The sequence below is a fragment of the Bacillus cereus group sp. BcHK124 genome, assembly GCF_027712065.1.
Lineage (GTDB): Bacteria > Bacillota > Bacilli > Bacillales > Bacillaceae_G > Bacillus_A > Bacillus_A pacificus.
In genome coordinates, this window is sequence record NZ_JAQFPJ010000013.1 from 1 (window position 1) to 57,671 (window position 57,671).

A 57,671-nucleotide genomic window follows, 5' to 3' on the forward strand; every position below is an offset into this window, starting at 1 on the left:
TAACGTTGTTAAAACTGGGGGAATAGTCGGGGAAATGGGCTTAGCGTTGTAAATCCGCATTTTCCTGACTGTACCCCAAATAAGAACAATTAAGCGATTGATGGGAATGAATAAATAAATCTTATTCAACCAAAGGGTGCTTTACTTGAGAAGGTCACTAGAAGAGTCAAATGATAACTATGAACTGCCCCAATTGCTAGGTTTTGTTTAACAATTGGGGCAGTTCATTTATAGCGCATAGGTAATCAGCTTTTTGTTAATCATGAGGTAGATATTTTTATCTAAAAACCCAACAATGGAAATATATTACAGCTCATGCCCCGTTTTTACACGTATCTCGGCTGAACCCCATCAACCTCTAAATTAATAACTACGCCAAAAGCTGATTTTCTTTAAGATAAGGAAATCAGCTTTTTCTTTGTAAAATATTTTTTAATACAGGAAAACCGGATTTTTATTTTCCATAAAATTTATTAACGTGGGTTTTATGTCATTTGGTTGGCGGGACCCCTTAGAGTAGGAAATTCGGCTCATTTTATGTCGAAATTTACTTAGCGTATATTTTCGTTAATTATCTTAACTAGTCGTTACGTATGACTTTACAGCATTCGATGCAAAGTTATCGGTTTTTTGTATGCAAATTTATGGATTAAGTCATACAATTACGCACTATTTTTAATGAATCGATATTTACTTGTTTCTTCAACTAAGTTCGTCCGAATCTTTTTCTACAAAATCACTAAAGTCATCTCCCCAATCACAGATGGCTGTTACAACATTCTCTAGTTGATGACCAATTTCACTAAGTTCATACTCAACCTTAGGAGGCACTACGGGGTATACACATCGAGTAATTATTTTATCGTCTTCTAATTCTCTTAATTGTCTAATCAACATACGTTGATTAACTTCAGGCAGCTTTTTTTGTATTTCACTTAATCTTAATGGCGAACGTTGTAACAAACACCATATAATTGCTATTTTCCAACGCCCTCCTATCACAGATAAAGCTAAATCTTTTCCAGTGAAAAATTCCTTGTCCTTATAATGAATAACCATAATTTTTGACCTTCCTCTCGCGAAAAAAATGTTTATAGTGACAAATTTGTCAGTATTGTAATTAAAATTATAAAGTGTAATCTTAGTGGTGTAAACAATAAAAAAAGAAAGTAGGGATTCAATTGAAAAGTAGAGCTGCTGTTGCATTTAAGCCAGGGGAGCCACTTCAAATCGTAGAAATCGATGTAGAAGAGCCAAAAGCAAAAGAGGTATTAGTAAAAATACTATATACTTCTGTCTGTCATACAGATGCTTTTACATTATCAGGTGACGACCCAGAAGGAGTATTTCCTGCTGTATTAGGCCATGAAGGTGCTGGTGTTGTCGTTTCAGTAGGTGATGAAGTTACTTCAGTAAAACCTGGGGATCATGTTATTCCACTATATACACCTGAATGTGGAGAATGTAAATTCTGTCGTTCTGGTAAAACAAACCTATGTAGTGCTGTACGAGAAACACAAGGTAAAGGTTTAATGCCTGATGGAACAACTCGCTTCTCTTATAATGGAGAGCCCCTTTATCATTACATGGGAACTAGTACATTCAGTGAATATACAGTTGTTAATGAGATTAACTTAGCGAAAATCGATGAAAACGCTCCGTTAGATAAAGTTGCTTTATTAGGATGTGGTGTGACTACAGGTATTGGTGCTGTACACAACACTGCAAAAGTTGAAGAAGGAGCTGTAACAGCTGTATTTGGTTTAGGAGCGATTGGATTAGCAGCTATTCAAGGATTGGTTCAAGCAAAAGCAAGCCGAATTATTGCAGTTGACCTGAATCCCCAAAAATGGGAACTCGCTAAAAAAATGGGAGCGACTGATTTTGTGAATCCTGCAGATTATGATCGCCCAATTCAAGAAGTTATAGTCGAAATGACAGATGGTGGCGTGGATTATAGCTTCGAATGTATTGGTAATGTTGAAGTAATGAAATCCGCTCTTGAAGCATGTCATAAAGGTTGGGGCGAAAGTATTATTATCGGAGTAGCTGGTGCTGGTAAAGAAATCCATACTCGTCCATTCCAATTAGTAACGGGCCGAGTATGGCGTGGATCAGCCTTTGGTGGAGTTAAAGGAAGATCTGAACTTCCAGAAATGGTCGAAGATTATATGCATGGTGATATTGATTTAGATTCATTTATTACTCATCATTTAGAATTTAAAGACATCAATGCGGCATTTGACTTATTACACAAAGGTGAATCCATTCGTACGATTTTAACTTACGGAGAGTGAGATAATGAGTCTTAAATGTATTGAACAACATCGTTCTTTCGAAGGAGAGCAACGTAAGTATAGCCATTATTCCGAAGTCTTGCAATGTGATATGAAATTTAGTATCTACTTACCATCAAATAAAGAAAAGAAAAAAATTCCACTTATATGGTGGTTATCTGGTTTAACTTGTACAGATGATAATTTTAGTCAAAAAAGTGGATTTCAACGTTTGGCTGAAAAACATCAAGTTGCAGTGATTATGCCAGATACTTCACCACGTGGAGAATACGTTTCTGATGTTGCAGCATGGGATCTTGGACAAGGGGCAGGTTTTTATTTAAATGCTACCCAGGATCCTTGGGCACAGCATTATAAAATGTATTCGTATATCGTAGATGAATTAACATCCATTGCTTCGACTATAGTACCTAATTTTTCAGGTGAAGAAAGCATAATGGGGCATTCAATGGGAGGACATGGGGCTTTAGTGATCGGTTTGAAAAATGCTAAGAGATTCAAAGCGGTTTCTGCTTTTTCTCCAATCTTAACTCCTAGTCAAGTACCATGGGGAATAAATGCTTTCACCTCTTATTTAGGTGAAGACAAAGATTCTTGGAAAGAATGGGATGCTTCAGAATTAATTAAAGAAGCTACTATTCCACCAATTCTTATTATGCAAGGTAGTCAAGACGAGTTTTATCCGAAACAATTGGAAGAACATATTTTCTTAGAGAACGCTCAAAAAAATAGTCAAATGGTAACTTATAAAAAAATGGAGGGCTATGATCATAGCTACTTCTTTATTTCCACTTTCTTAAATGAGCATTTCTCTTTCCATATGAAGTATTTAAGATGATTCTTATTTACAACAATACCCACTTCCAATGGCATATGAAGTATTTAAGTTTACAGCAAAATATAGTAACAAAAGTATCCGCATGTAGAGATGTGGGTGCTTTTGATTGTTATATTTTGTCATATTATATAGTTTGTAAAAACAAATAAATTGGGAGGAAGAGTTCATGTGGATTAAAAAAATGTTATTTAATTACCGTGTTAAACCATCCTTATTAAAATCTCGTTATGAGATTGAAAAGGAAAATCGACAAGTTGACTTATTTGAAAGTTCAACTGAAACGTCTAAACCGTTTTCGATAAGAGATACAAGATCATATATTCAGCCTAATACTAAAACATTAGAAGACATGATTAATTACTTAGCAGCTATTCGTGAAATCCCTTCTCTTTCCGTGGATAAGAATAAAATGCTTTGGCCATTAATATCCAAATGCTAAATTCAAAAAAATAATGGTTATAATTTTAGCTATTTCTATATCAAATATTTGAGTTGATGGGAGGTACAGTTTGTATGGAAATGAAAAAAATGTTAAACAATGACCGTATTAAACCATATTTATTAAAAGCACGTTTTGGAGTTGAAAAAGAAAGTCAACGAGTTGACCTATCAGGAAGTTTAGCTAAAACGGAACATCCCAAAAGTATTTCAGTAAGAGATGAACATCCTTATATTCAGCGAGATTTCTCTGAAACACAAATGGAATTAATCACACCAGTTACTGAGACACTAGGAGATTTATTTAATTATTTAGCAGCTATCCATGATGTTGCCTATCGTTCTATGGGAAATAACGAAATGCTTTGGCCATTAAGCATGCCACCACAGTTGCCCGAAAAAGAAGAAGATATTGTTATTGCGAAACTTAATAATCATGAAAATGTTTTATATCGTCGATATTTATCTAATTCTTATGGTCGACGAAAACAAATGATTAGTGGTATTCATTACAATTTTGAATTTAGCGATAATTTGATTCAGGCATTATTTGAATTACAATCAGAAATAAAAGATTATCATCAATTTAAAACAGAAATTTATCTGAAAGTCACAAGGAATTATTTACACTATCGATGGTTAATAACTTATTTCTTCGGTGCTTCTCCTAGTAGTGAAAAGAATTTCTTTGAAATAAATCCTTTAAATGACGCCGTAAGAAGCATTAGAAATAGTAAATATGGTTATAGTAATGAAAATGATGTTCAAGTATCCTATAGTAGTTTACAGAACTATATATCTGATCTTTCTTCGCTGGTAAGTAAAGGGGTTTTATTAGAAGAAAAAGAATTTTATGCATCTGTCCGTTTAAGGGGCGGTCCTCAAGTTTCAGATTTAAAAAATCATGGGATTCGTTATATTGAATTAAGAAACCTAGATTTAAATCCTTTTGAAACATATGGAATTAGCCATGAACAAGCAGAATTTCTACATCTTTTCCTCATCTATTTACTCTGGATTGATCAAGACGATAATAATGATGAATGGGTAAAAATCGGTGATTTTCAAAATAATTTAGTGGCTCTTGAACATCCGTTAGAACATACGCAATTTAAAACAGATGCTGAGCGTATTATTGATGAGATGGAACATTTAACAGGGCTGTTAGACATAACTGTTTCGAATACCTTATTTGTTAACTTGAGAGAAATGCTAACAGATCCAAGTAAGACTTTAGCTGGAAGACTTTATAAAGAGATTATAAAAAGTAGTCAAAGTCAGGTAGCTTCCCGTATTGCTAAAGAAAATTATAAAAAAGCATGGGATAAACCATATCAACTATCAGGATTTACTGACATGGAGTTGTCTACACAAATTTTAATGTTTGATGCTATTCAACAAGGATTACAAGTAGACGTTTTAGATCGACAAGATCAATTTTTAAAACTACAGTTAGGAAATCATGTTGAATATGTGAAAAATGGGAATATGACAAGTAAAGATAGTTATATATCACCATTAATTATGGAAAATAAAACAGTAACAAAGAAAATTCTTCAACAGCATGGATTTCGTGTACCAATAGGTGAGGAATTTAGTGATATAGAAAAAGCCTTACGTTCCTATGATATATTTGCAGGAAAGCCTTTTGTCGTTAAACCAAAAACAACAAATTATGGTTTAGGAATATCTATCTTTAAAGAAAACGGAGCAAGTTACGAAGACTATCAAAAAGCACTCACAATAGCATTTAAAGAGGACTCATCAGTATTAATAGAAGAATTTATTAATGGAACAGAATATCGATTTTTTGTGCTAGATGGCAAAGTTTCTGCCGTTTTATTACGAATTCCAGCCAATGTTATAGGAGACGGTTCACATACGATTGAAGAGTTAGTCGCTCAAAAGAACCTGAATTCATTAAGAGGAATGGACCATAGAACACCTTTAGAAAATATACAATTAGGTGAATTAGAGGTCCTAATGCTTAAAGCTCAAGGGTATCGAAAAGATTCTATTCCAACAAGTGATGAAATTGTTTTTCTGCGAGAAAATTCTAATGTCAGTACAGGTGGAGACTCAATTGATATGACAGATCAAATTCCCGATGATTATAAGAAAATTGCCGTAGATGCTGTGTCGGCACTTGGAGCAAATATTAGTGGTATTGATTTGATTATTGAAAATACAGAAGTTCCTGCAGCTAATAAAAATGCTTATGGAATTATTGAGGCAAACTTTAATCCATCGATGTATATGCATATATATCCGTATAAAGGCAAATCCAGACGTTTGACCATCTGTATATTACATTATTTATTCCCTGAACTACCAAAAAAATAATTTAGAAGTCTTCGAGATGTTAGAGGGATTAGTATAAAAATTGTAAATGATGTAACAAGAGGAGACATTACTTTTTAATTAATTGGGATCTCTCAGAGGTCCCAATTTAAATTATTATTTTAGAAACAGGCGTATGAGAAATGGGTTATTGGAATGCAAGTTTGAATAAGATAAAATAGGGGAATATCAGAGGGAAATTTAGAAAGGTATTTTGACTTATTTGGTCAATCAAGAGCAAGTCAAAAAGGGATACAGACGAGATATACATGTTATCTATACTTAGGAGTAAAAACCTTAATTTAATAAGAGTTTTACATTGAATACATGTAAACAATTTGTTTGACAACGATCCTTGCAACATCGAAGTCTACAACCGTTCGTTGCCCTCAAGGTAACGGACGCGCCTTAAGGAGCTCTTAAGAGACACGGTTTATCCAAGCAAGGTTATTCGATACCTTCTCATTGCACTACCTTGAATACATTAAATACATAATTTACTTAGTTAAGATATCAAGTAGTTAACGTAGCTTATCACTCAATTCTTCTTCTTAGAATACTTTAAATATTCCTGATTTTCATAGTAGATAATACACGTACCTTGGCTGTACTCCAACGTAATAGTTGATATAAAACTTACGTTAAGCAAATTTCCACGAAATTTTCACTATTTGATTCTTTAAAAAAAGTAGTAAACTAAGTAATCGGTTCCTTAACGTACAGGAATCAGTTTAAATGTGTCTAAATTTTGTCTAAATGTACAATTTTCTTTTTTGGGTATGGTGACCCCTTATTGCTCCACCAGGTATAGAAAATCCAGAGTGGGAACCTATTAGAAAGTTTATTTATAACGACAGTACATGCAAAAAGAAAAAATCATTTAAACATTTTTTACATTATCTTCACGCGAATGGGGCAGATTCTGACTATCTTAATCCACACTATTCACAACAATATATTCAAGGAGAAGAAGAGTTTGTAACCAATTATATATATTTAGAGAATTTCTCTAATGAAATCTCAAAAATAGAAAACAAATATAACTTACAGACTATCCCACTAGACACATTAACGAGATCATGGCATCATCAGGCGCCTAAGATGATTCATAAGGGAAACTACGCTGAAGCTGACATTACAGATCCATCTTTCCCTCGGCTGCCGACATATCAGAGCTTTTATGATACGGAGGCTATAAAATTAGTTACAGATATATTTAATGAAGATTTTGAAGCGTATCATTATCTTAAAATGGATATTTCTACAATATGAATCAGTTTCAGAGTACTTAAATAATAGTCTTATTTTTAATATGGAAAACACCGTGAACACTGTTATGGTGTTTTTTTGGGTTTAACACTATATTTTTAACTTTATATAATCCATATACCTTCAAGATAAGATGTATTTGTAAAATAATGTATGATTATGACCCATTTCTACAAGTATCTCGGCTGAACCCCTCTAGGTTTTTCTGTGCATCCTTTATATATTAAAGAGCCGATTTACTCTTAGCGGGGTAAATTCTGGCTCTTTTCTTATATATATTCTCTTAGCGTGGTTTTTTTCCGAAATGCTGGCGGTACCCCTAATAAAAGCTGCAGAAGATTCCCACTTTAATTTTCTAACTGTATCATTTGCACGCTTTTATCGGTGGATAGGATTTCTTTTAGCTGTCTTCCTACCCGGATTTTGGATGGCATTACTTGCTTATCACCAAGATCAAATTCCTTTCCCTCTTCTTGCGACTGTGACTGTTGCAAGATCAGGTCTACCATTTCCAGCACCACTTGAGCTTATAATTGTTTTGTTCCTTTTTGAGATGTTCCGTGAAGCCGGTCAAAGATTACCCTCCCCCCTTGGTCAAACCCTTTCAGTGGTAGGCGGACTAATCATTGGGGATGCTGCAATCCGTTCGGGTTTTATCTCCCCTTCTGTCATTGTTATTACTGCTTTATCTGCTATTGCGGGATATACCTTAGTAAACCAAATATTAGCAGGAGCAGTATCCATACTCAGAGGGTTTGTACTATTATGTTCAATTTTGATGGGGTTATATGGATTTATGCTTGCCGGATTCGTAATCGTTCTTTATATCTCAAGATTACGTTCCTTTGGAATCCCTTACTTAGCTTTAGTTTTCCCAAAATCTAGTTCAGATTTTTTCAAGGGATTGTTTCGTTTACCGTGGAGAAGTTATAGACATAGAGTTGATTATCTCCGAACCAATGATAGTTCTAAAACGGACGAAGGAGAAGGAAAACAGTGAAGCTGCACAAAATAAAACTAATAATTATGATGCTTATCACTAGTGCAATGTTATCTGGATGTTGGAATATTAAAGAAGTTCAAGATATTTATTATGTTGCAGCTCTTGGTATAGATTTTAAAGAAGGAAAATATATAGCTTATGCTCAGTTACTTGACTTTTCTAACGTTGCTAAGTTAGAGGGGGCTAGACCTGATAAACAACCACCAGTGTGGATAGGAAGAGGTGAAGGTTTTACCATTACGGAAGCATTAAATCAATTATATAAGGATGCTCAACAAAGACTTTTTTGGGGACATGTATCTACAATAATATTAAGCGAAAGACTGCTCAGACAAGATATTAAAGACTCTATTGATTTTATTAATCGGTACCGAGAAATACGCTATAATATTCTCTTATACGCTACAAAGGAACCCATTGATGATATACTTAAAACAAAAGCCTTTTTTACATTATCGGGGTTGTCTACCATTCTCCATGAACCAAAGGAAAGGTATAAACAACGGTCTTACATACAACCTAAACAATTTTATCAATTTATTAGAGATAGTGATCCGATGGGGCAAACTGCTTATATCCCATCACTTAAAATTTCAACAGAAAATTGGAAAGAAGAATCCAAAAAAGCACCATTATTAAGAAATGATGGAGCGTTCTTTGTAAGGAATAATCGCCTAGAAGGATGGCTTTCTGAGACTGATTTAAACGGTCTAAGATGGATGGATGAAAAAAACGTTCGATCTCCTGTGTGGATTATTGAGAATGATAGCGCTGTTGTTTCCGTAGTGATAGAGAAACCTAAGATTACAACTTCCCCTATTATGAGTAGTAAGCCCATACTTTTTAATATTCGAGTTGAAGTTCAAGCTGGAATAAATGAGAAGATCAAGGAAATTAGTGATAAAGAGTTGATTACAAAAACTGAAGATATTATCAAATTAGAAATTCTAAAATCCTTTGAAAAAGGAATAGAAATAAATGCAGATATCTACAAATTAGGTGAATCATTATACCGTCAGAATCCAAGAAAATGGAAAGAAGAAGTAAAAACAGACTCGTTTTACTTAAATGAACACAGTATAAAGAATTTAAAAGTTAAAGTTAATTTAGTTAACTCCGGAAAGTTGAAGTACCAAGATGGATCCTAATATTAATTCAAACGGTATTTATAGTTTTTTAAAAAGGCCTAAGCTCTTGCAACACCGAGAAATTAGGCTTTTTTATATTGAATTCCTTAACGTTGTAAATCCGCATTTTCCTGACGCTACCCCTATATTAGGTTGCGCATGCATTGCTAAAATAGGATTAAGCCGGGTAAGATATAATTATTTTTCTAAATAGTCTACTTTATAATTATTTAATCCGTATATTTTGTTTTTAGGGATAATGATTTTGTTTAGTGTTATACATATTTCTTTTCTACTGTATAAACCTTGTCTCCTCCATGAATAATAAACAAGGGATCTAATTTAGCTGCTCTTTGTAATAAAAGTTCGAATTCACCACCCATCTTAAAACAGCTACCTTCAGGTCCGTTGCATCTGCTGTCTTCAAAAAACACAAAATTAAATTTATTCTTACAGTGTAATTTTTTCATTCATTCTTTCAGTAAATATTCTGAACGTCCATGTAGTGTCATAAACATCTTTTCCTTTCATAAAAATCAATAATCTATCTTTTTAATTACATGAAGATTAATTGTTAAGTTAATCAAAAAAATAAAGGTTCTATAATGAATCTTGAGAAGCAAAAATAATTGAAATCATTTGAGTATAGAGATGAAAAACTTAGATGTTGGGAACTTGTTTTTTGTGGCATCTTCAACCAGTGATGTATAGGTGCATCTTCTATGCCTCGAGATATCGCTATCCAAACTTTCTTTTCACACAGTGGGCTTATTTGGATTTTAAGTGATTTGATATGAGATTTATTGTGTTAGCGCCTTTACTAATTTTTATTGTATATAAGATAAAATGAAGGAATGGTGGAAATGAAATGTCTTTTTAAAGTTATAACAATTGCGCTTATAGCTGGGGCTATCAGCGGTTGCTCTGAGTTAGCGGAGATAGAAGAAAGAGGCTTTGTAGTAGGTGCCGCTTACGATATTGTTAAGGAAAAGAAATCTAATCCAATTATGAAAGGGACGTATCAAATGGTACTTCCCAGTAAGTTAACGCAAGAAGGTGGAAAAGGCGCAGGGAATAATTATATTGATGTGAGTGCAAAAGGAGATAGTGTGTTTGAACAAATACGAATAATCGCTAAAAAGATTAGTCGTACTTTATTTTTTCCACATATACAAGTAATCATTTTTTCTGAAGAATTACTATCGAATCCAAATGTTTTACAAAATACGTTAGATGTATACATTCGAGATCATGAAATGAGAAGAAATATTCGTCTATTTGTTTCTGAGAAAAATGCAGAAGCAATCTTGAAACAAAATGCAAAACCAGAAAATTTACCGGCACAGTATATTGATATGCTAGCTGAACACCCTCCTAAAAATGCTCAGATGGTTGAGGCAGCAAGAATTGGTGACGTGCAGGAAAAGATAATTTCAAACCGAAGTTTTGTACTACCTGTCTTAAAACCTACAAAACAGGGGATAGAAATGGATGGGGCTGCGTTGTTTCGTGGGAAGGATAACAAGTGTGTTGGAATGTTAAACGGCGAACAGACAGTGGGAATAAACTTTATAATCGGTGAAAAATTAGGAGGTTATTTTACCATACGTAAAAAGGACCAGCTTATTACATATGAAATTCATAAGCTACACCGAAAAATACAGGTATTTACTGAAAATACTACAAAACCGAAGTTTGATATTCATCTATTTCTCGAAGGTGCTTTAGCGGAGTTGCATTTTAGTGATCATAAAAAATTCATGAATGAAAAACGCTTAACGAAGGATATTTCAAAAGAGGTGGAACAAAGGATTCAAAAATCAATAAAGCTTGTTCAAAAAAAATATAAGGTAGATGTATTAGCGTTAGGAGAAGTATATAAGCGGCATAATTATAAAAAATGGAAGAAAATACGTAAGAATTGGGATCAAGGCGAAAATTATTTTAGTGATGCCCAAATTAATGTTCATGTTCATTCAATAATTGAACATTCAGGTTCAGCTTTACCCAAGAAAGTAAAATGAGTTAATTTGATTGGTTACCGAATTAGATATTAGCTGCCAAATATCAATACTAGCTATACCCCGTATTATATATTTTATTTTCATAACTTCGATTGCTTCATATACATTACCTGTATTTCTTACATAAATTATATAAGTGAACAAGCTTTTACACTTTTCTTTCAATTTCACCTTTTACTTTTCTTAATATTTTCTTTTCAACTAAAAAATTGACTGAATAATTTTTTATCAGAGGTTTGAAATAGATTAAGTAACTAGAGGTACCATGTCAAAAAAGCTTGTAATTTGGATAACATCCAAATTACAAGCTTTTTATTTTTTATTTAATTACTGCCACCAAATCCAAGCCCAAAGGTAATTTCTTATATTTCGAGGAGTAATGCGAATGAAGCGTTCACCGTCAAAGAAGCAATTTAAATTTGGAAGTGTTTCATCTGGATTTTCTGGAACAAAGGTGACGATGTTCTCGTTACTTGTAACGGTTACTGTAATTGGTGGATCGGTAGGCGAGACTTGAAGTTGTAACGAAATATTGGCCGTATTTTTAAACTCATTATTAACAGGTGGACTTATTACTTGTACTGTGAATAACACGATAATTGTTTCGTTTGGCTCTAAATTAGTGGCAACTAGGAAACCGATATTCGGATTCGCTAGTGGAGAGCGTTCACCGTTAATAAAGACAGTGCCGTTTATAAATTGTAAACCTGCTGGAATAGTATCTTGTAACGAAATATTTGAGAGTGAAATTTTGGAAGTATTTGTAATGCGTACCGTGTAATCAAAATATTGATTTAAATAAGCTGAGCTGACGGAAGCATTTTTCGTGACTGTTGTAGTTATAAATTGAACTGGTATACGAACAATATTTGAATTAACAATGAAAGTAATAATTGGATCCTGTGGTGTCAATTGAAAAGCAGCGGTAACTGTTGCAGAATTTATAATTGTACTGTTTGAAGGAATAGAAGTTACGAGGACTTGAAATGTTATAGTTGCTACTGTACCTGCAGATAAAGAACCAATATTAATACCAGTGTCTGGACGAACATTTGGAACCGAAGTACCGTTAATAGTTACGCTGTTTTCTATAAATGTTGTACCAGCTGGAATTGTGTCTATAACAGAAGTACTAATTGTCGGAATTGTGGAATCATTAAATACCTCTAATGTGAATGTAATAACATCTCCTATAACGACGATAGATTTGTCTGCTGTTTTCTCAATGTTAATTATTGGCTCGATTAATGTTGTTGTAACGGTATTTGTTTGCTTTGTAATTGTAATAGGTGGTTCATCTGGATCAATGATAACGGTATAGGAAACAGTAGCATCGTTATTAATTGTAGGTTGAAGAGTAGAAGAAGATATTGTCACTTGGAACGTAATAATGACAGAGTCATTATGAGCAAGATTTCCTAACGTAATACCATTTTCCGGATTCTCATTAGGCTGATTGATTCCGTTAATCGTAACACTACCAGCAACAAAAGTCGTATCTATTGGTATGGTGTCTATAACAAGAAGGTCTTCAATCGTTACATTACCGCTATTCATAATCGTAATTGTATACGTTAAAGTTTGAGCAGGTAAGGCATTCGTTACATCAACAGATTTTATGGCAATGACATTATCATTTTGGACAGTAGTTGTGACGGTATTTGTTGTAGTCGTATTTGTAACGGGTACGTTATTTGGGTTGACTATATAGTTAAAAGTAGTAATTGCGTTGTTGTTTAGTTCATTTGGTGTTGGAATAGTAGTCACAGTTACTTGGAATGAAACGATAGCATCTCCATCTACAATTATAGTACCAATTGGTATGCCGCTTACTGGATTCACTCCTGGAAGAGTTTCTCCGTTTACAATGACGCTATTTTCTATAAACGTAGTACCTTGAGGAATAATATCTTGAATGATTACATCATTTACTGCAACATTACCGGTTTGATTTAGTGTAATCGTATACGTTAACGCATCACCAACCGTTGCAAATGCAAGGTCAACAGTTTTATTACTATTCAAAGTCGCATGATTAATTGTTGTTACGGCAGCTGATGAAATAATAGTTTCGGTAATAGGCGGCTGGTTTGGTAACGTGTATTGGTATTCAATTGTACTCGTATTAGAGATTGGATTTGTTTGCGGAATTGAAGTAACCCGTACTTGGAATAGAATAGTTGCTGTCGTATTAGGCGGAATGTTATCAAGTTGTATCCCGCTAAGTGGATTATCATTTGGACGAGCGCTTCCATTCACAATAACACTATTCTCTATAAAGCTCGTATTTGCTGGGATGATATCTGTAACGATAATATTTTCCACTTGTATATTCCCATTGTTTGTGATGGAAATAGTGTAAGGGATAATCGTTTGTAGGTCAGCGTATTGGATAGGCGTTGTTTTTGTTGCAATTATATTAGCAGAAATAACTTCAGTGAAGGTAATATTACTAGTTGATATTTGTTCTTCGCTATTAATTGTATAACGAGAAGTGGATTGATTTTGAATACGACCACTAGCTGGAAGCGCTACGACAGTAACAGAAAATGTGACTGGGATAGAAATGTTAGGAGCAATCGTTCCTAACAATATACCGGTACTTGGATTGGCATTAAGCTGCGGAATGTTATTTACTAAAACGCTACCGTCTATAAAGGTTGTTCCACCAGGAATATTGTCTGTAAATACAAGAGCAGTAGCATCCGTATTCCCTGTATTTGTTAAAGTTGTTGTATAAGTTAAAACATCACCAATTGTTACAGAAGTCAAATCAACAGTTTTAAGTGAAACGATATCAGCATCATTAATTTGAACGAAAGTAGTGTTGGAAGTAGTCGATTTTTGAATTGGTGCAAAGTCAGGGTTGAAAATAAAGTCGTAGACGATGTTTGCAGTATTAGGTGTTGGGTTTGCAGCAGGTAAATTCGTAACCGAAACTTGGAATGTTATTGTAGCTACTTGACCTGATGTGATATTCGGGATGGAAAAGCCGATATTCGGATCTGCTGCAGGAAGTACAGTGTTGTTAACTGTTACACTCCCCGAAATAAATACTGTTCCATCTTCTATAATATCAGTAAAAAAGATGGAGTTAGTTGTAGTGGATCCGTTATTTTGAATGAGTACTGTATATTCAATAGTTTCATCAATATTAGCTAATACTGTATTAGCGGATTTTGTAGCGATAAGAATGGCATCAATAAATTGTATATTTGTAGTATTGGAAGATGTCGTTTCTGAAATTGGTGGTAAGCTTTGGTCTGGCTGATACTCATAGTGGATGACGGCGATATTATTCATGTTATTTTGAGAAGGTATCGAGTCTACATTTACTTGGAATGTAACGATAATTGTATTGTTTGGAAGGATAATATTAAGTGAGATTCCGGTACTTGGATTTTCGTTAGGTCTTGGTATGCCATCTACAAGAATGCTATCTGGAACGAATGTGGTGCCAGCAGCGATTGCGTCAATTAGGAGAGTATTTGTAATAGGTACTGTACCAGCATTTGTAACTGCGATGGTATATGTGATAATTTGACCGATGCGTGTAATGGATCTGTTAGCAGATTTAATTGCACTAACATTTGCTGTACGGACTTCCGTGTTTACTGTATTTGATAATGATCTACGCTGAATAATTGGAGAACTAGGGTCAATTTGGTATTCATATGAAGTGTCTGAGATGTTAATGACTGTATTGTCTTCAGGTATATTTGTAAGTTGTACTTGGAATGAAATAGTGACTGTTTCATCTGGTTGTATCGTGCCGAGAGTTACTCCATTTTCAGGATTCGTACCAGGCTGAATGACATTATTTATTGATAAGCTATCTTCAATGAATATTGTCCCTTCTGGAATGTTGTCAATGAACACCGTATTGTTAGCTGGAACCGTTCCGATATTTTGTAGTGTATTTGTGTAGGTAATAAATTGCCCGATGGAGACGAAAGTTACATCTGCGCTTTTAACGGAAATAATATTCGCATTTTGAAGTGATGTTGTAACAATGTTAGAATTTGCAGAGCGATTCACTGGTGGAGCTGTAGGAATACTTATATATTGGTAAGTTACTGAAGATTGATTTACAATTTCGGTTTCAGTAGGTGGATTATTTGTTTGTACTTGAAATAGTATTGTTTTGGAACTGTTTGGTGGAATCTTTCCAATTGGTATTCCGTTTTCGGGATTTGCATCAGGCTGAAGTACACCGTTAATTGTGACACTGTCGAGAACGAATGTAGTCCCAACTGGAATCGAATCTGTAAAAATAATATTTATTGCGTCAACATTGCCGCTATTTTTCACTTCAGAAATATAAAGTATAGTTCCGCCAATATCTACAGTTATTGGATTGGACGTTTTTGTAATTGTTAATTGTGCTTGCACGAAATTTGTAATGACAATATTACTTGTAGATGTTTCAGTAATAGGCGGTTGCCCTGGATCTGGTTGAATTGTATATGTTGTATTAGATTGATTTGTAATCGATTGTTGCGAGAATGGATCGTTAATAAGAACTTGGAAAGCAATAAGGTGAGTAGCGTTTGCTGCTAGGTTAGGCAAAGTAACACCTACATTTGGATTGGCACCAAGTATAGTTGTTCCGTTAAGTGTAAAACTATTGTCTACGAATGTAGTCCCTTCTGGAAGCGTATCTGAAAATATGAGATTCGTAGCTGGAATATTTCCGGTATTTTCTAGCGTTATCGTATAGGTCAAAATATCACCTGTTGTTGCTTGTTGTGCATTGACTGCTTTTAAAGAAAGAACATTCGCATCCGAAATTTGTGTGAAAGCTGGATTAGACGTAATTGTTCGAGAGATGATAGGAGCAGTTGGATCAGCGATAAAAGTATAGTCAATACGAGCTATATTAGAAATTGGATTCACGCTTGGAATGGATTGAACGATAACTTGGAATGTGACGGTGACGATTTCCGAAGGTGCAATGGAGTTTAATGAGATCCCTACGTTTGGATCAGTACCTGGAGCTGAAACACCATTAATGGTCACACTATCCGGAATAAATGCAGTTCCCTCTGGGACCAAATCTGTTAAAGTAACTGTATTTGCAGTTGTATTCCCGTTATTTTGAACGACTACAGTGTAAGTGATTGTACCGTCAGTAGACTGTACGAGGGAATCTGTATTTTTAATTACAGATAGTGATGCATCAACGACAGCTGTATTAACCGTATTAGATGAAGATGTTGCTGTAACTGGAGGTTGACTTGGATCGACAATATATGTGTAACTTGTAAGTGCTTGATTTATAATTGCTCCTTGTGGCGGAATAGAGTTTGCAAGAAATTGGAACGTAATTGTAGCAGAATCACCTGGTGCGATAATGCCAACTGGAATACCGAGAGTTGGACTTGCATCTGGAAGTGAAATTCCGTTAAGCGTAACACTATTGGGAACAAATAATGCCCCTTCAGGAACACCGTTAATGAGTAATACCGAGTTTGCAGGGAAGTTTCCAGTGTTTGTTAATGTTGCTGTATACGTAATTATATCTCCGATAGATACAATTGTTCGATTTGCTTCTAAAACCGTTGTAACAGTAGCATTATTAATTTGTGTAGAAGCACTATTAGAAGTAATTGTGCCTGTAACAGGAGGAGAAGTCGGATCAACAAGAAATTCGTATTGAACGGATGCAACGTTTGTAATTGGGTTTGAAGGCGGAGTAGATGTAACTATGACTTGGAAAGTAACGGTTAAGGAACTGTTCGTACTAACGGTTCCGATATTAACTCCGTTATTTGGATTTGCACCTGGAATGGTACTTCCATTTACGGCAAAACTATTTTCAATAAAGGTCGTTCCAGCTGGAATGAGGTCTGAGAAATTTACATTCGTAGCGTTTGTACTGCCGCTATTTTGTATTAAAACTGTATAAGTGATCGTGTCTCCAATATTCGCAAAGGCTGTACTAGCAGTTTTTACAGCTGAAAGTATTGCTGAATGAATAGAAGTAACGAAGACGTTCGTTTCCACATTGCCAGGCTGAGCCTGTAATGCATTGCCTACGTTATATTGGAAGTTAACAAATGCTAAGTTTTGGAGTTCAGGTGTGAATGTTGATGGATTGCTTACGATTTGAACTTGGAATATGATTGTTACAGTTTGATTTGGAATGATCGTATTTATGCCAATACCGCTGGTAATAGAAGTGGATGGTAATGGAGTGCCATCAACAATAACGGATCCGGCAACAAATTGTGTCCACGATGGTATCGGGTCTGAGAAAATAACGTTATTGGCAGGGATATTTCCAGTATTCGTAATTGTAGTTGTATACGTAATTGTATCACCAATCGTTGCAAAAGCTTTATCACCGATTTTAGTAGTAGTTAAAATAGCACTTTCAATTGTTGTGATAACACTATTTGAAGTAATGTTTTTTGAAACAGGAGGATTATCTGGATTAACGATATGCTGAAAGCTAACGCTAGCTTGATTCGTAATTGGATTAATAGCCGGGATTTCATTTGAAGTAATATGAAATTCTACAATGGCAGATTCGTTTGGCGCGATATCACCAATTGGGACACCTGTAATGGTGTTTGCATTTTCGATAATAGTTCCATTAAGTGTAAAACTATTTGGTTCAAAGGAAGTTCCGTCTGGAATAACGTCGGTAAAAATAACATTCGTTGCATTAACATTTCCGCTATTTGTAATTGTAACGGAGTAGATGATATCTTGCCCAATATCTACTGTTGACACATTTGAATTTTTTTGTGCAGTAAGAATAGCACTATTAATTTGTGTTGTCGTTGTATTAGATTGATTGGAAGTTGTAATAGGTGACTGGTCTGGATCAACAATATAACGATAAGTGGTAAGAGCTGAATTAGAAATAGGGTTGTTGATTGGTAGGGTTGTAACGGTAGCTTGGAATGTGATAATTGCTGCAGTACCACCGTTAATTGAACCGATATTTACACCAGTAGATAAATCAGCATTTGGAATGGTTTGCCCATTAACTGTGAAACTGTTTGGAACAAAAGTTAAATTGCTATCAAGCGTATCGATAACGGTAACATCAGTTGCAGTCACATTCCCTGTATTCGGGAGGTTAAGTGTAAATGTTATTGTATTACCAACATCCGCAAAAGTAAGATCTGTTGTTTTTGTACTTATAATATTCGCGTTGTTTATTTGAAGAAGCGTAGTGTTGGAAGTAGCCGCACTTAATACTGGAGGATTAACAGGATCAACAGTAAACTCATATGTTGTTGATGCTGTATTTGGTGCTGGATTAATAGGGGGAATGCTGTTCACTGTAACTTGAAAGACGATACTATATATTTCATTAGGCGGAAGTGTTGCAAGTAATACACCTGTATTTGGATTCGCGTCAGGTTGTAAAACACCATCGACAGTTAATGTGTTAGGAACAAATGTGACTCCATTTGGTAATACATCTGTGAATACAATATTAGTTGCATCTGTATTTCCTATATTCGAAATAGAAGTAGTGTAAAAAGCAGTTTGCCCGATATCTGCAAAGGATACACTTTCATTTTTCGTCATGGATAATAGTGCTTCTTTAATTTGCGTTGAAACAGGATTGCTAATTGAAGTTTCTGCATCAGGCGGTGAGACTAATTGGTACGATGTTGATGAGAAATTTACAATGGGGTTTTCAGTTGGTAATGACGTTACAGTAACTTGGAACGAAATTGTTACTGTAGTCCCAGCTGTTATAGTTCCGATATTTACACCGTTCACTGGATTTGCACCACTTTGAAGAATTCCATTAATAGAAAATGTGTCTGCAATAAATGCTGTTCCGCTCGGTACGGTATCTGTGAATATAACATTTTGCGCAGATGAGTTTCCATTGTTTGTTAAAGCGACAGTATAAGTGAGTGTGTCTCCAATACGACTAAAGGATTTATCGACTTGTTTTAATGAAAGAATGGTAGCTGTATTAATCGTAGTGAACACTGTGTTTGAAGTAACGGTCCTTGAAACAATAGGGGCATTAGGATCAGCGATAAATGTGTAAGAAGCAGTAGCGGAATTGGCAATAGGATTTTGGGCTGGTGTAGAAGTAGCGGTAACTTGAAATGCTATAGATATTGAGCTGTTAGGAGCAATTAATCCAATTGTAATACCTGTATTAGGGTTGAGCCCGATTTGTGTGATGCCATCTATTGTAACGCTATCAGTTATAAACGTCGTACCATCTGGTATGAGGTCAGTGAAAGTAATATTCGTAGCGTTTGTATTACCGCTATTCGTTAAAATTGTCGTATAGGTAATGGTATCACCTAGTGTTACAAGTGTTTGATCTACAGATTTCACCATCGTTATCATAGCATCTAGTACCGGGTTTGTAACGATATTTGTTGAAATAGAAGTTGTAATAGGAGTTCCGTTTGGATCGACAGTATAAGAATATAAAATTGTGTCATTACCCATAATCGAATTTGAAGGGGGAACAGAAATAACATTTACTTGGAAAGTAACAGTTACTGTTTCACCCGGTGCGATATTTGGTATAGTTACTCCCAGTGCTGGTTGTGCACCAGACTGCTGAACGCCATTTATCGTGAATGAATTTGGTATAAAGGTAATGCTAGCTGGAATAGCGCTTGTGAAAGTAATATTCGTAGCGGCTGTATTTCCTGTATTTGTAATAGTAGTTGTATACGTAATCGTATCTCCAACTGAAACGATAGATTTATCAGCACTTTTTTGGGTTGTTAAAATTGCACTATTAATAGTTGTCGAAACAGCATTAGATACATTCATTTGTGATACGGAAGGTTGGCTAGGGTCGACCACATGTGAAAATTGTACAGAACTAGAATTAGAAATTGGATTTATACTTGGAATATTTGTAACAAGTACGTTGAGAGTAATCACAGCCGTTCCGTTTGGATTTATATTTCCAATCTGAATCCCGTTAGCTGGATTTCCGATCTGCTGTGTACCAGAATCGTTTGTAAGAGTGCCAGATATGAATGTCGTTCCGTCAGGTAAAATATCTGTGAAAATTATATTTTGTGAAGTAACATTTCCAGGGTTACTTAATGTAATCGTATAAGAAATTGTATCGCCAATTGTTGCGAAAGTTTTATCTACAGATTTAACAAGTGTAATTTCTCCGGAATTTATTTGTGTCGAAACCGGATTGGATGTCGTACTTCTTGAAACGAGTGGTAAATTAGGTCCTGTCATAAATTGATAATCAATAGAAGCGCCATTTACAACTGGTGAGTTTGGCCCCCCAGGTCCAATTGTGAAAATTGGATTTGGAATGCTAACTACTTGCACGCGGAAGGTAATGTTTGTAAAATCTCCTGCAATAATATCCCCAATTGGTACCCCATTCGCTGGATTTACCCCAGGTAATAAAACCCCGCCTACTCGAACGCTATCCGCTATAAACACTGTATTATTTGGAATCGGATCTGTAAAAATGATATTCGTAGCAGTTGTGTTTCCTATATTCTCCAATAAAACAGTATACGTTAAAAATGAATTTCCAGGTGCTACGTCAGAAAATAGTCGATCCACACTTTTCGTTGCTTGAATAATCGCTTCGTTAATTTGAACTAAAGTTGGATTACTTGTAGCTGTTTCTGTCACCGGCGGCTGGGTAGGATCAACAATGATCGAGTATGTCGTGCTAGACTGGTTCAAAGTTGGATTTGTAACTGGTATTGAGCCAACGATAGCTTGAAAGCTAATTGTTGTCGTTCCTCCAACTGGAATTGAGTCTAAAGAAATCCCGCTATCTGGTCTAAATCCAAGTTGTGGGATGGTATTAATTTGTACGCTATCAGGAACGAATGAAAGTTCAGGTGGTAATATATCGATAAAAACAGGTGTGTTTGCGGTAGTATTTCCGCTATTGGTGAGGGTAGTTGTATACGTAATTGTATCTCCAACAGCAGCAAATGCACTGCTTGCAGTTTTTGTTGCGATAACGGAAGCAGTATTTACTTGTGTAAAAGTTTTATTAGATTGAACTGTTCGTGAAACTGGCGGTTCATTTATACCTACAATAAAGCTATATTGAAGCGATGATTGGTTTGGGATTGGATTCGGATTTGGGAGTGATGTAATGTTTACTTGAAAACTGAGTGTAGCAGATGCATTTGAATTCAAGTTGCCAATATTGATACCATTTTGTGGATTTGCATTAGGAATAGTTGTTCCATTTACCGTAAAACTGTTTGGAATAAATGATGTACCATTTGGAATTACATCTGTAAAAATAACATTGTTTGCGGTAGTATTACCGGAATTAGTAATGATAGCAGTGAAAGTCAGTGTATCTCCAATAGTAGCAAATCTTGAATTGACAGTTTTATTTATAGAAAGAGTTGCATCAATAATTGGCGTAACCGTCGTATTCGTAACTGTACTACCAACAGCGGGTGATTGGTTTGGATTTACGGTATATTCATAATTTACAAGAGCATTATTTGTTAATGTGCCACTAGGTGGTATCGCTAAAATTTGTGCTTGAAAAGTAATGAATACAGTATCTCCTGGGGGAATATCTGCTAAGTGAATACCAAGTGATGGATCTAACCCTGGCTGCGGAATATTATCGATAGTTACAGAGTTTGGCACAAATGAGGCGCCTGCACCGAGTCCATCTGTTAAAACTGTAGCGCTAGCAGGGATATTCCCTGTGTTCGTAACTGCAATCGTATAAGTAACGATATCCCCAATTGCAGCTGTCGGTGTATTCACTGACTTCGTAGCGACGATTGTAGCGTTATTAATTTGAGTTGTTATTACGTTACTTAACGCATTGGCGGACGCTGGAGGTAAGTTAGGATCTATGACATATTGGTACGCTGTATTGCTTTGGTTCGGGATTGGATTTGGACTAGGAATGGAATTTACTATTACTTGAAATGAGATTGTTGCACTTGTATTAGGGTTTATTGGATCAATTGCAATTCCACTTGCTGGGTTTGTATTAGGAAGTGTATTGCCATTTACTGTTACACTATTAGGAATAAATGATGTTCCGTTTGGAATTACATCTGTAAAAATTACATTTGATGCAAGTGTGTTCCCGTTATTCGTTAAAGTAGTTGTATACGTAATAATATCATTTACGTTAGCAAAGTGTTTATCTGCCGATTTTACAGCGGCAATCGTAGCGTTATTAATAGTTGTCTGTACGGTGTTAGAGGCCACCATCTGCGTTACAACTGATTTGGATGCGTCGTATGTGTATTGGAATGTAGTGCTCGATTGATTCGTAATCGGATTTGGACTAGGAATAGTTGGTACAGAAACTTGGAATGCAACAGTACGTGATGAATTCGCTCCTATCGTCCCAATTAAAATGCCATTAGCAGGGTTTGCATTTGCTATAGGGACACCGTTAATCGTTACAGTATTAGGAAGGAAGATGGTACCAGCTGGAATGATATCTGTAAACGTTACGTTAGAAGCAGGGATATTGCCGTTATTTGTTAAAATTGTTGCATACGTTATGACAGCGCCAACATCAGCGAAATTTGTACTTGTTAGTTTTGTGGCAACAATATTAGCAGTATTAATTTGCGTCGTTACTATATTGCTAGTAGCGTTTCTGACAACGGCAGGTAAACTTGGATCTGCGATAAAGCTATATTGAAGTGCAGCGCTATTTTGAACTGGATTTGGTGAAGGTAAACTATTTGCACTTATTTGAAAAACAATCGTTGTAAAACCACCTGAAGGAATGGAGCCGACTTGAAGACCGGTACTAGGGTCTGCACCTTGTTGTAAAGTACCACCTATAAAAATACTATTTGGTACGATAGTGGAGCCATTAGGGATTATATCGGTAACAATAACATTATTTGCTGTAGTATTGCCAAGATTAGCTAAAGAAATTGTATATGTGATTGGTTGCCCGACATCGGCGATAGTTAAATCTACTTCTTTGACAATCACTACATTTGCTAAATTAATTTGTGTACTTACAGTGTTACTTACAGATGTTTCTATAGTTGGTGGATCGCCCGGATTTAGAATAAAGCTATACTGTGTACTAGATGAATTTAATGTTGGATTTTGTGTTGGTAAAGAGGTGACGGTTACTTGATAAGAGACAGTAAGTGAGCCATTAGCAGCAATGGAAGGTAGTGGAACACCTATATTTGGATCTGCGTTATTTTGAAGTACACCATTAATAAGAAAAGTATTTGGAATAAAGGTAGTACCGTCTGGATTCGTATCTACGAAAGTAGGGCTATCAGCAGAAACACTTCCTGCATTCGTCAAAGTAACAGTATAAGTTAATATATCCCCTACGGTAGCGAACGCTCGATCCACTGTTTTGGCTGAAATGACATTTGCATCGTTTACTTGAGTAAATGTAGTGGTTGAAGTAGTGTTCTTACTTACAGGTGAAGTGTTTGGATCAACGATAAAGTTATAGGAGATGGAAGCGCTATTTGAAATAGGGTTTGGATTTGGAATGCTAGTGATTACTACTTGGAATGAAGCTGTAATTGTAGTATTAGCATTGATGCTACCAATATTGATGCTAGCTGGTGTAACGCCTGGCTGAGTAACACTGTTAACTATAACGCTGTTTGGGACAAAAGCGGTTCCATTCGCAATTGAATCAGATAGTAATACATTGTTCGCTGCAACATTTCCATCGTTAGTAAGAGCAAAGGTGTAAGTTAATACATCACCAACTTCCGCAAACGTTTTATCTACAGATTTATTAGCATGGAGATTTGCTAGTCTAATTGTTGATGTAACAGAATTAGAATTTGCTGTTTTTGAAGTCGGTGGCAAACTTGGATTTACAGTATATAGATAAGAAGCGAAGGCGTTATTAATGATAGGATTTTGGGTCGTAATATTGATGACTGTTACTTGAAAGGATAAGGTGAAAGTAGCTCCTCCTGGTATTGTACCAATAGGTACGAAAACGAGTGAATCTACATTTTGTAAAACACCGTTGAGTGTTACCGAACCTGGTGTTAATATCGTTCCATTTGGAAGTGAATCTGTTAGCTGTACGTTAGTTGCAGCTGTATTTCCACTGTTTGTAATAAGGATTGTATAACTTATCGTTTCGCCAATTGTGGCAAATTGTTTGTTAGTTGATTTTGTTAATGTTACATTCGCATTATTAATTTGAGTGGAAACGAGATTAGAAGAAATGTTTTTTGTAACTGGTGATTGGCTAGGGTTGACGGTATATTGATAAGAAGCGCTTGATCCATTAAATACGACGTTTGACGCGGGTATTGTATTTACTACTACTTGAAATGAAACATTTTTTGTTGTACCAGTTGGGATGGATCCAATGTTCACACCGTTAGCGGGATTTGCGCCCACTTGTGTCGTGCCATCAATTGTTACACTGTTTACAACAAAAGTTGTTCCAGTAGGAATGACATCTGTAAAAATAACATTGTTTGCATTCGTATTACCTGTACCTGTAAAGGAAACGGTGTACGTTAGTATATCACCAATATCTGCAAAATTTTTATCTACTGCTTTCGTCATTGTTACAGTAGCATTATTCACTTGAGTGGAGACAATATTCGTCGTATCAGTCCCGCTTACTGCCGGTTGATTTGGCACAGGAATGTATTGATAAGTTGTTGTACCACTATTTAATATGGGATTTGTTTGCGGGATAGAAGGAACGAATACTTGAAATGAAACCGTAGTCGTAGAATTAGCAGCAATAGATCCAATTGATATACCAGTAGCGGGATTTGCGCCAGCTTGGGTAACTCCGTTCACAGTTACGCTCCCTGGAATGAAAGTAGTCCCGCTAGGAATCGGGTCCGTATATATAACATTTGTTGCAGCGATATTTCCTATATTAGCTAAGGCAATACTGTAAGTTAGCGTTTCACCAATATCGGTAAAAAGTTTATTAACTGATTTTGTGCCATTAATATCTGCGAGGTTAACTTGTGTTCCAGCAGAGTTGCTTGTTGCAAGACCGTTAAAGGTCGTTCCACCGGCGATTGGTGTATATTGAAATGTAATATTAGCAGTGTTAGAAATCGGATTTGGATTTGGCAGAGAAACGACAGTCGCTTGGAAAGTTACTGTACGAGAAGCACCATTATTGATTGTTCCAAGAGATATACCAGCGGCAGGATTTGCATTTGTTTGTGGTATGTTATCTACCATTACAGTGCCAGGTATAAAGGAAGTCCCATTAGGGAGAATGTCTGTCAAAATAACGTTATTGGCGGGAAGAAGTCCGGTATTAGGGATAGTAACTGTATAAGTGAGAATGTCTCCAATTGTAGCTACACTTTTATTCACGCTTTTCGTTGCTTGTATATTAGGTGAGTTTATATTAATTTGTAAACCGACTGTATTTAACATGTATGCATCTCCGTTAGTTGTTAAACGGATTGCGGCAGATACTTGAGAATTTGTTAAATAGGGAGAAATATCAATGGAAGTAATGTCCCAGCCTTGTCTTCCTGCAGAGATGTTTGTACCTGAAGAAGCACTTTGATTTCGCGTTCCAAATGTCCCTGTTGTATCTAAGTTTCCTGCAGCATTATTAATTTGGGAACCGAAGAAATTATTTATGGCATTATTTGGTCCGGATAAAGCGTTTAATGAACTGAAATTTGGTCCGAATAGAGCCTGATCCCCAATTAAATCAGCATCCCCTTCGGTAGAACTCAAAAATAATCGTCCGCTTACAGGTCCTCCGGAAGGTGTTAAAAATCCTGAAACAGCTACATCTGCACTACCGGTATCAGCAGAAACACGGTTACCCGCTACATAAATGGTTAAGTTTCTTGCTGGCAATGTCCCATTTTGATAAGCGACAATGAGCGTCCATCCAGAAGAATTGATAGCCCCATTAGAAGCATCTAAAGGATCAACAAGTCCAGGGACAGAGCCAGTTGTATAAGAGCCAGATCCAGCAGCTTGAACGAGAGATGTTACATCTGCAGAACGTGTATAGAATCCAAATGTGACAGATCCAGAAACGAAAGTTTGATTTGAAGCTGTAACAGCCGAAGGGGTAATTGGGTATGTTGAAACAGGTGTAGTAAAAGAAACAGGGTTTCCTAAAACACTCGTAATGTTTTGATCACGAGATAAATAGTTTCCACCCCAAACGAGTTCTGCGTAAAGAATCGTACTACCAGCAGGGATATTTAATACAGCGGTAGAACTATTTTGTGTATAGTTTAACGTTGTACCAGCAGGAAAAGTAGGTACTTGTAAAGCGGTATTCGTAGTTACGAATGCACCAATTGCCCCGATTGTACCAGCACGGTTTTGGTTACTAATTTTACTTAAACCTAGTGTGTTCCCTGTAATCGCAAGTGCCCCGTTAGTAGTGGTAGAAAATCGATTCGTAATGGGCATTTTTTCACCTCATTTGCATATAGTTTTGGTCAAAATACGATATGCATATAAACAATCAAAAGGAACATGTATAATTGAACTATAAATTCCTTCCTTAATCATTGGAAGGAATTTAATAGTAACAAGGGCTATTTTTAAATCAGTTAATATTAACATTAAAGGAAACTCCAGGGACACAAACATTGATTTATAAAACTGCATTTGTTCCTCTATTTTGTTTATTTTGACTTTTGGATAGCACCACATGCCCATCAACTTAAGAATTTAGAATTACCCCAAAATGAAAAAAATAAGCTTTTTGTTACTTAATAACGGTGTGTCTGTAGCCCTAAAAGGGGCATTTAATTATTAGAATATAATTATTACATTATCGCATACAGTAAAACATATATTTAATAATAGGAAACAGGATTAATACCTTAGCTAAATTTAAATGATTCGTACTATATCTATCAAGAAAAACCTATTCAAGATTAATTAAAATTCAATTATCTGAGCTTTTTTCAAATCAGCAAACCATTCACCTATTATATCGTTATGATGCTTAATAATTTGGGATGCCGATAATAATGTAGTGTCATATGTACTATGCCCATCTTCAACAAGAGTAACATCATACCCTAAGCTATATGCACGTCGACACGTCGCATCTATACATATTTCAGACTGAACGCCTGTAATCACAATGTGTTCGATGTCCCTTTTATTCAATTCTTGTTGAAGACTTGTTTCATGAAATGAATCAGGGTGGTTTTTTTCAAGAACGATATCTTCAGATAGTGGAGCTACAGATTCATGAATTGCCCATTCCGGATTTCCATGCTCTAATAAAGATCCTGTTTTCCCATTAAACTTCATGTAAAAAATAGGCGCTTGGACAGTACGAGCTTTATGGATTAACAATTGAATGTTTTTTAATAATTCAATTCCTTTATATAGCATTCTTTCTTCTTTAAATGAACCCACTTGTACATCTATAATAAGCAATGCTGCATAGCCTTTTATCATAAACGACCACCTCACATTTTGATTAAAATCATACAAGTAAAATATGTATAAAATAAGTATCCATTTTTAAAGTATCCAAAATGGATAGAGAATATAAATATGTGGAATCATGAATTTTTTTATCTTCAAGCTAGAAATGAATACATTAATAAAGTTTGTATTGCTTAATGTAGCCTAGAGGTGTTTGAATGTAGTGAATTTCGCACGTACAGTGTTAAGTGGCGCAAAAGATGGAGATAACTTCAAAGTCTTACCTATCGCAACGATGGGGATGAAGAATGACCATAAATAGAACCTGTTGTTTATAACAGGTTCTAATCAGAGTTATAGGCTCAATTACAGGAACTACAGATCTACTGGGGGGTAGTGTAATTCCTGATTAAAATTAAGATATGTTAAAAAATTTTAAATATGATTAATCAAATGATAACTAAACAAAATCGTTATTTTAAAGTGACTCAAAAAAGAGCACAGATATAAATGTGCTCTTAGAGAGGTAGGTTAAGTATCCTATTGGCCATTGTTCAAAGTTAATATATGTACGTTTAACTAAAAAGTGAAAAATAAAAACAGGATAGTTAGAAAAAAGCTAACTGTTTCATTGCAACTTGTAAAAAAGAATGTGGGAGGTTCAAAAAAGAAACTATATATAATTATACAAGTAAAACAGAATTGTACAGCATGAAAAGGAGCACTACATAAGTGAGTGCTCATCGATAAGGAGGTAACTTTTTTAGCTAAACACCCTTCTTAAAGAATATGCTGGAAAAGTGGGAAATAAAACTAAAATATAGTAACTAATGATGTTATGAATAACAATTTATAGGGAGAGGTTTAATGTTGTTATTATTTAAATAATAAAGCAGCTAGCTCAATGAACTAACTGCTTTATTGTCCAACAATAACGATACCCACAATACGTTGTAACTTAAAGTTACAACTATAGTATAAACGGAATTAAAAATATTATGTAAAATTAAAAGTGAGCTAAATAAGGAAACTAAAAAGAGCACTAGGTACAAGTGCTCTTTAAAAGAAGACCCTATGAGTTAATAGCTACATATCCGTAATATATGATGACAAACAAGTTAATATAAAAGAGCATTCAGCAGAAAACTAACTGCTCATTCCTAGAAGAAAAGGAAAAACAAAATTAAAGAAGTCACTGTGAATTCAAGCTGCATCAGCCCATCTATAGCATTGGACATAATGAATAGAAACAATAAGGTCATTAAAACTCACTTATAAAAACGTAAAGGAGGCACTGCTTAAATTGTAGTATCTCCTTTTAAAAAAGTTAAGTTCAGCTTTACTTCTGAAATCAAAACAGATAATAAAGTTGTTTATTTCCTTGTGAAACTAAAGCTACCATATAGTTGAATAATATAAATTGTTTTATTCGAATATATAGTTTTAACATTGACTTTCCGTCCTTATCCAATAACGGAGTAAATTCCCCTGCATATCCACTCAACTAAATAAATGATGAATTCCTATTTCTTTATCTACCATTATTACTCGTGAACACATAATTTAGAATTTTATTCGGAAAAACTCAAAAAGGCAGCTAGAAAAAACTAACTGCTCTAGTAAATACTATGAATACAATGTTTATTCGTATTCAAACTTGGATTACCTATATTGTTAACATGCCCTAAAAATTTATTCAATAAAAGAGCAGTTAGCCCAGTCTAACTGCTCGATGCAGAGGTATTGTATGCCGAGTTATTGATTTTATTCAAGGAATAAAGAAATTGTATTTATTTGAAAAATATAGTTGAAGAATTTTATAGAGAAAATGTAGCAAATTCTATATTACAAGAGATACAAGGTGTAGCTCCAATAGAAGACAGAAGTACGAAGACCTAAACAACTTTCTGAACCAAATTTTAGTAAGGCTTCAACTAATTTAACTGCATTTGAAACAAAACTAAATAGTAAAACCTAATTAAATGTGAAATTCAACTAAAATTTAATTCTACATAAGTAACAAAAGATATTCATGAAAATGGATACTTTCTCTTCTAAAAAGTATCTATTTTATGTCCATGTACAAGTGTAGAAAGACATAAAAGTCTAAACTAAAATCTCACAAATAATTGTTGATAAATAGTAATTACCATATAGCAATAGGATTTGTAAATAATAATCAAACCACATACCTAAAATCTCGAAGATTATACTTTAATGAAAAGAATTCGAGGACTTTTTGCAAAGTACGAAAAATTAGAACGTGAACTTAAAGAAGTTAAATATTGCTTGTTGAAAGCAATATTTGTAGCACATAAGATTAATACGTAAAGCAATTATCTTTATATAATCTTGATATGAATTTTACTTTGTCTTTCTATAAATATGATTTTATCTAAATATAAACAAATTACACTCTCCTTATAAAGCATCGAGGAGAGATAATGATGAATCCATTTAGAAAAACAACCCTGTTTGTATTTACACTATCAGTATTAAATACAAACATTGGTATGTCACATGGTGATATTCCTATATTTACTAAAATACAACCTGCAATACCACAAGAGGAGAATGCAAAATCAGAAGTAGAATATATGAGAAATGAATCAGTAGAATCAGAAAAGGTACTTGAAAAAGAAAATAGGCCCATAGAGCAAGAAAAAGTGATAGTAAGGCCATTGGATGTGCCGCTGATTCTACAAAAACCAGAATTAATGAGAGGTTGTGAAGTAACGAGCCTTGCTATGGTGTTGCAATTTTCAGGTGTACAAGTCGATAAGATGGAACTCGCTGCAAAGATAAAGTCTGTACCATTTCAGGGAAAGGGTATAAAGGGGAATATGCACAAAGGGTTTATTGGGGATATAGCTACATTTGATAAACCTGGACTAGGTGTTTATGTAGAGCCGATTTTAGAATTGGCAAAGGAGTATGTTTCAGAAGAGAAAGTGAAGGATCTAAGTCACAAAGAACCTCAGCAAATATATGAGGCGATAGACAGAGGGCAACCTGTATGGGTATTAACAAATGCCCGTTTTAAACGGTTACCTGATGATGAATTTTATACATGGCGTACAGATGCAGGAGAAATGAAAGTGACATATCACCAGCATAGTGTCGTTGTGACCGATTATGATGAACAATATGTATATATTAAAGATCCACTAAAGAAGGACAAACACAGAGCAATTGATCGGAATAGTTTTGAACAAGCCTGGATTCAAATGGGAAGACAAGCGATGACAGTTTCAATGTAAAACGAACGTAGATTGGATGAGAATAGAGATGAAAAAAGTTTTAATAGTTGAAGATGAACAGATTATCCGAGAGACTGTAGCCCATTATTTCTCGCATGATGGATATGAAGTAATTACAGCGGAAGATGGTCAAATTGGGCTAGATTTGTTTGCTGAACAAGAGCATAATATCAGTTTAGTTATTTTGGATATTATGCTCCCATTAATGGATGGATGGTCAGTGTGTAGACGTATTCGAAAGAATTCTAATGTTCCTATTATCCTATTAACGGCACGAAGTGATGAAGATGATACGTTACTTGGATTTGAACTTGGGGCAGACGATTATGTAACAAAACCATTTAAACCGTCTATTTTATTAGCGAGAGCAAAACGTTTGTTCAAAGATACAAATCAACAAGTACAATATCAGGACTGTATTAATTTATGTGGTATTCGCTTAGATAAATCAGCACGTTCTGTTTCAATAGATGGACAAAAAATAGATTTTACACATACAGAATATGAAATTTTACACTCTTTAATGCAACACAAGGAACAAGTACTATCAAGAGAGCAGTTAATCACAAATATTTGGGGATACGATTATGATGGAGATGATAAAACACTAACTGCACATATGCGTAATGTACGATTAAAACTTGGTGAGAAAGCAAAACACATTATTACAGTTGTTCGTACGGGTTATAAATTTGAGGTAGAAAAATGATGAGAAAGAAGATTGTGTTTCAGTTATTTTCTCTTACCTTTTTACTATGTTGCATGATTATCGCAGCTATCTTTTTCGGACAAATGTATGTGATGAAATACTTATATATAGATAAAGAAAAAGAAAATGTTCAGAAGCAATTACAACGGTACTATACATTTTATGAAGCTCATAAACAGGATGAAAATACACTCCAGAGGAAGGAACTCTCGTATGCTAATCAGCAGGGTATTATGATTGCTAGGCTCGATAAAGAAGCCAATATCAAGAAATTACCATCAGGAGATCATTATATAAAAACAGTTGATAAAAATGATTCGAGTCGATCCTCTAAGGTTGTGTTTAATAATTTAATCAATGCAAAGAAAGATATGGATCCTAATTTCAGTATATTAATTACAAGTTTACTCAATAAAACGACTAAACTAGCTATCATGGATACAGTAAGTAAAAGATCGAATAAAGACATAGTGATTCCTACAACATTGAGAATAAAAGGTTATGATGGAAATTTTGTTGCACCTACTTATTATCAGATTGATAAATATATGATGTCTGGTGCTAAAAATGGTATGAAGGTTTTTTCAAAAGAAGAAAGTGAGAAATATTATTTCTTAGAGGGAATTGTAACAGAGATAAATTTCCCAGTTTACTTCAATTCAAAAATGAATAATACATTGTATAGTAATGAGGTGTTTGCAAATCGTATTTTGCAATTTCAATCGGAATGGATCAGCGATAAAGTGAAATTACAAGGAGACGAATGGGTTCAGAATGAAATCAGTATAGATGGAATCAAGTATCTAGAAACGATAAAACCACTCATGCAAAATGGACAAGTAAATGAATTCATTTATACATTGTCTTCGTTACAACCGATTACAAAAGTGACAGATGTAATGAGTGATTATTATATATATATTATAGCATTTGTGCTGATTCTATCGCTGGTTGTATGTTTATATTATTCAAGAATTATTACCAAACCATTACTAAAAATTAATGAAGCAACGAAAAAAATAATGCAATTTCAATTTCAAGATAAGCTTTCTATCAAATCAAAAAATGAAATTGGTGAGCTTTCCTCTAATATTAATCAACTCTCAGAAAGAATGGAAGGATATATCAATCAGTTAAAAACAGACTTAGAAAAAGAGAAAAAATTAGAACAGACACGAAAAGATTTCATTGCAGGCGTTTCGCATGAATTAAAAACGTCACTCAGTGTCATGCAAATATCTGCATCTATGCTGCAAGATGGAATCGCGCCTGAAATGAATCAATATTATTGGGAAGCATTAGAAAAAGAAATAGAGAAAATGAATGTGTTAATAGATGAAATGTTGAATTTGGCTAAATATGAATCCGGAACGTACCAAATACAGATGGAGCAGGTTAATATAGGGAATTTAATTCAAAAGGCAGCAAAAGATTTACAAGTTCAAATTAAAGAAAAATCACTACACATCAAATTAAATATAGATAATGTTTGTGTTAAAGGTAAAACACATCTGTTAGAACAGGTCATAACAAACTTGTTTACCAACGCGATTCGCTATACAGATGCGAATCGAACCATTGTGATAGATGTAAACGAGAAACAACATGACGTATATATAGGGTTTGAAAATAAAGGGGCACATATAGCAGAAGAAAACATAGATAAAATATGGGATCAATTCTATAGAGTGGATAAATCAAGAAAAAGAGTATATGGTGGAACGGGTCTTGGACTTTCAATTGTAAAAAATATATTAGATTTACATAATGTAAAGTACGGTGTAACTAATACAAAAGATGGGGTATTGTTCTACTTCCATTTAGAAAAATGGGATACAAAGTAGTAAGATGTAACATTGATATTATAGATTTTACTGTGGTGTTAAAGGCGATTTACATTCATATAAATTATTTTTAAAAAGGTGCGGAGTCAACTGAAATGTACCCTTTAAAATGGACAGTTTAATAAAAAAAAACTGAAAAATCAAGCCCGGAAAAGATGGTTCCGATATTCAATCGGAATCATCTTTTTTAATGTTCACTGATAACGATTATAATTATACCCCTCCATCTATTAATGGTATCTTTAGTAAAGTTGAAGAATATGTAGGCTAAAGCGTCCATAGCGTTGCTTTTTTTGGTTATATAAGGGTAATATCATATAGGAGTAGAGGCCATGCATATTTGCACCAGAACCGGTTAAAATTAAGGTGGTTCAGTTAGAGAAAGGAACTTTATGGTATCATTTTAGCGAGTTTATTTATATTAAACTATATAAATAAGAAGTTGCATAAAGGTAAGTAAATATTATAATTGATTTTGAACCATTTAATCCAACAATAAATGACATAGCGATCAAACTTACTATGGTACTTTTTATACCGTTATTCTTAGCCTTGCTTATCAAAGTCATACTTATGAAATTTATGAGAGAATCGATTGCTGGCAGACTAGCATATCTATCTTGTCTATTTTTTATGTACTATGTATTTAAATTTGTTACAGAGTAGAAAGACATCTTAGGATGTCTTTTCTTTATAAATAACAGTAATGTAGTATTTAAGCCTATACGTTCACACAAGATTACATGTATTTAGTTCTGTATATCAATAAAGTTTTGGAACTTGATTTTCTTATCCAATCAAGTTCCAAAAAACTCTAAACTAAAAACTTATAAAGAATCTTTGATAAATAGCCATTATTATAAATTTTGTAGGTACTTTCATGTCTTAATAACAGGACATGAAAGTCTAAACCTTTTGAACATAGGACAAAAAACTCTAAACTACTTAGCCAGTAATATCTTTAACTTATTTTATTATAATAGATGAAAATAATGATAAAATTATACCTTTTTCCTAATTGCACGTGTGAATATTCTGATACAATAGAATTAAATAAATTTAAAGTTAGGGTGAAACGTAATGTGGGATAGTCATTTCCATGGTACTCCAAGTAAAGTGATAGTTGAAGAGATTTCTTCGGAAAACAATAGTGATAAAACTTTTAAAGTTGGACAAATATATTCACATCCATTATATGTTTATAAGCTAGAAATTTCTAAAATTGAAGCGTATAAAGGTGAAAGTTATAGTTATAGAAATGCTTCTATATTTGTAAAGCCTTGCTTTTTTAATAGGGAAAATGAAATTGTTAAATTAGATGAGTATGAGATGACTACAGAAGAATTGAACGCAGACAAATGGTGGATTGAATCAGAAAAGTAGAGGTGAGAATACTATGATTAATTTACTTATAAATACAGGTCTTTCTAAAAAGCTGTTAAGTGAATGGCATCCTATCAAGAATGGTCACTTGAATCCTGAAGATATTACATATGGAAGTTACGAATATATTTGGTGGGAGTGCTCTGAGGGACATGTTTGGGGATCAACTCCTAATGATAGGCTGAAAGTTGAAGATGAGCTTTGTCCAAAGTGTATGAAGAAAAAGCAGCAGCTAGATAAATTAAACAATGTTAATAAAATAGAAGCTAAATCACTTAGATGTATTGATCCAGATTTATCTAAGCAATGGAATTTCAAAAGAAATGCAGATGTAACACCTGATAATGAGATGATTGATGAAGAGAATTGGAATGTTAGATGGTGGATATGTGGTAAGGGTCATGAGTGGAAGGAGTCTGTTAGAAGTAGACTTCATGATAAAACTGTGTGTCCATACTGTTCAAATAAGAAAGTTTGCAAAGACAACTCATTAGCAACAATGTATCCAGAGATAGCAAAGGAGTTTTGTATCTTTGACACATGTTATCGGCAGAAATTCCGAAATCCATATGAGGCAATTTATACTTCAAATGAAGAAGTAATGTGGGTTTGTAAAGAAGGTCATATGTGGAGAGAAAAAATAAATTTAAGAGTGAAAAATGGTAAGGGATGTAGAACTTGTGAAAAGTATCAACAGTCAATTGCTCTTCATAACCCAGAAATAGCAAAAGAATGGCATCCTACAAAGAATAAAGAAGTATATGGTGTAACAACACCAGAGGAGACATCTACCAGATGTAACGAAAGAGCATGGTGGATTTGTGGTAAGTGTGGACATGAATATAAAGCAATGGTCAAAGCTAGACATGAAGGGGCTGCAAAATGTCCGTCATGTTATCCTCCAGAACCAAGGGTAAGAAAAAAGAAAAGAGAAGCTTTATTTCAAACTTATAATAAGATGGAAGATAATAGGGTTATCTTTGAGAAGAATTTAAGAGGAAAATTTAAAGATAGTGAAGGATAGCTTGAAATCTTTTTTCAAATTTGTGCTGGGAAGCTAAAAAACTAAAAAAGTGTCCTTTTTGCTTTTTTAGTTTTTTACATTTTATTTTGTGGAAATGAATTTAAATAAAAGCACCTATAAATCTCTAAGGTGCTTATTTTACTATATCTAGACCTTGCTATTTTGTGTAGCAAGGTCTTTTATTATATGTTCTATTTATAAAGTGAATTTAGTACGATAGAACATTTTCAATACTCCTAGAAATCATAGCAGTGCTTTTTTGTTATAAAGGATAATATTATATAGGAGTAGAAGCCATGCATATGACAAAAAAGAACAATTTCGGTAGGAATCCTGATTGTTCCCTGAAATGCGTCTTATATTTGCAAAAGAACCGGTTAAAATTAAGATTGTTCAGTTGGAGGAAGGAACCTTATGGTATCTTTTTAGCGAGTTTATTTGTATAATTTTATTCTTTAAATAGAACGATAAGAGAAAGGTAAGTGAATATTATAATTAATTTCGAACCATTTAATCCAATAATGAATGACATAGCGATCAAACTTGCTATGGTACTATTTATACCGTTATTCTTAGCATTGCTTGTCAAAGTCATACTTATGAAATTTATGAGAGAATCCGTTGCTGGCAGGCTAGCCTATCTATCTTGTCTATTTTTTATGTACTATGTATTTAAATTTGTTACAGAATAGATAGGCATCTTAGGATGCCTTTTTTATAAATAAAAGTAACGTAGTATTTAAACATATACGTTCACACAAGATCACATGTATTTAGTTCTGTAAATCTATAAAACTTTAGTTTGGATTTTCTTGGCCCAAGCTAGTCCCAAAAATGAGAGTTTAGAGTTTCATGCCTTTGTACAGTACATTAAGATAGGAGGGGAGTTTAACTCACATTTCCTCAACTGTTCGTTAAATTCCTATTTAACGAACACTTTATTTTTTAATATATATATTATATAATATTAATTGTATTAACTTATGAAATGTCATGTATCTAAATATAAGCTTTGTTTATTTAGATACTCCTCAAATTCTAATTGTATATAAAATTAAGGAGTGAAAGTAATTGAAACTAACAAGTGCAATTTTAGAGATGGATTCTAACGGAAATATTCGTAAGGAAGATAACATGGCTACAATCATTGCAAATACAGACACAGGTAATTCTATTCGTTTATATTGTAAGATTGATCCAGAGCAGAATACTATTGTTGCTTTTAACACGGCCATTATGGGGATTGTCTGTCCTTGTTGCTATTCAAACACATTTACATGTACTACACTTTATAACAAAAGACATAAGTTACTTCGTGAAGCATATGAACTTTTAAACGAAAACCATGCTATTGGTTTAAAATTACTTTATGACCATTTTGGAGAATTAATAGTTGAATAAATTTAACAATACAGTAGTTCACTATTCAATAGCACATATAATGTAATAAAAAGCATTAGGTTGACAATAACTTTATTACATAAACTATTCGTTAAATTATGTATTTATTTGGATCCTTGTCGTTTTATATATTAAAGTAAAATTATTTATTATCGCTCCGTATGTATTTGTTAAAAAAATTCATTTCAGAAAAACCTTTAAAATTACTTATTTCTTCTATTCATAAAACATCTTCAATGATATAACAATTTAGAAAATGCAAGAATGTGCATGGATAATAAAGTTGTCTAAATTACAATAAAGCCTTTTAAAAATAGAATAGTTATTTAACAGGCTGGGCTGAATTAGGATTTTATGCCCTCTATTTTATTTTGTGCTATTCAATAAAAAGGAATATTGTAACATTTCTTGTTAAAAAAAGGGCTGTATGCAGGAGGAGTTAATTAAATGTTAGGATTACCCTGTAGTAAAGTTTTTTAGTTTTTTTGACTAAGGAATAGGAGGTAGAATTCTTAAAAGAGAAAAAATTAATTGAAAAACAAATTGGAGAATACATTTTGGCAATACACCCTATTGTGAAAGTACTGTCACTCCAAACTTGAGTGCAAAACCTAATATTAATATTGCACTTGAATTAAAGAATTTTGAAAATGGTTTGAAATGTATCGCTAAGTTAGAACAGCTATATTATGGGTATAGAAAAAGAAAAGGTGTATTACTTGAAAGATATTATTTTAACTAAGGAGAACCGAGAACATATCAAACCATATGTATGAAAAGGGTAATAAATATTTAATTGAGCAATTGTGTTTTAGAGATTACTTATGAAATAATAAAACCGCTCGAATTGAGTATGAGCAGTTAAAGACTCAATTCGAGCGGGATAATCCCGATAATAAATATAAGTATAAGTATTTAGATGATAAAACAAACTTAGTTAAATCTGTATTCGCTAAAATAACTAATTAAAAAGGAGGCTATGTGTAACTAATCACTTTCCAAATTTAAATAGCTTTATTTTTCATGAAATATCGTTTTATGAAAGCATTAAAGCAATTTTTAAACAAATACAATAATCGCCTATCAAATTTATTGATAGGCGATTATTGTATTTCTAAGAACAAAATTAAAAAACTTTATTATTTCTACACAAAAAAGATTCTTATACATTTGTAAGGTAAGAAAGTAGATTGTTTTGTTTTTATAAACGATTTACAACTTCAAGTAAAAGAGCCTTGCTACATACTATTGTACAAAGACTCTTTTATATTTACTCAAATCTACTCACACTTTAAATAAAATGGTTTAATTCAACTTTACTAAAGCTCTATTAGTAATAGATAAACAGTATTATTTTTCAATAATATCTTCTAACGTAGGTAATGATGGGATAGCACCATAATTCATACATGTAATTGCTCCCACTTTGTTTGCAAATTTAACAAAAGTGTGTATTTTTTCTGAGTTTACATCAAATATATTTTCTTCCTGCGCAAATTGATAGAGCATAGCTCCTACAAAAGCATCACCTGCACCTGTTGAATCTACTTGCTTTACAGTAATCGAAGGAATAAGTACTTCCCCTTCATTTGTTGCAATAAGTGTTCCTTGTTTTCCAAGCGTAATGGCAACAGCATTTGCACCTGTTGCAAGTAAAAATTTTGCAGCATTAATCATATTTGTTTCTTTTGAAAGCATTATCGCTTCCTCTTCACTTACTTTTACGAAATGAGCTTGCCCAATGAAAGATAAGCAATCCTTAGAAAATTGCTCCTTATCTGTAATGAGTGTATCACGATAGTTTGGATCAAATGAAATGAAGTGATTTTGATCTTTAGCGTATTGAAATAAATTAAAATATGTTTCTTTCAAGTTACCAGGTAATAAAGCTGTTGCAGAACCAAAATGAATAATATCATTCATTTTCATCTTAGAAAAATCAATTTGTTGAAAATGATATTCTCCATCTGCACCACGCATGAATGTAAAATCACGTTCCCCGTGTTGGTCAATGGAAACGAATGCTAATGTTGTTTGTTTTTCTTTTACAAGCATAGAAGTATCAACATTATTTTCTTGTAATGTTTTTTCAAGAAATGTCCCAAAAGAATCATTTCCAACTTGCCCCATAAAGGAAGCCTTACCACCTAATTTTGTAATTGCCGCCGCAACATTTGCTGGGGCACCTCCCGCTTTCTTTTCAAAATATATACCTTCACTTAAAGATTCATTGTTGCAACAAATAAAATCAATTAACAATTCTCCGATGCAAAAAACTTTCTTCATTCTAAACCTCTCCCAAGTTTGTATTGTGTAATTTGAAATTCCATCTTTTCATCTGCGAAAAGTGAGATGCCACTTTCTAAATCTTTACGAGGAAACACACGTGATGTAAAGACAGTGTCTCCATCACATAAGAAAACTTCAACAATACTTTGATCAACAAAAATCTGCATACTCATCGAATCTTGAATTTGAATTTGTTTGCAACGTGTATAACCGTACTCTCCACCAAAACGATGTTGAAAATTTCCACGTTCAACTGAAACAGTTCCCTTTTCACGATGAAAAGTAATAGGGAATGATTCTTCCTCATGATGAAATAACGAAATACCGAAGACATTAGCCTTTTCCACTTGTAGTTGTACTTCTAATTCGTAAGAGCGTTCTTTAAGGAGGTCTAATAATACACATGTTTCATTCTGCACACAACCTGATATAGACTTTGAAGATGTACGCAATTCTTTCAATTCAGAAACAGGTCGTTGCTTTAATATATTCCCTTCAAGAGTAAGCTCACGAGGAATAGTTAAACAATGTGCCCACATGAAATCATCTGAAGGGTATGATATTTCACTGGATCCCGCCCAGGCAAACATAATGCGTCTTCCATTGGAATCTTGTAATGTTTGCGGTGCATAAAAATCAAATCCTTTATCTAATTCATTATAAGACTCAATATGAAAATATAAATTCTCTAAATCTAGTGTTCCAACTGCATAAATGACATTATAAACATTTTGGTAACTATCCCCTTTTCCTTCAAGTCCTTGTGGGGAGAAAACCAAGATGTCTTTTCCATCTAAATGGAAAAAATCAGGACACTCCCACATGAAACCAAAATCCTTCAAGTTAGTTTGTAGTTCTCCATATAGTTCCCAACTAAACAAATTTTTTGAGTGATAAATGAGAAGTGTTCCTGTCTCATTACTCCGTTGTGCCCCAAGGAGCATATAATAGCACCCATTATGCTCCAAAATTTTAGGATCACGAACATGCCTAGTATATCCAGCTGGGACTCCTCGAATAATCGGATTATATGCTATTTTTTCTATTTCATATTTGTTATTCATAAGAGCCAGACATTGATTCGCATTACTGGAGCCATCGTCATATTTTACATTTCCGGTATAAAATAAATGAAGTATATCATTTTTCACAAAAGACCCACCAGAATAAGCACCATGTGATTCGTAATCTTCTGTTGGCGTAATGGCCACAGGCATACGCTCCCAATGAATGAGATCTTTCGACTTTACATGCCCCCAATGCTTCATTCCATGAATCGGAGCAAAAGGATACCACTGATAGAATATATGATATTCATCGTTATAATAAGATACACCGTTTGGATCATTCATTAATCCATATGGAGGATGAATGTGGTAGATTGGCTTCCAAGAGTCTTGGTTTGCAACTTTTTCAAGTGAAGTCAATTCACCTTCTTTTGCATCCTGTATTTTTCTATATTTACTCATCAGGTATTCACCTCAAAATATTAATTCTTTTCTTTATATAAAATAATTGTTGCTACAAAAGCTGTAATTACCGCAATCACAAAACCAATTATATAATGGACTGCATTCATTACCCCTAATGGAACTACAATCGTAAGCATTGGAATTCCTGTTAAACCGTAAGCATTTGCTGCAACATTCATAAACACAACATATGCTCCGCCTAAAGCTCCACCAATTCCCGCACCAATAAATGGTTTTCCTAATTTTAAATTCACACCAAAAATTGCCGGCTCTGTAACACCCAAAAATGCTGATATTGCAGACGGAATTGCAATTCCCTTTGTTTTGGTATTCTTTGTTTTAAAGTAAACAGCTAGGGCTGCTCCACCTTGTGCAACATTGGCCATTGACCATATCGGGAGTAAAAAATTCACACCAATTTCTTTATTTGCAAGCAATCCGGCTTCAATTGCGTGGAAACTATGGTGTAAACCTGTTAATACAATAGTTGAATATAAACCACCGAAGATAAAACCAGCTATTGGTCCTGCAACTTCGTATACAGTATTTAAAATGTAAGTAATTCCATCACCTATCTTATAACCCGCAGGACCAATAATAATGAGCGATAGAAAACCTGTAATCATAACTGTTAAAAAAGGTGTAATTAATAAGTCTAAAGTATTTGGTACATGTTTTCGTAATTGTTTCTCTATAACACTCATAACGTATACACATAATAAAACTGGAAGGACTGTACCTTGATAACCAATCATATCAATATCCATACCAAGAAAATGTAAAACTGTTGGCTTCGCATTTACAAGTGTCCAAGGGTTCGTTAATGCAGGATGAGTTAAAATCCCACCAATTACAGCTCCTAAGAAAATATTACTACCAAATTCCTTTGCAGCACTAACACCAAGTAAGATTGGTAAAATTATAAAAGTAGCACCTGAAAATATATCAAATAATTGAATCATAGCATGATCAGCCGGCACCACTTTAAACGCTTTCAACATTCCTAGTAGACCCATTAATAAACCGCTTGCTACAATTGCCGGGATGATTGGCACGAAGATATTAGATAAAACTTTTGCTAATCGAACAATTGGATTCATATTTTTCTTTACGACTCTTGTATCTGTTTGCGAATTGATTTGAGATGAGCCAATAAGATTTGCAAAAGGTTCATATACCTTGTTAACAAGTCCCGTTCCGAAAATAATTTGATACTGCTCACCTGTAGAGAATGCACCTTTTACCCCTTCAATGTTTTCGATTTCTGTTTGTATTACTTTTGAGTCATCCTTTAAAACGAGGCGGAGACGTGTTGCACAATGCGTTGCACTTACAATATTTTCTTTTCCGCCAATATGCTGTAATACACTGTTAGCAATTGCTTTCATATCCATCCGAAATCCTCCTAAATATTTATGGAACCGGTTCCGTAAATATTCAAAATAGGAGACAGGTTTTTAAATGTAAAAAAATCCTGTCTTAACCTTACCGGAATGGAACCGGTTCTACAATAGATTATAGAGCGCTTTCACACTTTGTCAACACTTTCTCGAATTTTCAATTCATATTTTGAACTGATTATTTTTGGTACTTCCTTGTTCTCAACTAATTGTATAATAGATGTCGCTGCAACAGTACCAGTGTAATGGTAATCAAACGAGACGGTTGTTAAACTAGGATGAATCATCTCTGAAATATCATATCCTCCAAAACCAGTAACTGATATATCTGCTGGTACAGAAAGCTTCCTTTCATGAATCACCTTAATTGCCCCAATTGCAATATTATCTGTTGCACAAACAATAATAGTTGGAAACTGATTATTTAAAATGTCTGATACTTGTTTCATAGCATCTTTCACTTGAAATGTTGTCTTATAGTATGTAACATTGCATGATGGGGCAAACTTTTGAACTGCTTTTTGAAAACCTTGTTTTCTTTTTATACCTACCGAAACATCTTCTTCCGTCACTCCTACATATGCAATATCACAATGTCCTTGGGATAAAATATAAGATCCCAATTCAAATGCTGCTTCAAAATCATTGTGAATCAAACAGTATTGATTTTCGTATTGCTGGCCAACAAACAAAATAGGAATTTGTAACTTACACAAAATTTTATTGTGCTGAGCAGTTAATTTTGTGGTTAATAAAATGATACCAGCTACTTTTTGCTTTACAAAGTTTTCAATTGCTTCTATCTCTATTTCTTGGCTTTGGCTTGCGTTTGCAACAAGCATTTGATAGCCATGTTCGCGAAGTGAGATATCGATTCCGATAAGTGTTTTTGTTGTTGCAAAAGAATCTAACCGAGGGACGATTACTCCAATTAAATTTGTGGTTTTCGCTTTTAAACTCCGTGCAAATGTATTGGGAGAAAAATTTGTTTCTTGAATAATCAATTCAATTTTTTGTTTTGTTTTTTCACTGACGTATCCACCGTTCAAATAACGGGATACAGTACTTTTTGCAACACCAGCTAATTTTGCAATATCTGATATATTATTTGCCATTATTCTCTCCTCACTATCATTATTGATAGATGTATAGAAATTTGTATACTATTTATTAATATTAACTTATAAATAATAAATTTTCATTTATTATTTGAGAACAACTATTTCAGTTAGTTTTTCTCTTTTTTATTTGATTTAATACTTAATACCTCTATACTTTTATTACATAATATTCTAAAGCCTGTTATAAGAACTTTTCTTGTCCCATACCAATATCCATGGCATTTTGCATTACTTCTTGTTTAAATTCATAATCTGTATGAAAAGTTTATGGCTCTACATTACTTTATAATATTTTGATATACTCCATCGCGACATAGTTGAAAGGAATTAAAATAATTTATTATATACTAAACTAAGTACTACTACTTCAATACATTGTTAAATGTTGGAGTAAATAGTTAACTTACAAGATAATCATAGCACTTGTTAAAATTTGGAGATTTTTAATTTCTCATTACTTAAAATCTAGGTATATATTCAATTACTGCTCATTATGCTGCAATGATGTTTCTACTATAAATATAATTTAAACTAATTACCTTTTTGAGACTAGATTTCAGTTTATCCCTTAATCTATCGAATACTATAATTCATGTTATGTTTACTAACTGATTGGATAATAGTGATCCCGCCACATGCCCATCAATTTAAGAAGAGTAAACACCCCTAAATTGAAAAAATAAGCTGACTTCTCAGAATAACTAACTATAGAGAAAGAAAATTTTCATTTAGAGGGTACTTCAAAACCTTAACTTAATAGTAATGTGATGCTACACCTAGTTGAGATAGAATATCAGCATCCAATAGTTCGTTAAAAGTGTATTTAACGAACAGTTTGATGGATTTCATAGAATTGAGTATAGTAGAGGTATCAATCATATATTGATACCTCTCTTCTTTTTCAAAGACTAGTATGGTATCCATATATGTAATCAAGCTATTTATTAAAATAGTATTCTAGCTCAAAAATTTGAATAGTTAGTTTAAGTATTAGTTTAAAAATTTATTTACATTATTTGATTTGAGGTGTACAACATGAGTAACCAAGAAAAAGAAAAGTTTAAAATCCTAATAGATAAACATAAAAGTAAAATGCCCTGGTATATCATAGAGTATGCAGAAATGAAAACAGCCCTCTCCCCCGCTACATTGTATGCTTACATTACTGAATTTGAAAAGTTTCTAAACTGGCTTATAAGTAATCGATTAGCCGTTGAAAACGGTAAGGTTGTCACTAATATATGTGATGTACCAATTTCAACACTAGAAAATCTACCATTAAATGAAGCTAGAACTTTTCAAAGATATCTCCAGGGAGAAGGTATTGAGACAAGAGCTATTAACAGAACTTTCTCTGCTTTAAAATCTCTATTCAAGTACTTAGCTCAAAACACAGAGAATGAACAAGGGGAAAATTACATCTCACGTAATGTAATGGAGAAAATTGAACTGCATAAGGAGAAAGTAGATGCAGCAGCAAGAGCAGATGACGTTGCAAACATGATATTTAATGAAAAAGATGATGTAGCTTTTCTCCAATTTCTAGCAAATGATTATGGTGAAATGTTGAAAGATATATCACCAAAAAAATATAACTTTTTTCAGCGTGATAAAGAAAGAGACATAGCCATTATAAGCCTTATTTTAGGCACTGGCCTTCGGGTTTCCGAGGTAGCTAGTCTTACTATCTCTAGTATAAACTTCCGTCAGGGTACCGTAAAAGTGACTCGTAAAGGTAATAAAAGATCTTCTATATTAGCCACTCGCTCTTGCTTAGATGATGTTCAAGAATATATAAAGGTCCGCCCTAGTAAATATAACTGTTCTCAAGATGAAGATTTACTTTTCGTAACAAACTATAAAGGGAAATATACGCAGCTAACTGTTAGAGCTATACAGAAGTTATGTGACAAATATTCAAGTGCATTTGATGAGAAGCGTAGCCCTCATAAACTACGACACACATATGCTACAAATCACTATAAAGAAAACAAGGACCTAGTATTATTACGTGATCAACTTGGCCATACTTCTGTAGAAGTTACTAGTATCTATACAAATATAAATAATAAGAAGAAACGTGAAGCTATTGATCGATTAGAAAAAAGACAGTTTGAATAATAAAGGAAAAGCATCCTATTTAGGATGCTTTTCCTTTATTATTCATTATACATATCACAGCTTTTAATCAATTAAAGCAAAATTCAGTTTTAAAATAAAATTTTTAATAGATTTTATTTATTTATTTATTTAAGTAATATATAAATTATCACTATTACTCTTGTTTATTATTTAACTACATGTCATTTTTATTCTTTGTTATCTATATCATTATCAGTTCTATCACGAATGCCTCTTAAATCTAAATAGGTATACGTTTTAGTATTTTCTTTTAAGAGATAATCTACATATTGTTCAATAGACGCTATCTTCCCTAATTCAAAAGCAACTCCTTTAAATTCTTCAAGAAATTTAGATAAATTCACTACAATAAATCTTTTTATTCTCTTATCAAATAAATCTAATTCATTTCTTTCAAAATGATCGTATGCATATCCATAATCTAAAAGTTCAGTTCCTATAACAGAATCCATTCTATTTAATTCATTAAGTACCATGTTCTGTTCATTTTCTGAATATAAATGTGATATTTTAAAAATATTTTGTAAGCTAGGAGCGATTGGTATCGCCTTTCTAAATAACAATGGCCCAAAATTTTTTAATAATATTCTGCTGTTTACTTTTAAATAGAATTCCAAATTTGAAAAAGGTTTGATTTTATAATTTACATATTCTTTCTCATATGCGATAACACTAATTCCTTGCTTTTCAAAAAGCCTATTAATTTTAGGGATTAATGATTCCAAAAAATTCGGTTCTAAAATTTTATGTACTATATCAGAAGTGACATAACCAGTTTTTTTTATATGCTTAATTGTTTCATAATCATTTTTTAATTGAAGCCATTTAACAATTTTACGTGTAACAACATAATCCTTTAGTTTGTTTTCCGTTTCATAATCCCTCATATTGCTCAAAAAAGAATCCCTTGACTTTAAAAGTTTAGAAATCTTTTTTATATCAGCTTTTCCAACCCGTCTTTTTAAATAGTTATTATATATCTCTTTTAATTCACTCCCAATATCAAGGTACTTATTCTCTAAAAATTCAGGAATTAAGACGTGATACTTTTCTAATTCAGATTCCCATGACGATACTATTTTTTCTATACCAGGAAATTTTAATGTTAAACTCTGAATACGAGATTGTCGGTGTGCACGTCTCATAACTTCTGCTTTAGTCAGACCAGAAGGATATTCTAATGAATGAAATGCTGTTATACATTTACTTCCCACATTCATTTTCATTCCATTAAATTGATTTTTGATATGAAAAATTAATTTATTTTTCTGCTTACACAATGTACATTTTTTCCTTTTTTTCTCATCTTCAATAATCTCATAAGGATTTACATCACCAATCCACTCATCTCTGCACTGATTTATAACATTTGCTAATGTATCATTAAATAAAATAATTTCATCCTTTGTAAAATAATTAAACCCTTTATCAATTTCATTGGACGGACTATCCAAATACGTATATGCTAATTTATACAGAGATTGAGCATTTTGCTTTGCATATTGACTATATATTAATAATGCACGATTATTTCTATTAATGAATAGATTTCTTGCATTTTTTGATAAAGTATAACCTTCTTGCAATGAAACAATTTTAGAATTTATCAAATAATCAAACCACCCTTTTTTTGTATTAATAACCTTAATTTTACCATAAAATCTAATTAATTTTCAAATAATCAGATTTTAGTTGCGTTGAATTTTTAAATTTCTTCAAATTAAACATTAATTCATAATTGGCTTGAAAATGTTTGTATAGGGTTCATTAATATCTTAAGAAGCATCTATAATGTAAAATAAAATACTAATTGAGTAATTAGAAAAAACATTTTACGTACTACGACACGTATGTTACAATATCCACTTCATCCTTAATTAACTAGGGCTTTCATCCATTTAAAAAACCATCGTAATGAAAAATACGATGGTTTTCTTTTATTTTTTATTAACCTTATTCTCCACTAACAAGTTGACTTTCATCAAAGGGATTCATTATCAATATGTATTTTTTATTACCCAATCTCAGATTCACCTTATAAGGTCTATTCAAATTAAACATGTATATCTCTGGTTCAAAGTCATGTTTAAATTTATAACGACGCGCCGCATTTTCAATCACTATATACACATACTCAGCAAAACTATCTGGTTCCATACAATCATCCCATATTTCTTTCCACTTCGTTTTATCGACAACTACTTTATTTTTAAAATCAAGAGATAGAGTACTATATCCCATTAAACTTCCACTTCCTTTTAATATCTTATCTGATTATATAAGACTAACTTATTGGCATTACTTATAAATTGATTCTTAAATTAAAGAAAAACCCTCTAGTAACGATATTTCAAATCTAATTTGTCATAGCTGTCATAATATGTTCTACCGAAAGCATAATCTTTTTTCGATCCCTTTTTAATAATATACCCGGTTTCTATAAATGGACTTCTCCTATTTTGACAATGAGTACTACGATGCCCGTCTCCTCGTCCATGAAGATGCCATGTCGCACAATAAGGGCACCAAACTGCAAGATTTCCACTTTCATCTCTTTCATAGGCTAATAATACAGGCAATGATCTTTCACTTTTATTTAATCTCATATGTATCCTCCTAAAAAACACGATTTTAAAATTATAATATAAAGAAATAAAGTTTAATGATATATATGTTATCTTCCAATTACAAAAATTTCTTTTATAATAACTTCAGCTGAATATAGCCATCGTCGTTATCTTTTAAGTTTTCTTTTTGCTCCTTGTTCTTGCTATTTTTCTTTTTTAATTCAGCTTCTATTTCTTTTTCTACATGGAGAATCTTGTCTTTCATAAACCACCGTGGTAGTCCTGAAGGAAAATACTTTCTTTCATAAGCAGTGCGTTCTTTTTTAGGAATACATTTGTATTCCTCCCAAAACCTATTTCTAAAATTATCGATTTCATTTTTTGTTAAAAGTGGTATATCATCATAATCTTTGTTTAAAAGTTCTTGTTTTCTATATAATTGCTCTTTCTGTAATTGAATGCGTTTTCGTTCTTCTTCCTCTTTCTTTATTTTTTCTTGACGGATACGTAGCTCTTCTTGCTCCCTTTGTATTTTTTCTTTTTTTTGCACTTTATCTAACTTTTGTCCATACTTAGTCAAAAGCTTTTGATAAAATATTTTTTCCTTAGTATTATTTGTTTCCTGTTCATAATGTTGCTGTAATTCCTCTACAAACTCATTTAAACTTCTACCCTCAATCCATTTTTTATAACTATTTTGTTCCTTATTAAAATACATTTCATAATCATTCTTATCACTTAAGAAACGTGTTGGAAATCCTTTAAATAAAGTTTTTACGACTATATACCACTTATGGCACTCTTCATTTAAATAGTTCAACCAAGAATACCACTTACCGATTGAAGATAAATGAAATTGAACCTTTTCTGCCTCCAAGCGGTCTACTAGCATATTAAATTCCTTTTTATATTGATTGTATAAGTCGTTCATATAATCCTTTGCCATTTGTTCAGCCAATGTTTCCTCTTGCCTTCTGCGCTCCTCTGCTTTTTGTTGCTCTATCTCTAGTAGTTTGTTAGTATAGGCTATTTTTATTTCTTCTCTTGTTTTTCTCGCTAATTCTATACTATTTAATGCTTCCTCTATCTGCCAGGCTTTATCAAACTCAATAGCAGCATCTACTAACTTCGTGGGATCAGAATCACTTCTATGAATTTGGCCTTTAAATTTTTCATTTAATTGAGTACTCTTTTTCAGCCTCGTATCATTTTCACTATTTGGTGCACGCAATAATTCTGTTTCTAATAATACTGGTACAATGTCAGACTCTGCTATTCGGTTAACCAGAAATATATCATCTTGTGTTGAATGTTCTCGGTTCTCTAATAATGCATCTACCCTTAACTTAGAACTTTCGGGAGTTCTTCGAATTAAAAATACATGTCCATTATGATCAACAGTTACAATAACATGGTATACATCCATCAAATAGTTAAATGCTTTATTATTTTCCCCTGTTACAAAGAAGTACTCCTCTTTTAATGGAGCAATATATGTATACTCATATGAATTTGTTTCTGGATTAAAACTACTAATTCTTGTGCCACTATAACTATCCGTGTATATTTTTTCACCATTTACTTCTTTTTCCTTAGGTGGAAAGAAACTATCTAGTATTAACACCCATGCAGTTGGTACATTTTCTTCAAAATATATATTTGTTCTCTTTGCAATATTACTAGTCCGAATATTTGACGCCTGTACCTCGATTGCCAGCTTCAGCTCTTCTTTTCCATCAATTGTTTGCAGTACTGCTACGTCGGCACGTGAAATGTCTTTATATCGTTTCTCTTCTTTTACGATGTAACCAGCCTTACTAAATAATTCATATAAGTATTTCTTAGTTCTAGCATGTGCCAGTGATTCAAATGAAAAACATTGTTCTTTATCTAAATGAAAAAAATATGGATTTTTATTAACGGCCTTAGATCCTTTATTAAACGACATGATGTCTTCGCATATAGGGCATATTGCCTGATATATAGCTTTTCTTCCTTTAATAAGCTTAGCTTCCTTTTCATTATCTATAATCATAGAATCTAACTCTATATAACTTTTCTCCTGAAATTCTATTAAGTTACCACTAGGAAATATTTTTTTCCAACCATCAAAATACTTAATGTAAGAATACTGCATTTAATATACACCCTTTCAAAGAGGAATATTATTACCATCCATTTAATTCATTATAATACTATTCACGCATTAAAATTTATGAATATATACATTTAATTATTAATAGAAATTCTATGCTTACTTATTTTTATCTTCTGATTCTTATTAATAAATAGTTTAAAATCAACTTCAGATTAACTTTATTTTGCTATGATGGTAATAATTAAATAGGGCTAGGTTACTTCTATGAGAGGGGGGAATTATTTGTACAGAAACTTGTTGAATTTTTCATTATATTGTATTCTAAGTCTTTTTATATATTTAATAATTTTTTTTATCGCTATAAAACCTGCTATTATTAATGCTACGTCCATAGATTATAATAGGGTGCAATTTGTTTGGCTGTTACTTCTACTCATTTTAATTTCGATGATATATGGATTAATAATAAAAATATTAATTCGTCATAATTCTAGATATTCTCATTCAATCAAAAATGAAAGTATTTTATTTATATTTAGTCATATTTTCACTGCTCTTATTCTCTTTTTTTTTATTTCTATTTAGGCTTTTAAACGAATAACAAGTAAGATATGGCTTATTTTATTTTTATAATTGATTACCGAGAAATATTGAAAAATATATCACCACAAAAATATAGTTTTTCCGGCGGGATAAGGAAAGAGATATAGCCATCATAAGCCTCATTTTAAACAATAGACTTCTGGTTTCCCATGTAGCTAGTCTTACTATTTCTAGTATAAACTTCGGTCAGGGAACCATAAAAGCGACTCGTAAAGGTAATAAAAGATAGCCACTCGTTCTTGCTTAGATGATGTTCAGGGGTATATTAGGATTCGTCCTGATAAATATAACTGCCCTCAAGATGAAGACTTACTTTTTGTAACAAATTATAAAGGGAAATATACGCAGTTAACTGTTAGAGCTATACAGAAGTTATTTGACAAATATTCAAGTGCATTTGATGAAAAACGTAGCCCTCATAAACGACAGCACACATATGCCACCAATCATTATAAGGAAAACAAAGACCTAGTATTACTTCGAGATCAACTTAGACATACTTCAGTCGAAGTTACTAGTATCTATACAAATATTAGTAATGAGAAGAAACGTGAAGCTATTGATTGTTTAGAAAAAAGGCAACTTGAATAATTTAGCATATAATTCCCGAGAATTACAGTCTAGTTCATCTATTCACTAAGCACCTGTTGTAGAACGAAAATTGAGCGATTTAAATTTAAAGAATTGAACAAACATACCCCCGTTCTATATATAGGACGGGGGTAAAAATATAGTTGCTTAATCTCGATGTGAAATTGAAGATTTTTTTATCCAATGAATTAATTCAAAGGTACTAATTCTAATCGCGTAATTTATATTGGATAAATTCTATTATTAATCCTTGTAATTTGCAGCGATTTAGAGAGTAGATTTAGTCTTCAGAAGAGCTTCTTCTAAATCTTTAATTATTTTCGAATGTAATAACATCCACTTTTCGGCAGTATCTGGTTGACCTCCAAAGCTTAAAAAGAAGTTGTTCACTGTTTCTACCACATTTAGATCATTAAGTTCCATATGAAGATAGTAATGTCTTAAACATCGAATCAGATTTAAGATTTCAAAAAGTGTACGATGTTCTTTATATATACGCCCATCGATATCTTTCTTTTGCTTTTGCTCTTTGTGAAGTGATTCAAAAAAGATTTGCTGCATATAATTGATAAAATTCTCGAATTCGCGGTTGCTTTTACTTAATTTAAGGGAAACTAAATAAGCAATATTCCCCATGTTCTTAGGATGTAACTTGAAAATATCTATAGCAGTCGTATTCTCCATAATATCAGTCTGAAGATTTATGCATGCTATTAGTTTATTTCGATATTCTTCATCCTCTGGGACAAAGAGGATTCGATTGACTGAGGTTAAAGTAGTGTAAATATCATTGCTCTTTTTGTAGTTTGATTTATAAAACTTCAACACATCATCGTGGATTACATGGAAATCGTTTAGTTCGATATCTTCTTTGTTTTGTTCAATAAATCCCAAAATCCCTTCAAGTACTTTTCCTAAGCTGCTTGCGTCTTTTACGGCTATATTTTTAAACGCAGATACTATTTCTTCTTGAAGTCGTTCAAATGGTTCTTGCTTAATTTCTTTTCTTACAACATCATTTAATAAAGTAAATAAGAGTTCCAATGCTTCTATATTCGATATCTTTTGAATTAACATTTGTGAAGTAAAAGAACCATATTTTTTTTGTTTTCGAATGTAATTAATGTAATACTCAATACCTTCTATATTTTGATAGTTTATTAAATGTGCAGCACTCTTTAAAGCTATATTGTCTTTTTTATTAAGACTTTCTATTAAAATATCTTGAGTTTTTTGAGGTTCGAGCTGACTTAAATAAGCGGCACATGTATCAAAAATCTTCTCGTCTTCAGTGGACACCATTAACTCTTTTAAGTATGAAATTTCTACACCTAGATAAATTAAAGTTTTTAGACATTCCAACTTATCACGATTAGAAAGATTACTGTTACTAAATAATTTTTTTATTATCTCTATTGAATCCCTTACCTTATACTCTTTACAAAAGCTTAAATGATTGTATAGTATTTGCTCCCTGATGTCTTTATTTATTAGGTTCCAAAGGATTCTTTCCTGCATTAAAGACAAACTAACATATTTTTCTATATATTTAATTCCCACATGATTGTTTTTAATAACATAATCAAATGATATCATATCCAACAATATGTTTTCCGGATATTGAAGGTTAAACAGTCTTTGGAAAAACCATAATGACACATATATTGAACCAAATGTTACACTATTTTCGTTGTAAGTAATTGCAGTATTAAAATCAACGTGTTTTATTTTGTCATAGCATATTTGTGAAATTTTCTCTCTTTGTTCTTTAGAAAATTCGATATTCGAATTATTCGTTTTTATTTTATACGCCTCATTCAGTGTGAATACATCATAATCTGGAATTAATGTTTCGAATTCATCAAATGTAATAGGTTTTATTTTCAATATTTCTCTTAAGCACCGCAACATAAAACTATTATATTTCTCATCACCTTTTAAATTATCCCACATTTTATCGATTTCCAAATCATCGAAACATAATGCTTCTTTTTCTTCACCTATGAATATGTTTTTAACTTCTGCTAAAAACTTTTCTTTTGAGAAAATAATTTCAATAAATTCCATTAGTTTATTGTTTTGTATTTCTTCATAATTTTTAGAAGTGGGCTCTTCGATATTAAGATCATGTACTAATTTTTCTACGAAATCCTCCTCTTGATGATACACACGCATTTCAAAAATTATTTTCATTATTTCATTTTCAGATATTACATCATCTTTTTTATCGGAAATAAGTCTTAGTATATTCTCCTCTGTCATCGATAAAGCAATTACTTTGTAATAATAACGATCTTTTTTAATTTCCGCACGATTGTAAAAACTATCGAACAGCTGATTTAAAGTACCTGAAGCTACAAAAAAATTGAAAATAGTATACATTGCTTTGTGCGGAGATATGATATCTGATTTCCTTAAAAGTTCCCGCATCTTATTCCAAACAACCGAAGATTCCTGATAAATTAATGCTTTACCTACTATGCTAGGTATTAAATCATCAATATGAATATCCCTTAGTATCTGGGTGTTTTCAATAAAATAATCCAGTAGTTTTATAATTGCATCTAGTGATTGCAGTTTTTCTATACAATCATAAATAGCATAGTTTGATAAATGAATGGTTGAATCAAGATTAAAGTGCATTAAAGGAATGTGTTCAATAATAAATTCAATATAATCATCCACTGTTGAATATTTAGTTAAGAATCTAAAAAAAGAACCAATTAAGCCTACATTTTCTTTTTCTTGAAGAATAGGTAATACAGCATTAACAAGTTCATTATCCACCTGGTACAAACTTGTTAAAGTTGATAAGCTAACTGCCCGCAATTCAGTATTAATATCTATGTTTAATACAAGATCAATGAGTTTGTTTTTTAAATCCATTTCTGCATATTCTTTGAAGTATCGAATTATATAAACAGCGTTGTATTTATCCATATTACTACTTGAACTTATGATTTTATCCTTTAAATAACTGTATGTTTCATTATTCATCGCTAATTTTGCTAAATCAAATGGATTATCTCCTAACCAAATATCACGGGAGGAGTATCTCTCATATAGAGTTTTAAAAATTTGATTACGTTGTTGCTTTGTTAATCTTCCAACTTCTAAATCTAAGAGCATTGAAGGATCTATAGTAATTAGATTTTCAATTAGATCTTGGCTATCTCTCAAATATAACAAAAAAGCTACAGTGTTTTTCCATGATGGCAGAATATTAAATTCAGGCAATCCATCTATAGTAATTAATTGTAAAATATCATCGAGGCTCTTATTTTTTAAAGCGTCTGCAGCAAGATACTCATTGTAATTATTATGAATAAACTGGAAACTAATATTATTATTATTAAATCTTTTTTTAATTATAGATAAATTTTTAATGACATGCCTAGTTTCTTTATTAGGGATAATTGTCATAAGCTGTTTATTTGTTAAGAAATTTGATTGGATGCTTTCCATAACTAATGCTATTTTTTGTAAATTGAAGTATACTTTTTCTAATTCATACGATTCCTTAAATAAGATATCTTCTTCTAATTCATTTAGTTTTTCATTGATTGAAGATTTTATAACTTCATTAATAATTTTCGCAGTATTTTTAGGGAGAGAATTATTTATTTTATAATAATCAATAATTGCATTTAGATTGAATGGATTTTTCATAAATTCCATATAATTAAATATTTTAGCATCCTGTAGAAGTGCATTATATTTCAAAGGTAATTTATTTTTTACAAATTGTTCAATATCACGGGAGGAAAAAGGTAATAGTTGAACCAATTCTGCATTATTAAAGTTATTTGAATAAGCATTTGAGCGAGATGCAATACAAAAGTGTGAATCACAAAACTTATCCCGAAAAGACTGCAATTTTTTTATAAGTAATGCCTTATTTTGGACTTGATCAAATTCATCAAATAGAAAAAGAAACTTTAAATCTTTAAATTTAGTAAAGTCTCCATATTCCTTTTCTAGTAACATTTGAATATCTTCATCTGCATACATATTTAATGAATAATATAAGGCAAGATAGTTGTTACTTGGATCGCGATTACTCATAATTTCATAAGCACTTCTTTTTAAAAATATACTCTTACCTTCACCTGCATCCCCAAGTAATACAATAAACTTATTACTTTTTACTAAATCTAATAAATTCGAATCTTTAGTATTTCTCATATAAAGTAAATCCATAGGGATTGAATCTTTAAATGCTTTACAACTAATAATATTTCTTTTGATTGATTCCCCTGTTTCCTTTGTTAAATCTATAACCTTTTTTCTTAAATCATCCAAATCATTCAGATCATCAGAAGCTCTTTTGGTAACCGAAACATCTTTTTCATTACGCATAGCTAATACCACCTTTTGTTAACTTATCCAACTCTATCAGAAAAATTATATCATATACTGTGTTCACGAATTTTAAACAATACCCAGCTTAAAACATCCGCGTGCTCCTGAGGTTTCAATCTACGGTTATGAACCTTAATCTTCTCTATATAAGCCTCTCTTAATCAATTTTATATGGTTTCACGCTGTTTTTGCTTAGGTGAGATCATTTCTTATTGGTTTGTAGTAATTGACTCTTAGAATTCCTTATGTGATTCTTCATTGATCGCTCCTCCTATTTTATTTTTATTTACTTCTTATCCGAACCGAAGACACAGCGCATTCCAAATCGAGGCACAGCATATGTAGTTCCAATTTTACGGATTGAGCCTTTTGGGAAATCATTTATTCTTTTACGTAATGTTGATGATTCAATTCCCCACTCTTCTATAGCACCTGTACTACTCATAATTTCGTTATCCAATAGATTAAGGTCTCCCCGTTCTACATCTTCAAAATTAAATCTATCCATCTCTAACTGCTGCAGCATGTCTCTTTCGTCCCCTTTTACAGCAAATAAATTATAATCCTCTCCCTGATGGACCTCTTCTAACACTTCTACGTTTAGATACTCATTGGCAGCTACCTCAATCGTACTATTCTCAGATATATAATAGTAGCTACCTTCTTTTACTTTGAATATAGCCTTATTCCATATACCATCTGCACCAGTACCTTCAAAAATCTGTTCCGCTTTTATTTGTTGATTGATTTTTCTGAATTTTGTTGAAAAATAAAAATAAAACAGTTAAATACAATGGGGATTTTGCTACAATGGTAATATATAACATCAGTAGACTTCTATAGGATGGGGGAATAAATAATGATTGTTTCAACTAAGGGAAACAATGAAATTACAAAGCTACTAAACGATTGGTATCTTGAAATCCGCTCAAGACGTATAGGTAATGCTCATCAATTAAAAGAAATAATTGATACTAAGATTCATAGTATTGAAGAGGATCAGAATTTATTGCTCTACTACTCACTACTAGATTTTAGATATCAATTTGTAATTGATAATTTAAGCGTTTCAAAAAGCAGTTTTGACAAAGTTGAGGCTTTTGATATGCCTACAGATAATTTCTTAGCTTATTATTATCACTTTTTCAAAGGAATTCATGCCTCTACTATTGGAGAATATCAAATCGCAAAAGAGAGTTATGAAAACGCAGAAAAACTTTTAGACTGCATTCCTGATGAATTGGAAAAAGCGGAATTTTATTATAAAGTTGGAGCTTTCCATTATGATATGTATCAAGGGCTCTTATCTTATAAAAAAGTATCAGAGGCAAGGGAAATCTTTGCTCAACATGCTGGGTATGAAATTAATGTCGCTTTTTGTGATAACCTTATAGGCCTAGCTTGTACTCATTTGAGAGAATGGGAACTCGCAGAAGAGTATTTTACGAAAGCAATGGATATGTTCCAAAAAATAGACGAAGAGCAATTTATTTTAATGGTGCGTCAAAATTTAGGGTTAATGTATGCTACTCAAAACCTCTCGTCATTAGCTATTAGATATCTTTCAGAAGTAAATCAAAAAATGCCTAACAATTATAAAGCACTATTTATTGAGGCAAGGGAACATATGAAAGAAGGAAATCACTCCGTTGCAAAAGATCTCATAGTAACAGGACATTCCATTTGTGAAGAGGTTGCAAATATAGAGTATCTGCACCATTTTAAAATATT

At 32.8% G+C, this 57,671-nt stretch carries 30 protein-coding genes and 4 pseudogenes (1 of these 34 running past the window's edge); 20 read left to right on the plus strand and 14 right to left on the minus strand.

Annotated features, from left to right (window positions below; translation table 11 throughout):
• Positions 1-702: 702 nt before the first annotated feature.
• Positions 703-1,059, minus strand: coding sequence for a winged helix-turn-helix transcriptional regulator (locus PDK19_RS18275; protein WP_000234699.1), 357 nt, complete (start codon positions 1,057-1,059; stop codon positions 703-705).
• A gap of 122 nt (positions 1,060-1,181) precedes the next feature.
• Between PDK19_RS18275 and PDK19_RS18280 the strand changes: the two genes are divergently transcribed.
• The 8 genes and pseudogenes from PDK19_RS18280 (at position 1,182) to PDK19_RS18315 (ending at position 11,336) form a co-directional block, all read left to right on the plus strand.
• On the plus strand, positions 1,182-2,297 hold the full coding sequence (locus tag PDK19_RS18280) for an S-(hydroxymethyl)glutathione dehydrogenase/class III alcohol dehydrogenase (protein ID WP_000842153.1): 1,116 nt from the start codon (positions 1,182-1,184) through the stop codon (positions 2,295-2,297).
• 4 nt (positions 2,298-2,301) lie between these two features.
• Positions 2,302-3,135, plus strand: coding sequence for an S-formylglutathione hydrolase (gene fghA / locus PDK19_RS18285; RefSeq protein ID WP_000053341.1), 834 nt, complete (start codon positions 2,302-2,304; stop codon positions 3,133-3,135).
• A gap of 166 nt (positions 3,136-3,301) precedes the next feature.
• On the plus strand, positions 3,302-3,574 hold the full coding sequence (locus PDK19_RS18290) for a hypothetical protein (protein WP_000264853.1): 273 nt from the start codon (positions 3,302-3,304) through the stop codon (positions 3,572-3,574).
• Between the two features lie 74 nt (positions 3,575-3,648).
• Positions 3,649-5,916 (plus strand): bifunctional glutamate--cysteine ligase GshA/glutathione synthetase GshB, encoded by a 2,268-nt coding sequence (gshAB, locus tag PDK19_RS18295; RefSeq protein ID WP_000425291.1) that lies wholly within the window; start codon positions 3,649-3,651, stop codon positions 5,914-5,916.
• Positions 5,917-6,702: 786 nt separating this feature from the next.
• Positions 6,703-7,185, plus strand: a pseudogene (locus PDK19_RS18300) (sulfotransferase family 2 domain-containing protein); the annotation flags it as partial.
• Positions 7,186-7,486: 301 nt separating this feature from the next.
• On the plus strand, positions 7,487-8,182 hold the full coding sequence (locus PDK19_RS18305) for a spore germination protein (protein WP_000881732.1): 696 nt from the start codon (positions 7,487-7,489) through the stop codon (positions 8,180-8,182).
• A complete protein-coding gene (locus PDK19_RS18310; RefSeq protein ID WP_071713416.1) occupies positions 8,179-9,333 on the plus strand; it encodes a Ger(x)C family spore germination protein in 1,155 nt (384 codons plus the stop codon). The genes PDK19_RS18305 and PDK19_RS18310 overlap by 4 nt, the downstream gene beginning before the upstream one ends.
• Before the next feature lie 842 nt (positions 9,334-10,175).
• Entirely contained in the window at positions 10,176-11,336 is a 1,161-nt protein-coding gene (locus PDK19_RS18315; RefSeq protein WP_000649885.1) for a Ger(x)C family spore germination protein, read from the plus strand.
• A 327-nt stretch (positions 11,337-11,663) separates the two neighbouring features.
• On the opposite strand, the gene PDK19_RS18320 is transcribed toward PDK19_RS18315, so the two are convergent.
• Both PDK19_RS18320 and PDK19_RS18325 read right to left on the minus strand, forming a co-directional pair.
• The gene (locus tag PDK19_RS18320; RefSeq protein WP_001123145.1) at positions 11,664-26,696 is read right to left on the minus strand and encodes a beta strand repeat-containing protein; all 15,033 of its coding nucleotides are present in this window, start codon (positions 26,694-26,696) and stop codon (positions 11,664-11,666) included.
• A gap of 477 nt (positions 26,697-27,173) precedes the next feature.
• On the minus strand, positions 27,174-27,704 hold the full coding sequence (locus tag PDK19_RS18325; protein WP_000589748.1) for a cysteine hydrolase family protein: 531 nt from the start codon (positions 27,702-27,704) through the stop codon (positions 27,174-27,176).
• Between the two features lie 2,414 nt (positions 27,705-30,118).
• On the opposite strand from PDK19_RS18325, the gene PDK19_RS18330 reads away from it, so the two are divergent.
• The 8 genes and pseudogenes from PDK19_RS18330 (at position 30,119) to PDK19_RS18365 (ending at position 38,264) form a co-directional block, all read left to right on the plus strand.
• Positions 30,119-30,934: a C39 family peptidase gene (locus PDK19_RS18330; RefSeq protein ID WP_046647181.1), complete on the plus strand. Its 816-nt coding sequence runs from the start codon at positions 30,119-30,121 to the stop codon at positions 30,932-30,934.
• A gap of 28 nt (positions 30,935-30,962) precedes the next feature.
• Positions 30,963-31,643: a response regulator transcription factor gene (locus PDK19_RS18335; protein ID WP_000756749.1), complete on the plus strand. Its 681-nt coding sequence runs from the start codon at positions 30,963-30,965 to the stop codon at positions 31,641-31,643.
• On the plus strand, positions 31,643-33,487 hold the full coding sequence (locus PDK19_RS18340) for a sensor histidine kinase (protein ID WP_046647183.1): 1,845 nt from the start codon (positions 31,643-31,645) through the stop codon (positions 33,485-33,487). The genes PDK19_RS18335 and PDK19_RS18340 overlap by 1 nt, the downstream gene beginning before the upstream one ends.
• Before the next feature lie 1,080 nt (positions 33,488-34,567).
• Positions 34,568-34,870, plus strand: coding sequence for a hypothetical protein (locus PDK19_RS18345; RefSeq protein ID WP_000263523.1), 303 nt, complete (start codon positions 34,568-34,570; stop codon positions 34,868-34,870).
• A 13-nt stretch (positions 34,871-34,883) separates the two neighbouring features.
• Positions 34,884-35,894: a zinc-ribbon domain-containing protein gene (locus PDK19_RS18350; RefSeq protein WP_000609152.1), complete on the plus strand. Its 1,011-nt coding sequence runs from the start codon at positions 34,884-34,886 to the stop codon at positions 35,892-35,894.
• Between the two features lie 482 nt (positions 35,895-36,376).
• Positions 36,377-36,586 (plus strand): hypothetical protein, encoded by a 210-nt coding sequence (locus PDK19_RS18355; RefSeq protein ID WP_001021329.1) that lies wholly within the window; start codon positions 36,377-36,379, stop codon positions 36,584-36,586.
• A gap of 379 nt (positions 36,587-36,965) precedes the next feature.
• The gene (locus PDK19_RS18360) at positions 36,966-37,295 is read left to right on the plus strand and encodes a hypothetical protein (protein WP_225991072.1); all 330 of its coding nucleotides are present in this window, start codon (positions 36,966-36,968) and stop codon (positions 37,293-37,295) included.
• 447 nt (positions 37,296-37,742) lie between these two features.
• Positions 37,743-38,264 (plus strand): annotated as a pseudogene (locus PDK19_RS18365) (GrpB family protein).
• Positions 38,265-38,645: 381 nt separating this feature from the next.
• On the opposite strand, the gene PDK19_RS18370 reads toward PDK19_RS18365, so the two are convergent.
• From PDK19_RS18370 to PDK19_RS18385, 4 genes are all read right to left on the minus strand, one after another.
• Entirely contained in the window at positions 38,646-39,581 is a 936-nt protein-coding gene (locus tag PDK19_RS18370; RefSeq protein WP_046646349.1) for a carbohydrate kinase family protein, read from the minus strand.
• Positions 39,578-41,053, minus strand: coding sequence for a glycoside hydrolase family 32 protein (locus tag PDK19_RS18375; protein WP_046646350.1), 1,476 nt, complete (start codon positions 41,051-41,053; stop codon positions 39,578-39,580). Before PDK19_RS18375 ends, PDK19_RS18370 begins: the two co-directional genes overlap by 4 nt.
• 20 nt (positions 41,054-41,073) lie before the next feature.
• On the minus strand, positions 41,074-42,450 hold the full coding sequence (locus PDK19_RS18380) for a sucrose-specific PTS transporter subunit IIBC (RefSeq protein ID WP_046646351.1): 1,377 nt from the start codon (positions 42,448-42,450) through the stop codon (positions 41,074-41,076).
• 134 nt (positions 42,451-42,584) lie between these two features.
• Positions 42,585-43,571, minus strand: coding sequence for a LacI family DNA-binding transcriptional regulator (locus PDK19_RS18385; RefSeq protein WP_046646353.1), 987 nt, complete (start codon positions 43,569-43,571; stop codon positions 42,585-42,587).
• A 1,041-nt stretch (positions 43,572-44,612) separates the two neighbouring features.
• Between PDK19_RS18385 and xerS the strand changes: the two genes are divergently transcribed.
• Positions 44,613-45,698 (plus strand): tyrosine recombinase XerS, encoded by a 1,086-nt coding sequence (gene xerS / locus PDK19_RS18395; protein WP_046646355.1) that lies wholly within the window; start codon positions 44,613-44,615, stop codon positions 45,696-45,698.
• 188 nt (positions 45,699-45,886) lie between these two features.
• Here the strand turns inward: xerS and PDK19_RS18400 are convergent, their stop codons facing one another.
• The 4 genes from PDK19_RS18400 to PDK19_RS18415 form a co-directional block, all read right to left on the minus strand.
• Positions 45,887-47,329, minus strand: a complete 1,443-nt coding sequence (locus PDK19_RS18400; protein WP_046648674.1) for a hypothetical protein — start codon at positions 47,327-47,329, stop codon at positions 45,887-45,889.
• Between the two features lie 343 nt (positions 47,330-47,672).
• On the minus strand, positions 47,673-47,960 hold the full coding sequence (locus PDK19_RS18405) for a hypothetical protein (protein ID WP_046648672.1): 288 nt from the start codon (positions 47,958-47,960) through the stop codon (positions 47,673-47,675).
• A 95-nt stretch (positions 47,961-48,055) separates the two neighbouring features.
• Positions 48,056-48,325: a hypothetical protein gene (locus PDK19_RS18410; RefSeq protein WP_228920426.1), complete on the minus strand. Its 270-nt coding sequence runs from the start codon at positions 48,323-48,325 to the stop codon at positions 48,056-48,058.
• Positions 48,326-48,419: 94 nt separating this feature from the next.
• Positions 48,420-50,423, minus strand: coding sequence for a competence protein CoiA family protein (locus PDK19_RS18415; RefSeq protein ID WP_046648668.1), 2,004 nt, complete (start codon positions 50,421-50,423; stop codon positions 48,420-48,422).
• 243 nt (positions 50,424-50,666) lie between these two features.
• Here PDK19_RS18415 and PDK19_RS27325 point away from each other — a divergent pair, with 243 nt between their 5' ends.
• Both PDK19_RS27325 and PDK19_RS18420 read left to right on the plus strand, forming a co-directional pair.
• Complete coding sequence (locus tag PDK19_RS27325; RefSeq protein WP_061130459.1) at positions 50,667-50,969, plus strand: hypothetical protein; 303 nt, start codon at positions 50,667-50,669, stop codon at positions 50,967-50,969.
• A gap of 47 nt (positions 50,970-51,016) precedes the next feature.
• Positions 51,017-51,578, plus strand: a pseudogene (locus tag PDK19_RS18420) (tyrosine-type recombinase/integrase); the annotation flags it as partial.
• A 267-nt stretch (positions 51,579-51,845) separates the two neighbouring features.
• Here the strand turns inward: PDK19_RS18420 and PDK19_RS18425 are convergent.
• The 3 genes and pseudogenes from PDK19_RS18425 to PDK19_RS18435 form a co-directional block, all read right to left on the minus strand.
• Positions 51,846-55,937, minus strand: coding sequence for an NACHT domain-containing protein (locus tag PDK19_RS18425; RefSeq protein WP_046648666.1), 4,092 nt, complete (start codon positions 55,935-55,937; stop codon positions 51,846-51,848).
• 53 nt (positions 55,938-55,990) lie between these two features.
• Positions 55,991-56,199: pseudogene (locus PDK19_RS18430) on the minus strand (transposase); the annotation flags it as partial.
• 27 nt (positions 56,200-56,226) lie between these two features.
• Complete coding sequence (locus PDK19_RS18435) at positions 56,227-56,676, minus strand: helix-turn-helix domain-containing protein (RefSeq protein ID WP_046648664.1); 450 nt, start codon at positions 56,674-56,676, stop codon at positions 56,227-56,229.
• Between the two features lie 123 nt (positions 56,677-56,799).
• On the opposite strand from PDK19_RS18435, the gene PDK19_RS18440 reads away from it, so the two are divergent.
• Positions 56,800-57,671 carry the 5' portion of a Rap family tetratricopeptide repeat protein gene (locus tag PDK19_RS18440; RefSeq protein WP_046648662.1) on the plus strand. The gene runs 223 nt beyond the window's last position, so only the first 872 of its 1,095 coding nucleotides appear in the window; the start codon lies at positions 56,800-56,802; its stop codon lies off the right edge, out of view.

What these genes read in the sequence shown, in the direction of transcription:
- PDK19_RS18275 (WP_000234699.1), bottom strand. Translation starts at nt 1,059, where the DNA reads ATGGTTATTCATTATAAGGACAAGGAATTTTTCACTGGAAAAGATTTA.
- fghA (WP_000053341.1), top strand. Translation starts at nt 2,302, where the DNA reads ATGAGTCTTAAATGTATTGAACAACATCGTTCTTTCGAAGGAGAGCAA.
- PDK19_RS18290 (WP_000264853.1), top strand. Translation starts at nt 3,302, where the DNA reads ATGTGGATTAAAAAAATGTTATTTAATTACCGTGTTAAACCATCCTTA.
- gshAB (WP_000425291.1), top strand. Translation starts at nt 3,649, where the DNA reads ATGGAAATGAAAAAAATGTTAAACAATGACCGTATTAAACCATATTTA.
- PDK19_RS18305 (WP_000881732.1), top strand. Translation starts at nt 7,487, where the DNA reads ATGCTGGCGGTACCCCTAATAAAAGCTGCAGAAGATTCCCACTTTAAT.
- PDK19_RS18315 (WP_000649885.1), top strand. Translation starts at nt 10,176, where the DNA reads ATGAAATGTCTTTTTAAAGTTATAACAATTGCGCTTATAGCTGGGGCT.
- PDK19_RS18320 (WP_001123145.1), bottom strand. Translation starts at nt 26,696, where the DNA reads ATGCCCATTACGAATCGATTTTCTACCACTACTAACGGGGCACTTGCG.
- PDK19_RS18325 (WP_000589748.1), bottom strand. Translation starts at nt 27,704, where the DNA reads ATGATAAAAGGCTATGCAGCATTGCTTATTATAGATGTACAAGTGGGT.
- PDK19_RS18330 (WP_046647181.1), top strand. Translation starts at nt 30,119, where the DNA reads ATGATGAATCCATTTAGAAAAACAACCCTGTTTGTATTTACACTATCA.
- PDK19_RS18335 (WP_000756749.1), top strand. Translation starts at nt 30,963, where the DNA reads ATGAAAAAAGTTTTAATAGTTGAAGATGAACAGATTATCCGAGAGACT.
- PDK19_RS18340 (WP_046647183.1), top strand. Translation starts at nt 31,643, where the DNA reads ATGAGAAAGAAGATTGTGTTTCAGTTATTTTCTCTTACCTTTTTACTA.
- PDK19_RS18345 (WP_000263523.1), top strand. Translation starts at nt 34,568, where the DNA reads ATGTGGGATAGTCATTTCCATGGTACTCCAAGTAAAGTGATAGTTGAA.
- PDK19_RS18350 (WP_000609152.1), top strand. Translation starts at nt 34,884, where the DNA reads ATGATTAATTTACTTATAAATACAGGTCTTTCTAAAAAGCTGTTAAGT.
- PDK19_RS18370 (WP_046646349.1), bottom strand. Translation starts at nt 39,581, where the DNA reads ATGAAGAAAGTTTTTTGCATCGGAGAATTGTTAATTGATTTTATTTGT.
- PDK19_RS18375 (WP_046646350.1), bottom strand. Translation starts at nt 41,053, where the DNA reads ATGAGTAAATATAGAAAAATACAGGATGCAAAAGAAGGTGAATTGACT.
- PDK19_RS18380 (WP_046646351.1), bottom strand. Translation starts at nt 42,450, where the DNA reads ATGGATATGAAAGCAATTGCTAACAGTGTATTACAGCATATTGGCGGA.
- PDK19_RS18385 (WP_046646353.1), bottom strand. Translation starts at nt 43,571, where the DNA reads ATGGCAAATAATATATCAGATATTGCAAAATTAGCTGGTGTTGCAAAA.
- xerS (WP_046646355.1), top strand. Translation starts at nt 44,613, where the DNA reads ATGAGTAACCAAGAAAAAGAAAAGTTTAAAATCCTAATAGATAAACAT.
- PDK19_RS18405 (WP_046648672.1), bottom strand. Translation starts at nt 47,960, where the DNA reads ATGGGATATAGTACTCTATCTCTTGATTTTAAAAATAAAGTAGTTGTC.
- PDK19_RS18410 (WP_228920426.1), bottom strand. Translation starts at nt 48,325, where the DNA reads ATGAGATTAAATAAAAGTGAAAGATCATTGCCTGTATTATTAGCCTAT.
- PDK19_RS18415 (WP_046648668.1), bottom strand. Translation starts at nt 50,423, where the DNA reads ATGCAGTATTCTTACATTAAGTATTTTGATGGTTGGAAAAAAATATTT.
- PDK19_RS18425 (WP_046648666.1), bottom strand. Translation starts at nt 55,937, where the DNA reads ATGCGTAATGAAAAAGATGTTTCGGTTACCAAAAGAGCTTCTGATGAT.